The organism is Streptomyces sp. NPDC054866 (genome assembly GCF_053610745.1).
On the sequence record NZ_JBSGZA010000003.1, the window covers coordinates 1,013,283 to 1,068,543 of the forward strand.

The window sequence follows — 55,261 nt, forward strand, 5'->3', positions numbered from 1 at the left end:
TGACGCCCTCAGCGCCGCGGGCCAGCAGGCCCACACCCGCGCGGAGGCGGCACTCGCCGACTTCCGGGACGCGGCCACGGACGGCGCCCGCACCACGTACGACTCGGCGGTCACGGGCCACGAGGTGACGACGGCCGAGAAGTACCTCACCCGCCTCACCGACCAGCCCACGCTCTCCACCGCCGAGCGCGGCTACGACCGCAAGAAGCTCGACACCGCGCTCTCCGCCCGCATCGAGATGATGCGCGGCGCCGAGTCCGCGCTCACGGTGCAGCGCACCAAGGACCTCGCCGCGCTGCGCGACGACGACGTGACGGCCCTTGAGATCCGCGTCGCGCTCATCGGCGTCACGCTGCTCGTCGCGGTCGGCGTCTCCATGGCGATGGCCCGCAGCCTGACCCGCCCGCTGGCCGTCCTGCGCATCGGCTCGGCCCGCCTCGCCACCGAGCCCGCGCCCCAGGAGCCGATCCGCTTCACGGGCCGCGACGACGAGTTCGCCCAGGTCGTACGGTCCGTCAACGCGCTGCACGAACACGCGGCCGGTCTCACCGAGCGCCTCACCACGCTCGAAGCCGACCGCAAGCACCTCATCGGCCAGCGCCAGTCCATGGCCGACGAGCGCGAGACGCTGCGCGCCGAACTGGCGGAGGCCTCCGCCCACTTGGAGCGGGTGCGCCAGTCCATCCACGGCACGTTCGTCAACCTGGCCCTGCGCACCCTCGGCCTGGTCGAGCGGCAGCTCGCCGTCATCGAGAACCTCGAGGACCGTGAGCAGGACCCCGACCGCCTCGCCACACTCTTCAAGCTCGACCACTTCGCCACGGTCATGCGCCGCCACAGCGAGAACCTCCTGGTCCTCGCGGGTGCCGAGCACGGCCACCAGCACCCCGGACCGGTCCCGCTCGTCGACGTCGTACGCGCCGCGGTCAGTGAGATCGAGCGGTACGAGCGGGTGCGCATCGCCACGCTGCCGCCGCACGCGCACGTCGCGGGCTTCGCCGCGGACGACATCAGCCACCTGGTCGCCGAGCTCCTGGAGAACGCGACCTCGTTCTCGCCGCCGGACGCCTCCGTGGAGGTCTCGGGCTGGCTCCTGGAGAGCGGCGAGGTCATGCTCTCCGTGCAGGACGAGGGCATAGGGGTCACCGAGGACCGCATGGAGGAACTCAACTCCCGCCTCGCGGACTTCCGTCCGGACGACGCGTACGACCAGGAGAGCGGGGACGGGCTCGGGCTCGGCCTCTACGTCGTGGCCCGGCTCGCCGCGCGGCACGGGGCACGGGTGCGGCTGCGCGAGCAGAAGCAGGGCGGCGTCGCGGCGGTCGTGGTGCTGCCGAAGTCGATCCTCGCCGCTGCGCCCGCGGTGACGGCTCCGCCGGTCGGCGAGCCTGTGCCCGGCGGGGCCCCCGCCCTGCACCTTCCGGGATCGGAAGCCGAGGCCAACTCCAATGTGCTGCCGGGGCGCTCGGCGCTGACCGCTGCCCCGGAGGGCGATGAGGATCCGCTGATCGCGGCTGCGGAGCATGCGGTGCGGGAAGCGGAGGCCGAGCCCGAGGCCGAGCCTGAGCCTGAGCCCGAAGCATCGCCTGAGGCGACCATGGAGCTGACCCCTCCGGCAGTTCCCGAGGCCCCGGCAGCTGCCCCACAGCAGGACGCCCCCGCCCCCAAGTGGGAGCGCGTCACCGACAAGGGGCTTCCCAAGCGCACGCCCAAGATCACCGCGCCCGAGCCCACCGTGCCCAAGGCACGCAGCGGCTCCGTGGACGCCGAAGCGCTGCGCAAGCGTCTCGGGGGCTTCCACCAGGGAGCCATCAGCGGCCGTCGCGACGTAGAGGCCGAGCTGACCGGACGTAACGAAGACACGGACGAGACCGCAGAGAACAAAGAGACCGAAAACATGGGGGACACAGTCGAGGAGGCAAGTAGTTGACTGCGCCCATGCGCTCGCCCAGTTCTTCCACCGGCAGTAAATCCACCGGCAGCTCCACCGCCGGCAACAGCTCCGCCGGGTTCGGACTGAGCAGCGAAGCACGCAACCTGCACTGGCTGCTGACGAATCTCGTCGAGGAGGTGCCAGGCCTGCTGTCGGTCGCGGTGGTCTCCTCCGACGGCCTGCTCCTGCTCTCCTCCGACCCCGCACGCAACAACGAGCAGAAGGTCGACAACAGTTCGGGCCCCAAGGGGTCCAGCGCCGACCTCGCCACCATCGTGTCCGGCCTCGGTTCCCTCTGCATCGGCGCCGGCAAGCTGATGGACGCGGGATCCGTGAAGCAGACCGTCGTCGCGATGGAGGAGGGCAGCCTCTTCGTCATGTCGATCAGTGACGGCTCGCTGCTCGGCGTGCACGCCACCCCGGACTGCGACATGAGCGTCGTCGCGTACCACATGGCGCTCTTCGTCGGCCGCGCCGGGCATGTCCTCACCCCCGAACTCCGCAGTGAGCTGCGCCAGTCGATGGAGAGCGTCCGATGAGCAGTAAGCCCGGCAAGCTGCCCCAGCGGGGCGGCGACCGCAAACCCTCGCGCGTACGCCCGTACTCGCTCACCGGGGGCCGCACCCGCTTCGGTCACGTCCTGCTCGTCGAGACGTTCGTGGCCGCTCTCGAAGCCCCCGAGGAGCGCCTCGAACTGCCGCAGGGCAACGCCACCGCCCGCGTCATGCCGGAGATGCGGGCCATCGTCGAGATCTGCCGCCGGATGCGTACGGTCGCGGAGATCGCCGCGCTTTTGAAGATGCCGCTCGGCGTGGTCCGCGTACTGCTGAGCGACCTCGCAGACCAGGGAAAGATCCGCGTGTACGGAACGGGCCACGGCCCGGGACAGCCGGACCGCGCACTGCTGGAAAGGGTGCTCAGTGGGCTCCGCCGTCTCTGACCTGCGTATCCCGGGCCCCGACCCGGACGAGAACCTCCAAGCCTGGCAGACGGACCGCACCCGGGCCCCGATCGCGACGAAGATCGTGGTGGCGGGCGGCTTCGGCGTCGGCAAGACGACCCTGGTCACCGCGGTCTCCGAGATCACGCCCCTCCAGACGGAGGCGCTGATGACGCAGGCGAGCGAGGACACGGACGACCTCACGTCGACCCCGGACAAGACCACGACCACGGTCGCCATGGACTTCGGCCGGATCACGCTCGACGACGACCTCGTGCTCTACCTCTTCGGTACGCCGGGGCAGCAGCGCTTCTGGTTCATGTGGGACGACCTGGTGCGCGGCGCGATCGGCGCCGTCGTGCTCGCCGACACCCGCCGCCTGCCCGACTGCTTCCCCGCGCTCGACTACTTCGAGAGCTGCGGTCTGCCGTACATCGTGGCCGTCAACCACTTCGACGGCACCGAGGAGTTCGAGCCCGCGGACGTCCGTGAGGCGCTGACGATCCCGCGGCACATACCGGTCCTGATCATGGACGCGAGGCAGCGGATCTCGGTGATCGAGTCGCTGCTCTCGCTGGTCGGCCACGCCCTTGAAGCAACCCCCGAATAGTTCTTGCTTTAACCCGTAGGAGAAGCAGCCGCATGCGGAAGATACTCGTCGTCGGAGCCGGTCAGGCCGGGCTCCAGATCGCCCTCGGACTCCAGTCGCAGGGGTACGAGGTCACCCTGATGTCCAACCGCACGGCCGACGAGGTCCGGTCCGGCCGTGTGATGTCCACGCAGTGCATGTTCCACACGGCGCTGCAGCACGAGCGCGACCTCCAGCTGAACTTCTGGGAGTCGCAGGCCCCGAAGATCGAGGGCCTCGGCGTCTCGGTCGCCGGGCCCGACTCGTCCCGCGTCATCGACTGGGTCGGCAAGCTGGACGGGATCGCGCAGTCCGTCGATCAGCGCGTGAAGATGGCGGGCTGGATGGAGACGTTCGCGCAGCGCGGCGGCCAGCTGGTCATCCACGGCGCCGCGGTCGGCGACCTCGACTACTTCTCGCGCACCTACGACCTGGTGCTCGTCTCCGCGGGCAAGGGCGAGCTGGTCTCGATGTTCGAGCGTGACGCCTCGCGCTCCCCGTACGACACCCCGCAGCGCGCGCTGGCGGTCGCCTACGTCCACGGGATGGGGCCGCGCCCCGAGCACCCCGAGTTCGACGCGGTGCGGTGCAACCTCGTGCCGGGCGTCGGCGAACTCTTCGTCATGCCGACCCTCACCACGTCCGGGCGTGCGGACATCCTGTTCTGGGAGGGCGTGCCGGGCGGCCCGCTGGACGTCTTCCAGGGGGTCAAGGACCCCTCGGAGCACCTGGCGCTGACCCTCGAACTCCTCGAGAAGTTCACGCCGTGGGAGTACGCGCGGGCCACGAAGGTCGAACTCACGGACGCGGGCGGCACGTTGAGCGGCCGTTACGCGCCGACGGTCCGCAAGCCGATCGGCCGGCTGCCGGGCGGCGGCCTGGTCCTGGGCGTCGCGGACGTGGTGGTCGCCAACGACCCGATCACGGGCCAGGGCTCCAACTCGGCGTCGAAGTGCGCGGCTTCGTACCTCTCCTCGATCGTCGCGCACGGCGACAAGCCGTTCGACGAGGCGTGGATGCAGTCCACGTTCGACCGGTACTGGGAGACGGCTCAGCACGTCACCAAGTGGACGAACGCGATGCTGTCGCCGCCGCCGGAGCACGTCCTGAACCTGATCGGCGCGGCAGGCCAACTCCAGCCGGCCGCGGACCGCTTCGCCAACGGCTTCAACGACCCGTCGGACTTCGAGAACTTCTTCTACGACCCGGAAAAGACGGGCGCGTACCTGGGCTCGCTCACGGGCGCCTGACGGTCGTTCCCAGCTCCTGACCGTCCCTGTCGGCCTCTGTCAGCCGCCCTCGGTCAGGAGCTCATCGAACCGGGCCCAGCCCTCCCAGGTCCAGACGTCGGTGTCGGGGTCCGCGCGCAGGGGGACGAACCGGCCGAGCTCGAAGTCGTCGGAGCCGGTCCAGGGCGTGGGGGTCGGCTGCTCGGGCCACATCAGCCCGGCAGGCTACGTCGCGGGCACCCCGTACATCGACCGGTCGGCGCGGGCCACGCTCGTGGTGGCCTGGCTCGACTCCACCCAGCTGAAGGCTGTCGACGACACCGAGTTCCCCGACTACCGGCGGGCGATACTGCCGGGGGACGAGTTCGACATGACCATGCCTTCCGGGGAGCGGCTCGGCGGCGCGTACATCTACTTCAGCGCGCACGGCGTCCTCGCGGGCCCTGACGGGCTGCCGAGGCCGGGCGGCGGCGACCAGTCCGCGCTGCTCACCGCGCTGCTCGCCGAATCGGCGGAGCTGCGGGAGCTTCTCGGGCCCGATCCCGGCACCTGGGTGGCGAAGGCGGGGGCCGACGAGGCGGTGCGGGAGCGGGGGACGGCGATCTTCGGCGAGGCCGGTTGGGTACTCCCGCAGAGCGAATTCCTGCCCTACCTGGACGACTCCGGCGATCTGCGGCTCTACGACGACCTGCCCCCGCTGGCCGGCTCTCTTCCGTCGATGACGTAGCCCGGGGGCGCCCGAACCGGCCCTACGCCCGCGGCGCCCCCGCCGCCCCGTACCCCGCGTCGCTGCCCTTCAGCGCCCCCCGCGGCAGCTTCGGCGGGTCGTAGTCCTTCATGGGCTTTGCCGAGGGGTCGGGTCGTACCGCGCCCCGCACGGGGTTCGCGGCGATGGGGGAGACCTTGACCTTGGCTCCGGGGCGCGGGGCCTGGATCACCATGCCGTCGCCCAAGTAGAGCGCTACGTGCGTGGCCTTGGGGAAGTAGACGATCAAGTCACCCGGGCGCAGCTTCCGCAGCGAGACCCGCCGCAGCTGCGCCCACTGCTCCTGCGACGTGCGGGGGATGTCCTCTCCCGCCGCTGCCCACGCCCGCGAGGTGAGGCCCGAGCAGTCGAAGGCCTTGGGGCCTTCCGCGCCCCACTTGTACGGCTTCCCGATCTGCCGCACGGCGTAGGAGAGCGCCTTGTCCCCTCGCCGTGACGGTGGCCGGGTCGGCGCGGCGGAGCCCGGGGAACCGCTCAGGGAGCCCGACTTCAGGAACTTCCGCTGGGACTCGGCCATCCCCTCCTCCTCCGCCCGCGCGAGGTCCTCCAGCTGCTCCGTGCTCAGCGAGGCGAGCAGTTCCTCGACCTCCTTCAGCTGCCCGCGAACCGTGTCCCGTGCCTCCTTCTGCTGGGCGGCGAGGGTCAGTTGGGTCTCCAGGGCGGCCTTGGCGCTGGCCGCGAGCTCGGATGCTCTCTTCTCGCCGCCGACGAGCCGTTCCACCGTCGCGGCCCGCTCCGCCGACGCCCGCCCGATCACATGCCCCTGGTCCAGGGCCTGCTGCGGGTTGCGGGCGAGGAGGAGGCGTACGTAGGGGGAGATGTTCGTCCTGCCCTGGTACTGCTGGCGCGCGAAGCGGCCCGCCGCGCCACGGCTGTCGCGCACCGAGGTCCGGGCGCGGGCCAGCTTGCCGTTCAGGCGCCTGACCTCGGCGCGCTGGTCCTTCAGCTTCTCCGCGGTCGCGTTGTACGTCTCCGTCGACTCCTCGGCCTTCCGGTACAGCTCCTGAAGGTCCGTCAGGAGCTCGGAGACCGGGCGCTCCCCGGTGCCGTCGGGCCCCGGGACGGCGTACGCGGGGGAGGCGGGCGCCAGCAACGCGCCGACCACCGCACCCGTACCGACCCATCGCAGCAACGTGCCTGACATGCCATCACCTCCGGCGCGCGGCGGCGGCTCCGCCCCGCACCGCGAGCATCAGCCGCCCCGGCGCGGCCCGCCTCCGGAAGGTGCGCGGGTTGGCGCAATGCGGTCACTCGTCCAGGGCCCCACGGCGCGCCGCCCTTGCGGAGGCGACCCTCAGCCCGCCCCGCCCGGCTTCGACCAGGGCCACTTCAGGCCGGACCCGGCCTTGTCGCCCTCGGGGTCGTACTCGTACGTCCAGCCCTGGTGAAGGCCGAGCCGCTTCCCGCCCGCCTTGGCCACCCGGCGGTACACGAGCACGGTCGGCGGGCCGCCCGCCTCGTCCGGCACCGGAACCCGGTACACCTTCGGGGGGTGGCCGGTCGGGCCGAGCAGGATGGGCAGTACGCGGCCGTCCAGGGGGCCACCCACAAAGGGGGTGTCTTCGCTCTTCACCCGGCCAGTGTCACAGCTGGCGCCCGCCGCACGTCACAGCAGGCGGCTCCCGCACGTCACAGCAGGTGCGCCGCGTCGCTCACCACGGGAAGGACACGCCGGGCGAGCGAGCCCGCGGGGCCGTCGGACGTCTCCATGGCGAGGGCGACCCGTACCGCCTCCGCGGTCTGCGGGTCGCGGCCCGCCGAGGCCACGAGGACCGCCATGAACTGCTCGACCAGCCAGTCCCGCAGCTCGTCCAGCGGCGGCTGCTTCTCCTCGTCCAGCCAGATCAGCGACGCCGCCTCGACGGAGGTGATCCACATCCGCACCGTCATCCGGAGCCGCGGGCCCGTCGCGCCGACGACCTCGAGGTGGGCCAGGATGTGCTCGGCGGCCGTCCTGCGCACCTCGTCCACGATGGCGGTCGTCCGCGAGGTCTCCACGACGCTGCCGCCCTGGAGCAGTGCGCTGAACCCCGCGTCGTGCTGGTCGACGAAGGCGAGGTAGCGGTCGAGCGCGTTCGCCAGGCGCCGGGTGAGCGGGCCCTCCGGTGGTTCGGCGAAGCACTGCTCGAGCTCGTCGGCCGCGGAGCGCAGCGCGGCCTCGTACAACTGCTGCTTGCCGCCCGGGAAGTAGCGGTAGACGAGCGGCCGCGACACTCCGGCCGCCTCGGCGACGTCGTCGAGGGAGACCTCGTCGGGTGCGCGCACCGCGAAGAGGGACAGGGCGGCCTCCTTGAGCTGCCGCTGCCGCTCTTCGACACTGAGGCGCCGGTACGCGCGGGTGGGAGCAGGCGAGGTCATGCCTCGCAGCGTAACCGCCCTTTCGAACAAGCGCCCAGGAACCCTGCGTACCCTCTTCGCTACGCCAGGAGTCCCGAGCTCTTCCACAGCCGCCGCCCGGCGCCCCGCAGCACCCCGATGTCGTCCAGGAAGTCCGTCAGGCGCTTGGCCCCGGTCTGCATGATCTCGCGGCGGTGGGCGCTCGCCTTGACCTGGGCCATGGCCTCGCGCTTGTCCAGGCCTACGTTCGTGTAGACCTCGGGGTTGATGAAGGCGATGGAGAAGACGCGGGCGAACTCACCCGAGGTGAGGCGGGTGAACTCCTGGGACCAGCGCGGCGCCGTCACCATCTGGCGGCGCAGCTCCTCACGGGCGTACCGCACATGGCGCGCCTCCTCCACGACGTGGATCCGCGTGACGCCGCGCACGAGGGTCTGGACGCGCTCGTCCGGGAACGTCAGGCGCTGCATCCAGTCGAGGATCTCCTCGCCGAGCAGCGTCGCCGTGAACGAACCGGGCGTCGTCGAGATGGTCTTGAAGAGGCGGCCGAGGTTCCGGTGCACGGCGCTGACCGGGTAGTACGGGGTGTCCCCGCGCGAGATGAGGCGCGCGAACATCTTCGAGTGCCGGCACTCGTCCTCGATCTCCGTCAGGGCGTACCGCACGTGCGCGCTCGTCGCCGGCTTGTCGTAGATGTGCCGTACGAGCAGCTGCATCAGGATCAGCTCGAACCAGATGCCGAGCGACGCGAGCGCGGCGGCCTCGTGCTGGGAGAGCGCGATGCGCTGCTCCTCGCTCATCCGCCGCCACATCGGCGTACCGTACAGGGAGACCAGCTCCGGGGGCCAGAACCACTTGCCCTCCTCGAAGGGCGCCTCCCAGTCCAGCTCCTTGTCGGGGTCGAAGGAGTGCTTGGCGGAGGAGTCGAGCAGCCTCTCGGCCACCTGCTCCCGGTCCTTGAGCAGTCCGAGCGCGTCCCGCAGCCCTTCGATCGCCGCGTCCTCCGTGATGGTCGTCATGACTCTGCCCCTGCCTCGTCGTCACAGTTACCGGCGGTCACGAATTATGAGACTGCTTGTCAGCAAGGGCGTCAATCCCTTGCGCACGACTTGTTGACCCGACGTCTACGAACGTGTGAGCCTTCCAACTACCAACTAGTACAAGGCAGTCGAAGACAGCCGAAGGCAGTCGAAAGCAGCACGGGGGGACTACGGACAGACCGAGGCCACTTTCCTAAGGAGCCGTCAGTGTCCACGCACGAGCTGTACACACACGCCCCGGACGAGACCACCTGGCAGATACCGGCGAACGGCGCGGCCCGCTTCAGCTGGGAGTACGACGAGGGCCGCGCCCGGCTCCTCGCCCTCTACCAGAAGGGCAAGGACAAGCAGTGGGACGGCGCCAAGCGCATCGCCTGGGATCTGGAGGTCGACCCGTACGACCCCCTGGGCACCCCCGACGAGTCCCTCTCGCTCTACGGCACCCGCCACTGGGACAAGATGACGGAGCGGGACAAGGGCGAGCTGCGCAAGCACTACGCCTCCTGGCAGTTCAGCCAGTTCCTGCACGGCGAGCAGGGCGCGATGGTGTGCGCGGCGCGCATCGTGGAGTCCGTCCCCGACCTGGACGCGAAGTTCTACTCCGCGACCCAGACCATGGACGAGGCGCGGCACGCCGAGGTCTACGGCCGTTTCCTGCACGACAAGATCGGCATGCTCTACCCGATCAACGACAACCTCCAGTCCCTGCTCGGCGACACCCTGCGCGACTCCCGCTGGGACATGCCCTACTTGGGCATGCAGGTCCTCATCGAGGGGTTGGCCCTGGCCGCCTTCGGCATGATCCGCGACACGACGGACAAGCCGCTGCCGAAGCAGATCCTCGCGTACGTCATGCAGGACGAGGCCCGGCACGTGGCCTTCGGCCGCATGGCCCTGCGGGACTACTACAAACAGCTCTCGGACGCGGAACTGCGCGAGCGCGAGGAATTCGTCATCGAAGGCTGCTACTTGATGCGGGACCGGCTGCGCGGCGTCGAGGTCCTGGAGAACTTCGGTATCCCGAAGGCCGAGGCCGACGAGTGCAGCGAGAACTCCGAATTCCTCGCCCTGTTCCGGCAGTTGCTCTTCAGCCGCATCGTGCCGTGCGTCAAGGACATCGGCCTGTGGGGCAAGCGGCTCCAGGAGGCGTACGTCGACATGGGCGTCTTCGAAATGGGCAACGCCAACCTCGACCAGCTGATGGCCCAGGACGAGGAGATCGCGGAGAAGCTGGACGCGGAGAGGTTCGCCGCGGAGGAGGGGCAGCGGGTGGCGGAGGTCGAGGAGATGATCACCTCCGGCGGCGCCCCGAACCCCTGAGAACCCCGCATCCCCGGCCGCGTGGGGGCGGCTGCCCCGCTCTAGGGCCCGTCGAGCACCGCCTCCATCACCGCCTTCGCCACCGGCGCCGCGCTACCGCCGCCGCTGATGTCTCCCCGGTCCGCCGCCGCGTCCTCCACGACCACCGCCACCGCCACCGATGGCTGTGCCTCGCCGGATTTCTGGGCCCAGGAGATGAACCACGCGTACGGCGTCCCGGAGTTGTCGATGCCGTGCTGGGCCGTGCCCGTCTTGCCGCCGACCGTCGCGCCGGGGATCGCCGCGTTGCCGCCCGTGCCCTCCTTGACCACGTCGGTCATCATCTCCCGCAGCTGCATCGCCGTGGCCGGGTTCATGGCCTGGTGGAGGGAGCTGGTGCCGGTGTTCCGCACCACGTCGCCGTCGTCCGTCGTGGTCTCGTCCACCAGGTGCGGTGACTCGACATGGCCGCCGTTGGCCACCGCCGCCGAGACCATCGCCATCTGCAACGGCGTCGCCCGCGTGTCGAACTGACCGATCGCGGAGAGCGCCAGCTGCGCCTTGTCCATCGACGTGTCGAAGTTGCTCGCCGCCACCGACGACGGGATCTTCAGGCCGCTGTCGTTGAAGCCGAAGTTCCGTGCCGTGTCCAGCATGTCGTCCAGACCGGTGTCCGCGCCCAGCTTGGCGAAGACCGTGTTGCAGGACCACTCGAAGGCGTAGCGCAGGGTCGCGTTCTTGCAGCCGTCGACCTCGTTCGTCAGCTGCGTGCTGGTGCCGGGCAGCGTGTACGGGACGGGGGACTTGGTGGCGGCGTCCAGGTCCGTGACCGTTCCCGCGTCCAGGGCAGCCGCCGCCGTCACCACCTTGAACGTCGAACCGGGCGGGTACGTCTGGCGGATCGCCCGGTTCAGCATCGGTTTGTCGGCGCTGCCGTTCAGCGACGCCCACGACCTCGCCACCGACTCACTCGTGCCGGAGAGCCGCTCCGGGTCGTACGAAGGCGTGCTGACCAGGGCGAGGATCTTCCCGGTCGACGGCTCGATCGCGGCGACCGCGCCCTTCTTGCCGCCGAGCCCGGCGTACGCGGCCTGCTGCGCCGCCGCCTTGATGGTGGTCCGCACCATGCCGCCGGGGTTCTGCGCGCGGCTGATGTCGTTCCACAGGGGGAGCGGGGCGAGCATCGGGTCGGTCCCGGAGAGGATGTCGTCCTCGGCGTTCTCCAGGAGGGTCGTGCCGTAGACCTGCGAGGCGTACCCGGTCACCGGGGCGTACAACGGGCCGTTCCTGTACGTCCGTTCATAGCGGAGCTGCTCCCCGGTGTCCTTGGAACCGGTGACCGCGTGGCCCTCGACCATGATGTCGCCGCGCGGCTGGCCGAAGCGGACGATGGCCTGGCGTCGGTTGGCGGAGTTCTTGTCGAAGTGCTCGGCCTGGACGACCTGGACGCGGGTCGCGTTCACGAGCAGGGCGATCAGGAGCAGTGCGCAGAACGCGGCGGCATGCCGGATGTACCTGGTCACGCGTCCTCCCGCACGGGCCCCACCGGCTGGCTCCGGGCCGAGTCGCTGAGCCGGATGAGCAGCGCCACGATGATCCAGTTGGTGACGACCGACGAGCCGCCCTGCGCCAGGAAGGGCATCGCCATGCCCGTCAGCGGGATCAGCCCGGTCACGCCGCCCGCGATCACGAACACCTGGAGCGCGACGATCGAGGCGAGCCCGACCGCGAGGAGCCGCCCGAAGGCGTCCCGCAGGGCGAGCCCGGCCCGGTAGCCGCGCTCCACCAGGAGCGCGTAGAGCAGGAAGATCGCGGCGAGGCCCGCGAGGCCGAGCTCCTCGCCCGCCGTCGCCAGGATGAAGTCGGACTTGGCGGCGAAGCCGATGAGGATGGAGTGCCCGAGTCCGAGACCGGTCCCGAGCATCCCGCCGGCCGCGAACGCGAAGAGGGACTGGGCGAGTTGGTTCGGGCCCTCGCCCGCGTCGATGGAGGCGAAGGGGTGCAGCCAGTCCTCGACCCGGCTGTGCACGTGGGGTTCGAGCGAGCCGACCGTGTACGCCCCGACCCCGGCGAGCACCAGGCCGACCGCGATCCAGCCGGTGCGCCCGGTGGCGACGTACAGCAGGATCACGAAGAGGCCGAAGAAGAGCAGCGAGGTGCCGAGGTCCCGTTCGAGGACGAGGACCCCGACGCTCAGGAGCCAAATCGCCACGATCGGGCCGAGCACACGGCCGGTCGGCAGCTGGAGCTTCGTCAGCTTCCAGACCGTACGGCCGGTGTAGGCGAGGGCGTTGCGGTTGGCGGACAGATAGCTGGCGAAGAAGATCGCGAGCAGGATCTTGGCGAACTCGCCGGGCTGGATGGAGAATCCGCCGATCCTGATCCAGATCCGGGCGCCGTTCACGGCCGGGAAGAAGATCGGCACGATCATCAGGACCAGCGCGGCGACGACGCAGATGTACGCGTACCGCTGGAGCACCCTGTGGTCGCGCAGGAAGAGCACGAAGGCGATGAAGAGCGTCACGCCGACGGTGGACCAGACGAGTTGCGTGGGCGCGGCCTCGTCGCCGGGGGTCTCCAGGTCGAGCCGGTAGATCAGGACGAGGCCGAGGCCGTTGAGGAGCACGGCGATCGGCAGGAGCAGCGGGTCGGCGTAGGGCGCCCGGAAGCGGACCGCGAGATGGGCCAGGAGCGCGAGCACGCCGAGCCCGGCGCCGTAACCGGCGGCGCCGGGCGGGACGGTGCCGTTCTTGGCGAGGCCGACGTCGCAGTAGCCGTAGACCGAGAGCAGGACGGCCACGACGATCAGGGCGACTTCGGTGCCACGGCGCCGGGGCACGCGAACAGCGGGTACGGAGGGGGGCGCCGCTGCTGTTCGGGTCATGCCCGGAACGTAGCAAGCGATAGGCCCCAATGTCCGTTTATGTCACCGTGTGCTGCTGGTGCGTCAGCACCAGCGCGGGGCGGGCCCGATGTTGGCGATGTAGTGCGCGGCGCCCCATGCCCAGGTGCCGTTGGTGAGCAGGTACCAGCGGTTGTTGCCCTGCACGTGGTCGCCGGTCGTCTTGCAGTAGATGCGGACGATCTTGCCGTACGGAACGCTGCGGATCACCTTGGCGCCCCGGTGGGGGGAGGTGCGCAGCAGCAGTCCGGACTTGGCGGTGACACGGCCCTTGTAGACGCGCGGGTTGCTGTTGGCGTCGGTGTCGTCGGCGGCGAAGGCCGGGCCGGTGAGAGTGAGGGCGGCGAGCGCGCCGCCGGCGGCCAGTATGCCGAGCCGGGTGGTGGCGGAGGTGGGCCGAAGGGACATGGGGTCTCCTCTGGGGACGAGGCGGATGTGATGCGGCCTCAGGCCCGTGGGACGGGGGCATAGGCCGCAATTCACACTAAAATCGGCACGCTGGGCGCGCAAAAGGTCACGCGGCGTCAAACCGCCCGTCAGGCCGTCCCGTCGGCGCCCCTGGCACCGTTCCCCGCGCACTCCTCGTACGGCAGCGTCAGCGTCGCGACGGCGCCTCCGTCGGCCGCGTTCGTGAACGTGAGCTGCGCTCCGAGGACCGCCGTCTGGCCCAACGCGATCGTCAGACCGAGCCCGTGGCCCCTGGTCGTCCCCTCGGTGCGGAACCGCTGCGGCCCGTGTTCCACCAGGTAGCCGGGGTATCCGTCGCCGTGATCGCGCACCGAGACCACGGGCCCGTCGACGGTCACCACGACGGGCGCACGCCCGTGCTTGTCCGCGTTGGCGATGAGATTCCCCAGCACCCGCTCCAGGCGCCGCCGGTCGGTCTCCACGCAGACGTCGCGTACGACGACCAGCTCGGCGTCGACTCCCGAACCCCGCACGGCGCGCTCGGCCAGTGGGGCGAGATGGTGGTCGTCCAGATCGACCCGCTCGCTCTTCGCGTCGAGGCGGGAGATCTCCAGGAGGTCCTCGGTGAGGGTCCGCAGCGCGGCGACCCGGTCTCGCACCAGCTCCGTGGGGCGGCCCGGCGGCAGAAGCTCGGCCGCCGCGTGCAGACCGGTCAGCGGAGTGCGCAGCTCGTGCGCCACGTCCGCGGTGAACCGCTGCTCGCTCTGGAGCTTGCCCTGCATCGAGGACGCCATCGTGTCGAGCGCCCCGGAGACCGCCGCCACCTCGTCCTGGAGGCGCGAGGGCTCGCGGGTGCGCGGGTCGTTCACGCGGGCGTCGAGGTCACCCGCGCTGATCCGGCGGGCCACCGTCGCCGTCTGGTGCAGACGCCGCGTCACGCGCGTCACGGAGAACGCCCCGACCAGGAGCGTCGCCCCGATCGCGAGCACCGAGGAGCCGAGGATCGCCCGGTCGAGGCCGTCGATCGTGCGGGCGCCCTGGGCGTAGTCGACCTGGACGGCGATGGCGCGCCGGTCCGTCGCGGGCCCCGCCGCCCACATCGTCGGCCGGGAGTTCTGCGTGCCGACCATCGTCCCGCGCTCCCCGCCCACCGCGAGCTCCCGCAGCCGAGCGGGAAGGCCCGGCGGATCGACCCCCGCGCCGGGGCCGAGCTCGTCGCCCGCCTCGAACGCCGCGGTGGCGTCGTCGAGACGGGTGAGGGCGTGGTCGCGGGCCTGGCCCACGGTCTGGTTGGTCACCGAGACGTGCACGAGCGCGCCGAGCAGCGCGGCGAGCGCGCAGCACATGACGGTGATGAAGACCGCGGCCTTCCAGGTCAGCGTCGCCGTCCAGGCGGGAAGCCGCGGTCCGCGCGGCAGCCGGTGGCTCATCGGCTGTCGCTCGGGGAGTCACTCGGTGAGCCGCTCGGGGAGTCGCTCGGTGAGGGCACGGGCCGGGCGCTCGCCGCGGGCTCGGGCTTGCGGGACGGCTTCCTCGTCGGCGCGTTCGGCGAGCGCACGATCTCGTCGGTCGTCGGCAGCATGGTCTTCTGGTGGGAGTCCCAGGACCAGACGGTGCGGTACTCGTAGCCCTGCATGCCGGAGACGGCGCGGACGATCACCTCGTGACCGGCCAGCTCGACACCGAGCACGGCGTCCCCCATTTCCATGATCTGCGTCAACTTCCGCTTCTCCACGGCGTAGGCGCGTATGTCGAGATTCTCGGCGTGCCCCCGGGCAAGGCGGATGCCGACGATGAGGTCGTCCTTGCCGTCGCCGGTGAGGTCGCGGTAGTAGGCGTTCAGGACGGGGCACGCGCCGTCGCCGTCCTCGCCGCCACCGTCCTCGTCGCGACCGTCGGCGTGGCCGGTCTCGCACGTGTCCAGCTGCTCGGCCGTCTGCTTGTAGACCGCGTCCGAACGGCTGTACATCCCGGGGTTCTCGTCGAAATCGGCCTTGGCGACCGCCACCGGATTCACCTTGCGCAGGTCCCCGCCCGGTACGTCGACGCCCTTGACCGGCAGGCTCTCGATCGTGCCGTAGTCCTCGGCGGGCGCCGACGGAGGCGGCAGCTTCGGCCACAGGCGCGTGGGCGCCTCGGCGGTGGGCGTGGATCCCGCGCCGCGCAGGTCACCGGGGTCGCCACAGCCGCCGGCCAGCAGGACGGCGGGCAGCACGAGTCCTGCGGCGAGCGCGAGACGGCTCCGGTGCACTGCACTCCTGCCTGCCGGAGGAGCGGCCCGGGGGCTGCTCGGCTGCGGCGCGAGGTTCGGTTGCGGCGCCGCGGGGTCCGGGTCCCGTCACCCGGGTCCGGCTACGGCGCGAGGTCGGCGTAGAGAATGATGTTGTCGGTGCGGTGACCTTCCTTGATCGGTCCGCCACAGGTCAGCAGGCGCAGCTCGGGCCGGTCGGTCGCCCCGTACACCTTATTGGTGGGGAAGTTCTTTTTGTCCACCTGTTCAATCTCGCGCACCTTGAACGTCGCGGTACTCCCGTCCGCTCGCGGCACCTCGATCTCGTCCCCCATTCTCACCTTCGCCACGTTCTTCATCAGCGCGGGCCCTTCCGCGGTGTCGTAGTGCGCGACCAGGACGGCCGCCCCCTTCTCGCCGGGGGTGACGCCCCCGGTCCACCAGCCCGGCTCTTCCGCCTTGTCCACGGGCGGCACTTCGAGGGCGTCGTCCGCGCCCACGCCGAGGTCCAGCATCGACTTCGCGTCGACACCGGCCGCCGGGATGCGCAGGCCCGTGGGGCGGGACTTCTCGAGCGGGGCGTGCGGATCGGCCGCCGGTGAGGCGGTGGCGTTGTCGACCTTGACGTCGGGCGCGGGGTCGCCGCCGGAGCCCTGGCCGCAGGCGATGAGGCCGATGCCGAGGGCGGCGGTGAGGGCGGCGGCGGCAGCTATGCGGGTGGTGTGGCGGCGCTTTACGGGGGTGGGGCTGGGCTCGGGCGCGGGGGTGGGGGCTTGTTCGGTGGAGGTGCTCACAGCGGCTCCTGCGGGGTGCGTGGGGGAGGGGGCTCAGGCGTCGGTGCGGCCGCGGCGCAGCATCGCGTACCCGAGACCGGCCGCCCCGGCCGCCGCCATGGCGCCACCGGCGGCGATGAACACCGGGTCCCCGCTGTGGAACCCCTCGGTGCCGGCCTTGACCCCGCCTTCGGGGGCGCCAGGGGCGACCGGCGCCACGGTCCGGGTGCCGTCTGCCTGGGCCGCCTCGGCGTGTGCCGCCGCAGCGTGTGCCGGCGAGTCCGCGACGGCGGCCACAGCGGGCATGAGGAGCGCGCCGCCGACGACGGTGGTCACGGCGGCGGAACGGAGGAGGGTGCGGCGGCGGTGGCTGCTCATGAGCGGACGGTCCTTAGGGCTGACGGCTGGGAGGGGCTGGGGGCGGGCGGCCTGATCGCTGCGAGGGGAAGCGAAAGAGGCACCTATGAAGCTAGATGTCCGTCATTGCGGCAATTCGTCAGCTATGTAACAGCAAGCCATCACCGCGGAGGCGGCGGGGAGGCGGCACGAAGGCGATACGAAGACGGCACGGAAGCGGTGCCGTTACGAGTGGCTCAACGAGTGGCTCAACTTCCTTCCGCCTCGCCCAGGTTCTTGCCCAAGGCATGTCCTTGCTGCTCCCATGGTCCGTGGGGTGATGGTGCATGAGCGGACTGCGCGTCATACCGGCCTGGCGGCACGGACAGGAGCGGCTCTACGTCTGCCTCACGGACGGCAGAAGCGTGGCGTGGTACGAGCGGGAGTCGTCCCGCGTGAACCTGCTCGGCGAGGAGCACAGGGAAGCCGTCCTGCGCGCCCTCGCCCCCTTCCTGACCGGCGGCTTCTCGATAGGCCCGCCGCCCGTCCCCACCCCCGCGGAGCTGGCCCGCCTCGCCCTCCACCCGGACGACGACCTCGCCCCGAACCGCCCCGGCGAGGCACTCCTGATCGCCCTCGACCGCGACCCGGCCCCCGCCCGCAGGCTGCGCGCCGACCCTCGGCAGCGGGCGCTCACCGCCGAGCAGTCCATCGGCGAGGTGCTCGACGGCCTCGAAGGCGGCGGCTGGCACACCCTGCACTCGGTGCCGCTGCCGGGCGGCGCCCGCATCCACCACCTACTGATCGGCCCCGGCGGCCTGTTCAGCATCCACACGCTCCCCGCCCGCAAGCAGCGGGTGCGCGTCGCCGACCCGATGGTCACGGTCGGCCGCGCGGACCCGCGTCCACTCCTGAGGGAGATCCGCGCCGACGCCGACCGGGCGTCCTTCGCGCTGACCGCCGAGATCCGCCCGGTCCTGGCACTCTCCGGGGCGACGGATCTCGACGTCACGGCCCCGCCGCGCGAGGTGCGGATCGTGCGCGACGGGGAGGTGGCGGCCGTGGCGGGCACCGGCGGCGTACTGAAACCGGCCGATGTGGAGGCGCTGCACGCGATGGCCCGCGACCGGCGTACGTGGCTGCGCGTGTAACTGCCCGGCGGACCCCTTCTCAGGGGATTGCCAGGGGATTGCCAGGGGATTCTCAGAGGTTGTCGCCCCAGCCTCCCTGGATCATGGTCTGGAACGCCCAGGCCCCGCCCCGCTTCAGCAGGATGTCGGCGTACCGCAGCTGCTGCGTCTCGCCGTTCGCGGTCATCACCGAGTCGGTGAAGACGACGGCCATGGCGGGGGAGAGGTAGACGGGCGTGCGCGTGGACTCGAAGGTGATGTCCTCGCTCCCGTCCCCCATCACGTGCGTCATGGTCGCGACGAACTGTTCCCGGTCCCACTGCGCGGAGCGACCGTCGCCCGCGGAGTCGTCGCTGACCAGGTTGAGCGGGAAGACGGCCAGGTCGGCCATGCGCTCCACATCGCGCTTGGCGCTGTGTGCGTCGTACTCGGCGAACCATGCGGCCAGGCTCGCGCGGTCCTCGTCGGTCGCGACGTATCCGGTCTCGGGCAGTACGGTCATGTGGGCTCCTAATCAAGTTTGACTACGTGGAGAAAGATATGCTCGATAATCAGGCTAGTCAAACTTGATTAGATGTGACGCTGGTCACGCACCAGCCGCTAGCCGCTAGCCGCTAGCTGCTAGCAGTGGGGAGAGGGCGAGCCCGCCCCGGATCGGTGAGCGGGCCCAGCAGATCCCCGTACCGCTGGAGGCGAGGAGCGATGTCGGCGGCCAGGAAGACGAGCTGTGCCGGGTCGCCGGTCTCCTCGGCTTCCTCGACTTCTTCCCAGGTGACGGGGGTGGAGACCGTCGGCTCCCGGCGGGCGCGCAGGGTGTAGGGGGTGGCGGTGGTCTTCGCGGCGGCGTTCTGGCTGAAGTCGACGAAGACCTTGCCGGGCCGCAGGCTGCGGGTCATCCGGTGGACGACGAGGTCGGGCAGCTCGGCCTCGGCTTCCTGGGCGAGCTTCTTCGCGTACGCGGTGACGTCCTCGGAGGGTGTCGGCTCCAGGGCGCAGAGCAGGTGCAGGCCCTTGGATCCCGAGGTCTTCGCGTACGCGTGCAGGCCGTCCGCCCGGAGCCGCTCGCGCAGCCAGAGGCCTGCCCGGCAGCACTCGACGATGGTGGCGGGCTCGCCGGGATCCAGGTCGAGCACGAGCCGGTCGGCGACGGCGGGGGCGTCCGCCTGCCACTGGGGGGTGTGGAACTCGGTGACGAGGTTGCCCGCCCACATCAGCGAGGCGAGGTCGTTCACGACGATCTGCCGGATGTCCCCGTCCGAGCGCGGCACGTCGGCGGTATGCACCCAGTCGGGGGTGCCCGGGGGCACGTTCTTGGCGAAGAAGCGCTGGCCGTCCGGCCCGTCCGGAAAGCGCAGGAAGGAGAGGGGGCGGTTGCGGAGGTGGGGGAGGAGGGCCTCGGCGGTGCTGGCGTAGTAGTGCAGCATCTCGCCTTTGGTGAAGCCGGTCGCGGAGTAGAGGACCTTGTCGAGATTGCTGAGGGCGAGCCGCCGCCCCTCCACCTCGGTGATCGGCGTCATACGATGAGAATCCCACGAATAGGGATGAACCACCCTGAAACGGTGCTCGGCTGCTGAGAGGTGCCTGACGTGCGATCCATATGGAACGGTGCGATCTCCTTCGGCTTGGTCAGCATCCCGATCAAGCTCGTGAACGCCACCGAGAACCACTCGATCTCCTTCCGGCAGATCCATACGGAGGACGGGGGTCGGGTCCGCTATCGCAAGGTGTGCGAGCTGGAGGAGCGGGAGGTGACGTCCGCCGAGATCGGCAAGGGGTACGAGGACGCGGACGGCTCGATCATCCCGATCACGGACGAGGACCTGGCGGCGCTGCCCATCCCGACGGCCAAGACGATCGAGATCGTCGCGTTCGTGCCGGCGGACGGAGTCGATCCGATGCAGATGGACACGGCGTACTACTTGTCGGCCAATGGAGTGCCCGCGGCGAAGCCGTACACGCTGCTGCGGGAGGCGCTGAAGCGGAGCCAGAAGGTGGCGATCGCCAGGTACGCGCTGCGGGGGCGGGAACGGCTGGGGATGCTGCGGGTGGTGGACGACGTGATCGCGATGCACGCACTGCTGTGGCCGGACGAGATCCGGGACCCGGAGGGCGTGGCTCCGGACGCCCAGGTCAAGGTGCGGGACGCGGAACTGGACCTGGCAGACGCACTGATGGACACGCTGGGCGAGGTCGACGTGTCCACCCTCCACGACGACTACCGCGCGGCGGTGGAGGAACTGGTCACCGCCAAGGCCGAGGGCACGACTCCCACGGAGCCGGCGGCTGAGGGGGATTCGGGCGGGGGCAAGGTGATCGACTTGATGGCCGCACTGGAGAAGAGCGTGCGCGCGGCGAAGAGGGGAGGGGGGAGCGGGAGCGGGGCGGGGGCGAAGGTGACCCCGCTGGAGCGGGCTTCGGCGTCGAAGACGACGCCGAAGGAGGTAGGGGGCAAGAAGTCGACGGCGAAGAAGACGACTACGAAAAAGTCGGCGGCGAAGAAGCCCGCAGCAAAAAAAACGACGAAGAAGCGGACTTCGGCATAGGGCGGGGCGCGTACGGGGGTACGGCAGCGGGTCCGTCTGTGGGTGCGGGGCCGCGCCGGTATGTCCGTCCTCGCTATCGTCCGGTAACCGCCGGGCCACTTCGGCACCGGAGCCTCCGGGAACCGTGCTCCGGGCAGACATACCGACACGCCCCCCTCGCGAGCGTCGCCGACTACCGGTGAGCGGAAGCCGGGCCCTCGTGACGGAGACCGCAATGCACGAATCCACCGCCGGGCGGTAGGCCGCCCACCCACCTCCGGCGGTACGTCGCCGCCACCCCCGGGCTGTACGTCACCGACCCACCCCCGGGCTGCACGCTGCACGTCGCCCACCCCCCTCCTGTTCCGCATGCCCTGCCACCCCGGGGCAATCGGGCGGGTGGGTGGGAAAGGTCTGTTCGGTCAGGGGTGGCTGCGGGGTGAACGGGTGGGTGGGTGGGAGAGCCCGTTCGGTCAGGCGCAGGACGCGGGCCCGCCGACGGACACGGGGGGTGACGGTTCAAGCGACGGCCGCAACCCACGTGGCGCCCCCAGGCTCGCCCCACCGCCCGTACGCGGGGAACCTGGGGACATGACCCACGACAAGGACAGCAACTACCGGCCCGTCGTCTTCCGCGACCGCTCGGCGGGCTACGCCTTCCTCACCCGTTCCACCGCGGAGAGCGACCAGACCATCGAGTGGGACGACGGCGAGACGTACCCCCTGGTGGAGGTGGAGATCTCCTCCGAGAGCCACCCCTTCTACACGGGCCGCGCCCGCGTCGTGGACTCCGAGGGCCAGGTCGCCAAATTCGAGCGCCGCTACGGCGATCAGGCACCCCCGGCCACACCGGAGGGCTGAGGGCGCACGCCACGCCGCGTGCGGCGCAGGAGTGGCAGGAGGGGCACGGCACCCCGACGATGTCCGTAGGAAGTTGATCACCAACGAAGACGAAGACAAGCTTGATCACGAGAAGGCGGCGGGCATGACCGACAGCACGACCGATCTCACGACGGATCTCCAGGCGCTGGCGGCCGAGGCGTACATCTACGGCTACCCGATGGTGCTCAATCTCGACGAAGTCGACCGCTTCTCCCGCAAGGGCATGGGCTCGCTGGCCCCCGCACCGTTCAACGAGTTCAGCCACGCGACCCGTCTCGCGGGCCCGGACGACCCCTTCGTGAGCGTCAACAACGACACCATCTACTCGCTGGCCCAGCTCGATCTGTCCGGCGGCGCCCTGCTCCTGACGGTCCCGGACACGGACGGCCGCTACTACGTCCTGCAGTTCGTGGACGCCTGGACCAACAACTTCGCGTACGTGGGCCGCCGCGCCACCGGCACCGGCGCGGCCAGTTTCCTGCTCACGCCGCCAGGCTGGGACGAGGAGGTCCCGCCGGGCGCCACCCGGATCGCCGTGCCGACGCAGGTGGCGTCGATCGTCGGCCGGTGGGCCTGCTCGGGCCCGGACGACGTGGCGGCGGTACGGGCACTCCAGGAGGACACCCACCTGGAGCCTTACTGGACGGCATCCGGAGAGTCCCACGGGCTGCCGACCCACACGTACATCCCCGACGGCGAACCGGAGCTCCTCTTCTACGAGAAGCTGCGGGCCAGGATGGCCGCCTTCCCGCCCGCGCCCGCCGACCTGACGTACCAACAACAGTTCGCCCCGCTGGGCCTGTTGGACGCGCAGAGCCCCTACGCGACCCCCGAGCCCGACCTCGCCAATGCTCTGCGCGCGGGATTCGCCGAGGGCAAGGAGAAGGTCGAGTACGCCTCGACCCGCGGGGACAGCGCAGAGCAGAACGGCTGGAAGCTGACGTACCACGCCTTTGATTACAACGCAGACCACTTCGAGATCGGCACGCTCAAGGATCCTCAATGGATCTACACGGACCGGGAGTTGGGCCGCATGGTGCGCGCCACCTCGGCCCGCACCGCGCTCTGGGGCAACCACGCCTACGAAGCGGCGTACGCGATGACGTGGCACGACGGCGACGGACAGCCCCTGGAAGGCGGGCAGTCATACACCCTGCGCTTCGAGAAGCCGCCGCCCGTGGACGCGTTCTGGTCGATCACGATGTACGACCTGCCGGACTACTACCTGGTCGACAACCCCATCGCCCGCTACTCCATCGGCGACCGAACCCCGGGCCTGAGCTACGACGACGACGGCTCCCTGACCCTCCGTCTCCAGCTGCAGCGCCCGGCCGACGACAAATCGGCCGCCAACTGGCTGCCCACCCCCAACGGAAACTTCCGCCCAATTCTGCGGATGTACACGCCACACGCCGCGATCTTCGACGGGACGTACGAGGTGCCGCCGATCCGCCGTAGTCAGGTGGAGTGAAGGATGGGCCTGTAGATCATCTCCTGAATGTGGCCGTCGAGCGTCGTGCGGTCGATCAGCTCGAGATCGAAGTCGGCAGCACCTCGGAAGATCGGATCAAGCCCGGTCCGACCGGTGATGACAGGGAAGAGCGTCACCTGCACACGGTCGACCAGACCGGCGGCCATCAGCGCCCGGTTCATCGACAGGCTGCCGTGTGAACGCAACGGCACCCCGGATTCCTCTTTGAGCCGAGCGACAACATCGACGGCATCACCGCTGGCGAGGCTCGCATCAGGCCAGTCGAGAGGCCCTTCCAGCGTGCTCGACACCACGGTGGCAGGCAGGTTCCGCATCCGAGTGACCCACGGGTCACGCACGTCTGTCTCCGCGGTACTCGAAGCAAGCATCTCCGCAAAGGCCCGATAGGTATTACCCCCAAAGACCATCCGCTGCTCCTGGCCGTACAGGGCAAGCCGATGATCAAGCAGCTCAGGCCCTTGCTTACCCCAGTAGCCGGTCCAGTCACCACTGGCGGCACCAAAGCCGTCAAGACTGGAGAAGACATCGAAGGTATAGGTGACGGTCATGGCACTCTCCTCGCCTGCGGCTGATCACGTATCGCCAACGTCGCCAGTACAGACCCCAGCCGCCGACGAGACTCATCGGTGCCGAGGCCGCAAGAGAACACTCTGCGGGCCACTACGATGATCAACTGGGCGCGACACCCCTGACCGCAGTTAGGGGTGGGGGAACGGTGCCCAGATCGCTCGTAGCGGACCGCTGCTCGAAGTGAGGTGAAGGCAATGACGATCGAGCAGGTCGCAGTGATCGCCCTGGTGGTCGAGGTGGTGGTCATGGTGCTGGCGAGGTTCGGTACCGAGCGGCGCCATTGGAACCACTACAAGAACCGAGGGCCCGCTCCGCAGAAGAGGGACGACATCACGCACGTGTCGGGGGCCCTGTACGCGGTCGCCGCTGTAGCCATGGCGGTCGCCGCTCTGACGACACACGCGGAACTGACCCTGCCCGCTGTCGGCACGTTCGCGCTCTTCGGCATCCTTCTCCCGGCGTTCGCCGCCAACTCCGTCATGGTGCTGGCGACATCGGGCCGCCCGGAAGCGGTGACTCGATGCCAACGGGGGATCGCCTACGCGGTCGCCGCCGGGGGCGGCCTGGTCTCCATCGGCCTAGTCAGCTGACACTCTGACGCGACGGCCCGCCGGCTCCGGCGAGCCGTTCGCGCCCGAGAACGGGACAGCGGTCGGTCCGGGATTCGATACTCGCCGACACCAGACTCCCGTCACCGTAGATACGCGAAGACCCCGGCCTCAGCGTTTCCGCTGGTGACGGGGTCTTGGGCACCCAATGAAAGGTGCCCCCGGCAGGATTCGAACCTGCGCACACGGCTCCGGAGGCCGTTGCTCTATCCCCTGAGCTACGGGGGCGTGTCGGGGCGGGTTGCGCCGCGACGTGTAGAACCCTACCAGCTCCGAACGGCTCCCCATGAACAGGTATTTCCGCACTCCGTGGCCATGGGGGCGAGCGCATCCGCACCCTGCGTCCCAGAGGTCACCCTTGCCGCCCCGCACGCTCCCTCGCACGGGGCGGAAGTGGGGAAAACCCGGACGCGGCGGCTGGCGCGGACCTACTCTCGAGTTGTGTCAGGCGTGTCAGGCCGCGTGCTTGTTGTGGACGACAACAAGGTCATCCGGCAGCTGATCAGGGTCAACCTCGAGCTGGAGGGCTTCGAGGTCGTGACCGCGGCTGATGGTGCCGAATGCCTGGATGTGGTGAACCAGGTCAGACCCGATGTCGTCACGCTCGACGTGGTGATGCCCCGCCTCGACGGGCTGCGTACCGCCGCTCGACTGCGTTCCGATCCGCGGACCCGGGATCTGCCCATCGTCATTGTCAGTGCCTGCACCCAGTACGAGGTGGCCAGCGGGCTCGAGGTCGGGGTGGACGCCTTCCTGGCCAAGCCCTTTGAGCCTGCCGAACTACTCGGCATCGTACGGCAGTTGATGGAACACGGCAGTGGTGGTGGCGCCGGTGTCGGTGGTGATGGCGGTGACGGCGGGCACAGTGCGCTCAGCAGTGAGCGCGGGGCCGCCGGAGAAGCCGAGCGCGCCGGCCGCCCCAGCGGCTGACCCCGCCCCCGCCACGGCAGCTGACCTCGTCCCCGCCCGAGCGGATGAACCCGCCCCTGCCGCAGCAGCTGACCTCGCCCCCGCCCCGCCCGAGCGCATGACCCCGCCCCGCCCGAGCGGATGCCCCCGCCCCGCACCGGAGCCCGGCCCAGCCCCCGCCGGAGCCGCCCAACCCGCCCAAGCCGCCAGCACCGCCCCTCCTCGCCCGCACCCCCCACCCCCCTCCCCGCCCGCACCCCCCGTCCACATCCCGGACCATCAGCGAAACCAGGTCGCGTCCCCACCCCCCTCCTCCCATACGCTTGTCCCGTGACCCCCGTCGAGCTCTCCCGCACCGTGCTGCGCGCCATGCGTCGTGCCGTCGATGACGGGGAGCTCAGTGGCCTCGGGGACGTGGGGGCCACGGCGCGCGTCGTCGTCGAGCGGCCCCGGCCCGGCGGGTGCGGGGACTACGCCACCAACGTCGCCCTCCAGGTCGCCCGCGCCGCGGGGCGATCGCCCCGGCAGGTCGCCGAAGTGCTCTCCCCGCGGCTTGCGGACGAGCCCGGCATCGCCGCCATCGACATCACCGGGCCCGGTTTTCTGAACATCACCCTCGAGCGGGGTGGCGACAAGAACAGCGGCAGCGGCAGCGGCTCCGCCGACCTCGTACGTGACGTCCTCACCCGCGGCGCCTCCTACGGGCACATCCATCCCGCCTCCGGCGAAGCGGAAGTCCACCAGCTCCACTTCCCCCGCGAAGTCCGCGCCGCCGTCCTCGCCGATTCCCTCCGCCGCATCCTCCTCTCCCAGGGCGCCCGCGTACGGAACACCTGCGAGGAGGCCCCCGACCCCGGCTGGGCCCCCCTCGGCGTACACGTCGACGCGTACGGGACCCGCCCCGCCCCCCTCAAGGCCCTACGGCCCGTCCCCGCCCCGGCCGACCCCGCCCCCCTCGGCCCCGACGCCGCCCGCTGGGCCCTTCTCCACCCCGCCGCCCACGACCGGCCCCGCATCAGCGACGAGCACCTCGTCCAGCGAGCGGCCAACCCCCTCTTCCGTGTGCGGTACGCCCACTCCCGCACCCGCGCCCTCACCCGCAACGCCGCCGCCCTCGGTTTCCACAGCGCCCCGGGGGACGTCACCGCGGACGAGCTGCTCGATGCCCTCGCCGACCACCCCCGCATCCTGGCCGCCGCCGCCCGGCACCGTGCGCCCGATCGGCTTGCCCGGCATCTTGTCGTCACCGCCGATGCCTTCCTCGCCTTCGAGCCCGCCGTCCTGCCGCTTGGTGACGAGAAACCCTTGGCCGCCCACCGCGCCCGGCTCGCGCTCGCCGAAGCCGCCGGGACGGTGCTCGCAGGCGGCCTGTCCCTGCTCGGCATCAGTGCCCCCGAGTACTTGTGACACGTGAAGACAGACGTGAATGAAGTGAGAGAGACGAACGCGACATGAGCCGTTCCGCACACCCCGCCGGGCCCCGCCACGCCGACGTAGTGCCCGAAGGGCACTACACCGCCCCGGCCGCCGACCTGAACTCCCTCGACCCGAAGGTCTGGGCGCAGACCGTCGGGCGTAACTCCGATGGTGTCGTCACCGTCGGCGGGATCGAGGTGACCCGGCTCGCCGAGGAGTTCGGCACCCCCGCCTACTTCCTCGACGAGGCCGACTTCCGCGCCCGCTGCCACGCCTGGCGCGGTGCCTTCGGGGCGGACGCCGACGTCTTCTACGCGGGGAAGGCCTTCCTCTCGCGGGCGGTCGTGAGGTGGTTGCACGAGGAGGGGCTCAATCTCGATGTGTGCAGTGGTGGTGAGCTCGCTACCGCTCTCGCCGCCGGCATGCCCGCCGACCGCATCGCCTTCCACGGCAACAACAAGACCGAGGACGAGATCGAGCGGGCCATCGAAGCCGGCGTGGGACGCATCGTGCTCGACTCCTTCCAGGAGATCGTGCGCGTCGCTCACATCGCCGACCGGCTCGGCACCCGTCAGCGCGTGCAGATCCGCGTGACCGTCGGCGTCGAGGCCCACACCCACGAGTTCATCGCCACCGCCCACGAGGACCAGAAGTTCGGCATCGCCCTCGCCGGGGGACAGGCCGCCGAAGCCGTGCGCAGGGCCCTTCAGCTCGATGGGCTCGAGCTCATCGGGGTGCACAGCCACATCGGGTCGCAGATCTTCGACATGGCCGGGTTCGAGGTCTCCGCCCGACGTGTCGTACAGCTGCTCGCCGAGATTCGGGATGAGCATGGCGTCGAGCTTCCCGAGATCGACCTCGGCGGCGGGCTCGGCATCGCCTACACCTCCGAGGACGACCCCCGCGAGCCGCACGAGATCGCCAAGGCGCTCGGCGAGATCGTCACGCGTGAGTGCGAGGCCGCCAATCTGCGGACTCCCCGTATCTCCGTCGAGCCCGGGCGCGCCATCGTGGGACCCACCGCCTTCACCCTCTACGAAGTCGGTACGGTCAAGCCGCTCGAAGGACTGCGTACGTACGTCTCCGTCGACGGCGGCATGTCCGACAACATCCGTACGGCCCTCTACGACGCCGAGTACAGCGTCGCGCTCGTCTCGCGTGAGTCCGACGCGGAGCCCATGCTCGTCCGCGTCGTCGGCAAGCACTGCGAGAGCGGGGACATCGTGGTGAAGGACGCGTTCCTGCCCGCCGACGTCGCTCCCGGCGATCTGATCGCCGTGCCCGCGACCGGCGCGTACTGCCGCTCCATGGCGAGCAACTACAACCACGCCCTGCGTCCGCCGGTCGTCGCCGTGCGGGAAGGTGAGGCGCGGGTCATCGTCCGGCGCGAGACGGAGGAAGATCTCCTGCGACTTGATGTCGGCTGAGGAAATATCGGCCCGGAAACAGCGATCGATGAAGTATCGGTCTGTGAAATAGATGTCTCACCATCCGGACAGTGGATAGAAACTGCGATCGGGTGGGTGAGACTGGTCCCACCGTAGATGTATGAGAAGTGAGGTCGGATGATGCGTACGCGTCCGCTGAAGGTGGCGCTGCTGGGCTGTGGGGTTGTCGGCTCAGAGGTGGCGCGCATCATGACGACGCACGCCGACGACCTCACGGCCCGGATCGGCGCCCCGGTGGAGCTCGCCGGGGTGGCCGTCCGCCGACCGTCGAAGGTGCGCGAGGGAATCGATCCTTCCCTCATCACCACCGACGCGACCGCACTGGTCAAACGCGGGGACATCGACGTCATCGTCGAGGTCATCGGCGGCATCGAGCCCGCCAAGACCCTCATCACCACCGCTTTCGAGCACGGCGCGTCCGTCGTCTCCGCGAACAAGGCGCTCATCGCCCAGGACGGCGCCGCGCTGCACGCCGCCGCCGAGGAGCACGGCCGCGACCTGTACTACGAGGCTGCCGTCGCCGGTGCCATTCCGCTGATCCGGCCGCTGCGCGAGTCCCTCGTCGGCGACAAGGTCAACCGCGTTCTCGGAATTGTGAACGGCACGACCAACTTCATCCTCGACGCCATGGACACCACCGGCGCCGGCTACCAGGAAGCCCTCGACGAGGCCACCGCCCTCGGGTACGCCGAAGCCGACCCGACCGCCGACGTCGAGGGGTTCGACGCCGCCGCCAAGGCCGCGATCCTCGCCGGTATCGCCTTCCACACGCGCGTGCGTCTCGACGACGTCTACCGCGAGGGCATGACCGAGGTGACCGCCGCCGACTTCGCGTCCGCGAAGCGCATGGGCTGCACCATCAAGCTGCTCGCCATCTGTGAGCGGGCCGCTCACGGCGGATCCGTCACCGCGCGCGTGCACCCCGCGATGATTCCGCTCAGCCACCCGCTGGCGTCGGTCCGCGAGGCGTACAACGCCGTCTTCGTGGAAGCGGAGGCCGCGGGCCAGCTCATGTTCTACGGTCCCGGAGCGGGCGGCGCTCCCACCGCGTCGGCCGTACTCGGCGACCTCGTCGCCGTCTGCCGGAACAAGCTCGGCGAAACCACCGGGCCCGGCGAATCCGCGTACACCCAGCTGCCCGTGAGCTCCATGGGCGAGGTCGTCACGCGCTACCACATCAGCCTCGACGTAGCCGACAAGCCGGGTGTTCTCGCCCAGGTCGCGACGGTCTTCGCCGAGCACGGCGTATCGATCGATACGGTCCGTCAGACGGGCAAGGACGGCGAGGCCTCCCTCGTCGTCGTCACCCACCGCGCGCCCGACGCCGCCCTCACCGGCACCGTCGAGGCGCTGCGGAATCTCGACACCGTGCGTGGTGTCGCCAGCATCATGCGGGTTGAAGGGGAGTAAGCAGCAATGACCCACCAATGGCGCGGAATCATCGAGGAGTACCGGGACCGTCTTCCCGTCTCCGACACGACGCCGGTCGTGACGCTCCGCGAGGGCGGCACGCCGCTCGTGCCCGCGCAGGTGCTCTCCGAGCGCACGGGCTGCGAGGTGCATCTCAAGGTCGAGGGCGCCAACCCGACCGGGTCCTTCAAGGACCGCGGCATGACGATGGCGATCACGAAGGCCAAGGAGGAGGGCGCCAAGGCCGTCATCTGCGCCTCCACCGGCAACACGTCGGCCTCGGCCGCCGCCTATGCCGTACGCGCGGGAATGGTTTGCGCGGTCCTCGTGCCGCAGGGCAAGATCGCGCTCGGCAAGATGGGCCAGGCGCTCGTCTACGGCTCGAAGATCCTCCAGGTCGACGGCAACTTCGACGACTGCCTGAACCTCGCACGCGCCCTCTCCGAGAACTACCCGGTGGCGCTGGTCAATTCGGTCAACCCGTTCCGCATCGAGGGCCAGAAGACCGCCTCGTTCGAGATCGTCGACGCGCTCGGTGACGCCCCCGACATCCACGTGCTTCCGGTGGGCAACGCGGGCAACATCACGGCCTACTGGAAGGGCTACAAGGAGTACGCCGCCGACTCGATCTCGACGCGCACTCCCCGCATGTGGGGCTTCCAGGCTTCCGGTTCCGCGCCCATCGTGCGCGGCGAGATCGTCAAGGACCCGTCGACGATCGCCACCGCGATTCGCATCGGCAACCCCGCTTCGTGGCAGCACGCCCTCGACGCGCGCGACGAGTCGCACGGCTTCATCGACGAGGTGACGGACCGTGAGATCCTGCGCGCCTACAAGCTGTTGGCGTCCCAGGAGGGTGTCTTCGTCGAGCCGGCGTCGGCCGCTTCCGTCGCCGGTCTGCTGAAGGCGGCCGAGCAGGGCAAGGTCGACAAGGGGCAGCGGATCGTCTGCACCGTCACCGGAAACGGCCTCAAGGACCCGGACTGGGCCGTCGCGGGCGCACCGCAGCCGGTCACGGTTCCGGTCGACTCGGCCGCCGCGGCCGAGCGTCTGGGTCTTGCGTAGCCAAGCGTCTGGGCCCGGCGTAGCCGAATCCGGTCTGGCGCGACCGGCCCGGATCTGGCATAACCGTCCCGGTCGGGGATAACCGCAGCCGGACGGCGGGCATACCCGCCTGGAAAACCCGCAACTCCGCATAGGGGGTGCACAGGGGGCTTACGACACGCATCGTGCGCCTCCTGTGCGCCCTATGTCGCCACAGAACCTTCCTTCGATAGGCTGTACCGAACCCGCCCCGCCGCATATGCCGCGGTGCTGCCGCAGAGCGGCCTTCGGGTAGTGCCTCATCACGTGGCAAGTCCTCAAAAGATCGCAGCTCAAGGAGAGTCATCGAGCGATGGCCGGTCCCGCGTTCCGCGCCGCCGCCGTCCGGGTGCGCGTCCCCGCCACCAGCGCCAACCTCGGCCCGGGCTTCGACGCCCTCGGCCTGTCGCTGGGTCTGTACGACGACGTCGTCGTGCGGGTGGCCGACACCGGACTGAACATCGACATCGCAGGTGAGGGCAGCGAGACGCTCCCGCGCGACGAGTCGCATCTGCTTGTACGTTCCCTGCGTACCGCCTTCGACCTGCTCGGCGGACAGCCGCGCGGGCTCGAAATCGTCTGCGCCAACCGCATTCCGCACGGCCGGGGCCTCGGCTCCTCGTCCGCCGCCATCTGCGCGGGCATCGTCGCGGCGCGCGCCGTGACCATAGGCGGTGACGCCCGGCTCGACGACAACGCCCTGCTGGAACTCGCCACCGAGATCGAGGGCCACCCGGACAACGTCGCCGCCTGTCTGCTCGGCGGCTTCACGCTCTCCTGGATGGACGGGGGAGCCGCGCGGGCGATCAGGATGGAGCCCGCCGCTTCCATCGTTCCGGTGGTTTTCGTACCGGGAAAGCCCGTCCTCACCGAGACGGCGCGCGGACTGCTCCCGCGCACCGTCCCGCACGTCGACGCGGCTACCAACGCGGGCCGTGCCGCACTGCTCGTCGAGGCCCTGACCAGGCGCCCCGAGCTGCTGCTTCCCGCGACCGAGGACCGGCTCCACCAGGAGTACCGCGCACCCGCCATGCCCGAGAGCGCCGCACTGGTCGAGCGCCTGCGTGCGGACGGAGTACCGGCGATGATCTCCGGCGCGGGACCCACGGTCCTCGCGCTGGCCGATGAGAGTGCGGCGGACAAGGTCGCACGCCTTGCGGGAGAGGGCTGGGCGGCCAATCGTCTGGCGCTCGACGCGACCGGTGCGAGCGTGCTGCCGCTCGCTCCTTGACACCTGGTAGCCGGATTAGAGAGGGGGAATGTTTGTTGGATCCGGTAGTGTTAACCTCAAGTCTGCACCCGACCCCACCATGGCGAGGTGCTTCGTGTCCCCGTCCGGGACATCCATCCTTCCGGGAGCCTCCCAAACTGCTCTGTGCCCCGCACTGAGCGGTGCCGAGCACGCTCCGGAACCGGCGTGACCGAGCCGAGTGACACCGCACATCAGTGGCACCTCACCGGGACTCGCCATCACCAGTGAATTCTTCCGCCGCGCGTTGGCGGACCACCGCCCCGGCACGGTCCACACACCAGAGGACCTCCGGACAGCACAACCGGTCGCCGAGCCAGACAGGCCGACGTCCGCTCCAGGGAAGGACCCTTCGTGAGCGACACCACCGATCTGATGGGCGTGACTGCCGACACGCCCGCCACGGACGCCTCTGCGGCGCCTGCCACCGGTGCTTCGGCCGGGTCCCGGCGGCGCCGCGGCACCGGCCTCGATGGCATGGTGCTGGCGGAACTGCAGCAGGTCGCATCCGGCCTCGGTATCAAGGGCACCGCGCGGATGCGCAAGAGCCAGCTGATCGAGGTCATCAAGGAGGCGCAGGCCGGCGGGGGAGCCCCCGCGAAGAGTGCCGCGCCGTCCGCGTCCGCCACGGACGCCGAGACCAAGCCCAAGCGACGCGCAACCTCGAAGGCCCGGACGGGCGAGGACACCGCAGCGAGCACGGACAAGGCAGCCAAGGCGAGCAAGGCCGACAAGGCCGAGCAGCCCGCCGCCAAGGCCGAAGAGGCCGCCCAGCAGCAGATCGACATCCCGGGCCAGCCCGCGGGTGCCGACAAGGGCGAGCGCCGCCGTCGCCGTGCCACCGCCGACGCGGGCAGCCCCGAGACGGTCACCGCCGAGGCCAAGAGCGAGCCGAAGAACGAGCAGAAGACCGAGGCCAAGACGGACGCACAGTCCGAGGCCAAGGGCGACGGCTCCGGTGACAACAACGCCGACGGCCGCCGTGAGCGCCGTGACCGCCAGGGCCGTGGCCGCGACCGCGACCGCCGTGGCAACAAGGGCGACGAGCAGCAGGGCGGCAACCGCCAGCAGGGCGGCGGCCGTCAGGACCGCCAGGACCGCGGCGACCGCCAGGACCGTCAGCAGCGGGACCAGCGGGACAACGGCCCGCAGGACGACTTCGACGACGAGGCGGGTGGCCGTCGCGGCCGCCGTGGCCGCTACCGCGACCGCCGTGGCCGCCGTGGGCGCGACGAGTTCGGCGGTGCCAACGAGCCGCAGGTCGCCGACGACGACGTACTGATCCCTGTCGCGGGCATCCTGGACATCCTCGACAACTACGCGTTCATCCGTACGTCGGGCTACCTCCCGGGTCCGAACGACGTGTACGTCTCGCTCGCCCAGGTCCGCAAGAACGGTCTGCGCAAGGGTGACCACATCACCGGCGCCGTCCGTCAGCCCAAGGACGGCGAGCGCCGCGAGAAGTTCAACGCGCTCGTCCGCCTCGACTCGGCGAACGGCATGGCGGCCGAATCCGGGCGCGGGCGACCGGAGTTCAACAAGCTGACGCCCCTTTACCCGCAGGACCGGCTCCGTCTGGAGACCGACCCGGGCGTGCTCACCACCCGCATCATCGACCTCGTGTCGCCGATCGGTAAGGGCCAGCGCGGTCTGATCGTGGCCCCGCCGAAGACCGGCAAGACCATGATCATGCAGGCGGTCGCGAACGCGATCACCACGAACAGCCCCGAGTGCCACCTGATGGTCGTCCTGGTCGACGAGCGTCCGGAAGAGGTCACCGACATGCAGCGGTCGGTGAAGGGCGAGGTCATCTCCTCGACCTTCGACCGTCCCGCCGAGGACCACACCACGGTCGCCGAGCTGGCCATCGAGCGCGCCAAGCGTCTCGTCGAGCTGGGTCACGACGTGGTCGTCCTGCTCGACTCGATCACCCGTCTGGGCCGTGCGTACAACCTGGCGGCCCCGGCCTCCGGCCGCATCCTGTCCGGTGGTGTCGACTCGACCGCGCTCTACCCGCCGAAGCGCTTCTTCGGTGCGGCGCGCAACATCGAGGACGGCGGCTCGCTGACCATCCTCGCCACCGCGCTCGTCGACACCGGCTCGCGCATGGACGAGGTGATCTTCGAGGAGTTCAAGGGCACCGGCAACATGGAGCTCAAGCTCGACCGGAAGCTCTCCGACAAGCGCATCTTCCCGGCGGTGGACGTCGACGCGTCCTCCACCCGCAAGGAAGAGATCCTGCTCAACAGCGAAGAGCTCGCGATCGTCTGGAAGCTGCGCCGGGTGCTGCACGCGCTCGACTCGCAGCAGGCCATCGAGCTGCTTCTCGACAAGATGAAGCAGACGAAGTCGAACGCCGAGTTCCTCATGCAGATCGCGAAGACGACCCCGACGCCGGGCAACGGCAACGACTAGTCCTCGCGCGACGCGCACACGCGAAGGGCCGCCCCCGTCATCCGACGGGGGCGGCCCTTCGCGCTGAATGACCTTGGCCACACACCTAAGAGATTCTTACGGTCACGGGCAGTAGCCCCGTGACAGAAAAAACCGCAGGTGAGACGTGGGAAGCGGGCGAGAGGAGTGCACGATGCGTCACGAGCGAGCGCCGGGGTGCTCACAAAGCGCTGTGCAACCCTTCTTTCGGTTTCCACGTCTGACAAGCGACGACAAACCGCGCCTGACCCTGAAAGCAGGGGGTAACCGACCCGACGAGGACTGAGGAGCACATGACCGACGAGAGCGCACCCGCGGATGCGAAGCCGAAGCGCCCCAAAGGCGGTGGCGGTCGGCGTCGTAAGCCGCGCGACAAGCGCCGCAAGGTCCTCGTCGTCACCGCGTGGACCGCGGCATCGGTGATCGTCCTCGGTGGTACGGGCCTCGGCTTCGTGTACTTCAAGCTCAACGGCAACATCAAGGGCGTCGACATCAACGCGGCGCTCGGCACGGACCGCCCCGAGAACGTCGACAACGGCTCGCAGGACATCCTCGTCCTCGGCTCCGACTCCCGCTCCGGCGACAACGCCAAGTACGGCAAGGACGAGGGCGCCGCCCGCTCGGACACGGCGATGGTCGTGCACGTGAACAAGGGCCACAAGACGGCCAGCGTCGTCTCCATACCCCGCGACACCCTCATATCCCGCCCCGAGTGCAAGACGGACGACGGCGGGACGGACCCGGGCGGCCAGCGGCAGATGTTCAACACGGCGTACGAGGTCGGCGGCCCCGCCTGTGCCGTCAAGACCGTGGAGAAGATGTCCGGCATCCGGATGGACCACTACGTGGAAGTGGACTTCTCCGGCTTCAAGAAGCTCATCAACACCCTCGGCGGCGTCGAGATCACCACCAAGAAGGCGATCAAGGACAAGGACAGCCACCTCGACCTCGAGGCCGGCAAGCACCAGCTCACAGGCGAGCAGGCCCTCGGCCTCGTCCGCACCCGGCACGGCGTCGGCGACGGCAGCGACCTCGGCCGCATCCAGCTGCAGCAGGCCTTCATCAAGGCCCTGATCAACCAGGTCAAGGACGTCGGCGTCTTCAGCAACCCGAAGAAGCTCTACGACCTCGCGAACGACGCGACGAGCGCCATCACCACCGACTCGGACCTGAACGACGTCAAGAGCCTGGCGGGCTTCGCGGGCGGCCTCAAGGGCATCGGCGCGGGCGACATGAAGATGGTCACGATGCCCATCCAGTACGACCCGGCGGACCCCAATCGCGTCCTGCCCCTGGAGAAGGCCGACCGGCAGGTCTGGGACGCGCTCAAGGCCGACAAGCCCATCCCCAAGTCAGCCACCGAGAAGTCCGCGGGCGACAAGGGCGACGCGAGCGACGTCGTGACCAGTAACTAGCCACGTCGGTGGCCCCCAGGGAATAGAACAGAACCCACCCCGGTTTGGGCAGATGCGACCCGTCCTGGCAGACTGGTACGTCGGCCCCGGTTCACGTACGAGCAATCCGCGCGTACGACCCGGCGCCCTCCCGAAACTAGGAGACACCTTGAAGCGCGACATCCACCCCGAGTACTTCGAGACCCAGGTCAGCTGCACCTGCGGCGCGGAGTTCACCACCCGCAGCACGATCGCCAGCGGCACCGTCCGTGCCGAGGTCTGCTCCGAGTGCCACCCGTTCTACACGGGCAAGCAGAAGATCCTCGACACCGGTGGCCGTGTGGCCCGCTTCGAGGCCCGCTTCGGCAAGGCTGCCGCCAACAAGTAGCGAGCCACTGCGCCGGTCTTCGGCCGCCCTCGGGAGGGGGCGGTTGGGACCGGCGCTTTGCCGTCTGATCGCAGCAGCCACCTTCGCGTAGAACCCTTGCGCAGTACCTTCGCGTAGAAAACTCAGGAGACCCCGATGTTCGAGGCGGTCGAGGAACTGATCGGCGAGCACGCCGATCTGGAGACGAAGCTCGCGGACCCCTCGGTCCACGCCGACCAGGCCAACGCGCGCAAGCTCAACAAGCGCTACGCCGAGCTGACCCCGATCGTCTCGACGTACCGCGCCTGGAAGCAGACCGGCGAGGACATCGCGACGGCCCGTGAACTGGCCGCGGAGGACCCGGAGTTCGCCGCCGAGGTCAAGGACATGGAGAAGCAGCGCGAGGAGATCACCGAGAAGCTGCGGCTCCTCCTGGTGCCCCGCGACCCCAGCGACGACAAGGACGTCATCCTCGAGGTCAAGGCCGGCGCGGGCGGCGACGAGTCGGCGCTCTTCGCCGGCGACCTCCTGCGCATGTACCTGCGGTACGCGGAGCGCGTGGGCTGGAAGACCGAGATCATCGACGCCACCGAGTCCGAGCTCGGTGGCTACAAGGACGTCCAGGTCGCCGTGAAGACCAAGGGCGGAAACGGCGCGACCGAGCCCGGCCAGGGCGTCTGGGCGCGGATGAAGTACGAGGGCGGCGTGCACCGCGTGCAGCGCGTGCCCTCCACCGAGTCGCAGGGCCGCATCCACACCTCCGCGGCCGGTGTCCTGGTGACGCCCGAGGCCGAGGAGGTCGACGTCGAGATCCACGCGAACGACCTGCGCATCGACGTCTACCGCTCGTCGGGCCCCGGCGGCCAGTCGGTCAACACCACCGACTCCGCGGTGCGCATCACGCACCTGCCCACCGGCGTCGTGGCCTCCTGCCAGAACGAGAAGAGCCAGCTGCAGAACAAGGAGCAGGCGATGCGTATTCTGCGCTCCAGGCTCCTTGCCGCGGCGCAGGAGGAAGCGGAGAGCAAGGCCGCGGACGCCCGCCGCAGCCAGGTCCGCACCGTCGACCGCTCCGAGAAGATCCGGACGTACAACTTCCCGGAAAACCGGATCTCGGACCACCGTGTCGGCTTCAAGGCGTACAACTTGGACCAGGTGCTCGACGGAGACCTCGACGCGGTCATCCAGGCCTGCGTCGACGCGGACTCCGCGGCCAAGCTCGCGGCAGCTTAAGCACCCGACAACCGCACTGCCCCCCGGAGGACCAGCGTGAACCTGCTGCTCGCGGAAGTGGCCCAGGCCACCCAGCGGCTGGCCGACGCCGGCGTGCCCTCGCCGCGCAACGACGCGGAGGAGCTTGCCGCCTTCGTGCACGGCGTGAAGCGGGGCGAGCTGCACTCCGTCAAGGACTCCGACTTCGACGCCCGCTACTGGGAGACGATCGCGCGCCGTGAGGCCCGCGAGCCCCTCCAGCACATCACCGGACGCGCCTTCTTCCGCTACCTCGAACTTCAGGTCGGGCCCGGTGTCTTCGTGCCGCGGCCGGAGACCGAGTCGGTCGTCGGCTGGGCCATAGACGCGGTGCGGGCGATGGATGTCGTCGAGCCGCTCATCGTCGATCTCTGCACGGGCTCAGGGGCCATCGCCCTGGCCATGGCGCAGGAGGTCCCGCGCTCGCGCGTGCACGCCGTGGAGCTCTCCGAGGACGCACTGAAGTGGACGCGGAAGAACGTCGAGGGGTCCAGGGTCAAGCTCTCCCAAGGCGACGCGCGTGACGCGCTGCCGGAGCTCGACGGCCAGGTCGACCTCCTCATCTCGAACCCGCCGTACATCCCGCTCACCGAGTGGGAGTACGTCGCTCCGGAAGCCCGCGACTACGACCCCGAGCTGTCGCTCTTCTCCGGCGAGGACGGCCTCGACCTGATCCGCGGCATCGAGCGCACCGCCCACCGGCTGCTTCGGCCCGGCGGCGTCGTCGTCATCGAGCACGCCGACACCCAGGGCGGCCAGGTCCCGTGGATCTTCACCGAGGAGCGGGGCTGGGCGGACGCGGCCGACCACCCCGACCTCAACAACCGGCCGAGGTTCGCGACCGCCCGCAAGGCGATGCCGTGAGCACCAGCACTTCAAGTCAGCAGTACGTGTACGAGGAGGCCCGTTAGATGGCACGGCGATACGACACCAATGACGCGACCGACCGTACGACCGGTCTGCGCGAGGCCGCGTCGGCCGTCCGCCGTGGCGAGCTGGTCGTGCTGCCCACCGACACCGTCTACGGGATCGGTGCCGACGCCTTCACGCCGGAGGCGTGCGCCGACCTGCTCGACGCCAAGGGCCGTGGCCGCAACATGCCCACGCCTGTCCTCATCGGCTCCCCGAACACGCTGCACGGCCTGGTCACCGACTTCTCCGAGTCGGCCTGGGAGCTCGTCGACGCGTTCTGGCCCGGTGCGCTGACCCTGGTCGCCAAGCAGCAGCCTTCGCTCCAGTGGGACCTCGGGGACACCCGTGGCACCGTCGCGATCCGGATGCCGCTGCACCCCGTCGCCATCGAACTGCTCACCGAGGTCGGCCCCATGGCGGTCTCCTCGGCGAACCTCACCGGGCACCCCGCACCGGAGGACTGTGACGCCGCGCAGGAGATGCTCGGCGACTCCGTCTCCGTGTACCTGGACGGCGGTCCGACGCCGGGCATCGTCCCGTCGTCGATCGTGGACGTCACCGGGAAGGTGCCGGTACTGCTGCGCGCGGGTGCCCTGTCTGCGGAGGAGCTCCGCAAGGTGGTACCCGACCTCGAGGTGGCGAATTGACAGCCCCTGAGACGGGGCGTGGCATAGCGGCATATCCCGGTTCGTTCCGCATCCTCCACGTCAGCACCGGCAATGTGTGCCGCTCACCGATCACCGAGCGGCTGACCAGGCATGCCCTGGCCGACCGCCTGGGTGATCCCTTCACCGGCGGCCTGATCGTGGAGAGCGCGGGCACGTGGGGGCACGAAGGCGCCCCCATGGAGACCAACGCCGAGGCGGTGCTCGCGGACTTCGGCGCGGACGCCTCCGGCTTCAAAGGGCGCGAGCTTCTCGACGAGCACGTCATCCGCGCGGACCTCGTCCTGACGGCGACCCGGGACCACCGGGCGCAGGTCATCTCGATGGGCCACTCGGCGGGGCTTCGCACATTCACGCTCAAGGAGTTCACGCGGCTCGTGCGGGCCATAGACCCGGCGACCCTGCCCGACCCCGACGGGGGAGTGGTCGAGCGGGCCAGGGCCCTCGTGCGGGCCGCCGCGGCGCTGCGGGGATGGCTCCTGGCACCCACGGCCGAGGCGGACGAGGTGTACGACCCCTATGGGGCGCCGCTGCCCTTCTTCCGCTCGGTCGGCGACGAGATCAACGAGGCGCTCGATCCGGTGGTGACGGCGCTGACGGGCGTGCGGGCCAAGGCTTAAACCTTTCTCTTCGAAAGGCGGGCTGACACCGCGCGTGCACCGTGTGGCAGGCCTACATTGGAGGGACCCTCAACCCTCGCGAGGCCCGGAGCCCAAGATGCCGGTCAGCACCGCACCCACCGCCGCCCCGACGGCGCCCGCTGACTTCGCCGCGCTCCGCCGCGCGGACCCCCAGATGGCGGAGATCCTCCTCGCGGAGCAGGACCGGCAGGCCTCCTGCCTCCAGCTCATCGCGGCGGAGAACTTCACCTCACCGGCGGTGCTCGCCGCCCTGGGCTCGCCGCTGGCCAACAAGTACGCCGAGGGCTACCCCGGCGCCCGCCACCACGGCGGCTGCGAGCTGGTGGACGTCGCCGAGCGCATCGCCGTCGACCGCGCCAAGGCCCTCTTCGGCGCCGAGCACGCCAATGTGCAGCCGCACTCCGGCTCCTCCGCGGTCCTCGCCGCGTACGCCGCCCTGCTACGCCCCGGCGACACCGTCCTCGCCATGGGTCTTCCGTACGGCGGACACCTCACGCACGGATCGCCGTCGAACTTCTCCGGGCGCTGGTTCGACTTCGTGGGCTACGGCGTCGACGCGGAGAGCGGCCTCATCGACTACGACCAGGTCCACGCCCTGGCCCGCTCGCACAAGCCGAAGGCCATCGTCTGCGGCTCCATCGCCTACCCACGGCACATCGACTACGCGGCCTTCCGCGACATCGCCGACGACGTCGGCGCGTACCTCATCGCCGACGCCGCCCACCCGATCGGCCTGATCGCCGGGGGAGCGGCCCCGAGCCCCGTGCCGTACGCCGACGTCGTCTGCGCCACGACCCACAAGGTCCTCCGCGGCCCGCGCGGCGGCCTGATCCTGTGCGGGACGGAGCTCGCGTCCCGCATCGACCGTGCCGTGTTCCCCTTCACGCAGGGCGGCGCGCAGATGCACACGATCGCCGCCAAGGCCGTCGCGTTCGGCGAGGCGGAGACCCCCGCCTTCACCGCGTACGCCCATCAGGTCGTCACCAACGCCCGCATCCTCGCCCAGGCCCTCGCCGCCGCGGGCTGCGCGATCACCACCGGCGGCACCGACACGCACCTGATCCTGGCCGACCCCGCGCCCCTGGGCATCGACGCGCAGACCGCCCGCGGCAGACTCGCCGCCTGCGGCCTCGTCCTGGACACCTGCGCCCTGCCGTACGCCGACGGCCGCGGCCTGCGCCTCGGCACCGCGGCCGTCACCACGCAGGGCATGGGGGACGCGGAGATGGTGCGGATCGCCGGGCTCTTCGCCGACGCGGTGCGCGCGGGATCCAAGGAGGCGAACGACTCGAAAGTACGAGAGGAAGTGCGTGAACTGGTGGGCAGATTTCCGCCGTATACCGCCTAGGTCGGGGTAGACGCGTCGGGGGAAGGCGCGTACTCGTGCAACCATCGTCGCTACCCGGAAGTCCCTCATCACATGCACGCAGAGCTAGGGTGTGGGGCTGAGATGGCCAGCGATACCTGTGGGGAAGCCCGTGCGTGAATACCTGCTGACGCTCTGCATCACGGCCGCGGTGACTTACCTGCTGACCGGCCCGGTGCGGAAGTTCGCGATCGTGGCCGGCGCCATGCCGGAGATCCGCGCCCGCGACGTGCACCGGGAGCCCACGCCCCGGCTCGGCGGTATCGCGATGTTCTTCGGGTTGTGCGCCGGTCTCCTCGTCGCCGACCACCTGCCGAATCTGAACGACGTCTTCGAGCGGTCCAACGAACCGCGCGCGCTGCTCTCCGGTGCCGCGCTGATCTGGCTGATCGGCGTCCTTGACGACAAGTTCGAGATCGACGCCCTGATCAAGCTGGGCGGCCAGATGATCGCCGCCGGCGTCATGGTCCTCCAGGGCCTGACGATCCTGTGGATCCCGGTGCCCGGCTACGGCATGGTCCTCCTGGACCAGGGCCAGGGCACGCTCCTGACGGTCGCGCTCGTCGTGATCACCATCAACGCGGTGAACTTCGTGGACGGCCTCGACGGCCTCGCGGCGGGCATGGTGTGCATCGCGGCGACGGCGTTCTTCCTCTACGCCTACCGCCTCTGGTACGGGTACGGCATCGAGGCCGCGGCCCCCGCGACGCTCTTCGCCGCGATCCTCATCGGCATGTGCGTGGGCTTCCTGCCGCACAACCTCCATCCCGCCAGGATCTTCATGGGGGACTCGGGGTCGATGCTGATCGGCCTCGTCCTCGCCGCGGGTGCGATCTCCGCCACAGGCCAGATCGACGGCGACGCCCTGAAGCTGAACTTCGGAGGCACCCGCGATGCCACGCACGCGATGCTTCCGGTCTTCATCCCGCTCCTGATGCCGCTGACGATCATCGCGATCCCGTTCGCCGACCTGGTCCTCGCGATCGTCCGGCGTACGTGGAACGGAAAGTCGCCGTTCGCCGCCGACCGCGGCCACCTCCACCACCGCCTCCTGGAGATCGGCCACTCCCACAGCCGCGCGGTGCTGATCATGTACTTCTGGTCGGCGCTGATCGGCTTCGGCACGGTGGCCTACTCGGTCCACTCGGCCAGCATGTGGATCCTGCTGCTGATCGTCGCCCTGAGCGCGGTCGGCCTCGTGCTGCTCCTGCTGCCGCGGTTCACCCCGCACATCCCGGGCTGGGCCGAGTCCTTCGTGCCGCCGCGTTACCGGCGGCGCGGGAGGGCCGCCGCGGACGTGTCCGCGACGGAGGCGTCGGACGAGGGGGATGTGGCGGATGTGGAGGCGGACGACCGCCCTCCGGTCGAGTCGGACGTCAACGGGGCGACGGCCGTTGGCACCCGCTCGCGCTTCGAGGATCGGCACAAGGCGGAGTCGTCGAGCTGAGGGTGCCAGTCAAACTCGCCCAATACCAGACAAGTTGCCGCGCTGCGTGCACATACGCGCGGGTTAACTCTCATGTGTGACGGCGAGCACACCTGGCAGGTAAAGACCTCATCAAATAGTTTGTGATACCGTTCACGAAACCAGGGGATAGAGCCGAAGGACCGTAGTGCGACGGTCCATTGGCCCGAGGGACACTCTCGACCCCGGACTACGCTCGTCCATGACGACACCCTGCCCCCATCAGTAAGCGGAGCGCCGCCATGCCGTCTCAAGACACCCGAACACTCCTTCAGTCCGCCGTACCCACAGCTGCCGCCGGTGCGATCACCGCCGCGGTCAGCGCCGTGGTCGCGGGCGGCAAGGGAGCGCTCGGTGCGGTCGTCGGCACGCTGGTCGTCATCGCCTTCATGGGGCTCGGGATGTTCGTACTCCAACGCACGGCGAAATCGCTTCCGCAGTTGTTCCAGGCGATGGGGCTGATGCTCTACGTCGCCCAACTCCTGCTGCTTCTTGTCTTCGTGGCTCTCTTCAAGGACACCACGTTGTTCAACCCCAAGGCTTTCGCCGTGGGTCTTGTGGTCGCGACCGTCGTGTGGATGGCGTCGCAGGCCCGCGCGTTCATGAAAGCCAAGATCCTTTACGTCGAACCCGACTCCGAGCAGAAGGACAAGCCGGAGAAGTCGGGGTCCTCGACGTGAAGGGTAGGGCCGGGATAAATGCGCGTTCGAGATGCTGCTATCGTCCGGTGCCAACTGCGGCACTGCTGGCGCGGGCATCTGAGCTGACGCCTGCACGTTCGCGAGGCTCGATGCCTGAACGCCGCGCCCACATCCGAAACACCAGTCTGGTGCCGAATCGCGGCTGCGCGCCGCGCCGACACGACAACGAGGTTGCCGTACCTATGCGTCACGCCGAAGGAGCCCGCGGTGAGTGCTGACCAAACTGAGCTCGCCTTTGACTGGAGCTGTCGGATCATGTCCGACAACGGCTGTGGCTTCCCGGCTCCGGGCCTGCACTCGTTCCTCTTCAAGCCGATCTTCGAGGTCGGCGGGTTCGAGTTCAACAAGGTCATGCTGCTCGCCCTGCTGACGACTCTCGTCGTGGTCAGCTTCTTCTTCATGGCGTTCGGCAAGGCCAAGGTCGTCCCGGGCAAGCTGCAGATGATCGGTGAGGCCGGCTACGACTTCGTACGCCGCGGCATCGTCTACGAGACGATGGGCAAGAAGGAGGGCGAGAAGTACGTCCCCCTGATGGTCTCGATCTTCTTCTTTGTCTGGATCATGAACATCTGGTCCGTGATTCCGCTGGCCCAGTTCCCGGTCTCGTCGATCATCGCGTACCCCGTCGTACTGGCGCTCCTGGTCTACGTGATCTGGGTATCGCTGACCTTCAAGCGCCACGGCTTCGTGGGCGGCTGGAAGAACATCACGGGCTATGACGAATCGCTCGGGCCGATCAAGTGGCTCGTGTCGTTCATCGAGTTCTTCTCGAACCTGCTCGTGCGCCCGTTCACGCACGCCGTGCGACTCTTCGCCAACATGTTCGCCGGTCACCTGATGCTGGTGATGTTCACCGTCGCCTCCTGGTACCTGCTGAACAGCTACATGATCCCGGCCGCCGGTGTCTCCTTCGTGATGACCATGGTCATGATCCTCTTCGAGCTCTTCGTGCAGGCCGTCCAGGCGTACGTCTTCGTACTCCTCGCCTGCACGTACATTCAGGGCGCTCTCGCCGAGCACCACTGACCAACGGCCCCCAAGCCCCCAGATCGCCCGGTGGCCAACCCCCACCGGTCCATGAAAGAGAAGGAAGTAACGGCATGTCCGCGACCCTCGAACTCGCCGCAGGCGTCTCCGGCTCCCTCGGCTCCATCGGCTACGGCCTCGCCGCGATCGGCCCCGGCATCGGCGTCGGCATCGTGTTCGGTAACGGCACCCAGGCCCTGGCCCGTCAGCCCGAGGCTGCCGGTCTGATCCGCGCCAACCAGATCCTCGGCTTCGCCTTCTGTGAGGCGCTCGCCCTCATCGGCATCGTTATGCCGTTCGTGTTCGGTAAGTAGTCACTGCTTACTGACACTTTTCGACGAAAGGCATTGATGTGATCGCCAACCTGGTTCAGCTGGCGGCCGAGGAAGAGCAGAACCCGCTCGTCCCGCCGGGTCCTGAGCTGCTCGTCGGCGCCATCGCCTTCGCCATCGTCTTCTTCTTCTTCTGGAAGAAGCTCCTCCCGAACATCAACAAGGTTCTGGAAGAGCGCCGGGAGGCGATCGAAGGCGGTATCGAGAAGGCCGAGGCCGCTCAGACCGAGGCCCAGAGCGTGCTCGAGCAGTACAAGGCTCAGCTCGCCGAGGCTCGGCACGAGGCCGCGCGTCTGCGCCAGGAGGCGCAGGAGCAGGGCGCCCAGCTCATCGCTGAGATGCGTGCCGAAGGCCAGCGGCAGCGCGAGGAGATCGTCGCCGCCGGTCACGCGCAGCTCGCCGCCGACCGCAAGGCCGCCGCACAGTCGCTGCGTCAGGACGTGGGCCAGCTGGCCACCGACCTGGCCGGCAAGCTCGTCGGTGAGTCCCTCGAGGACTCCGCTCGGCAGAGCCGCACCATCGACCGTTTCCTCGACGAGCTCGAGGAGAAGGCCGAGGCGGCTCGATGACAGCGCACGGAGCCAGCCGCGAGGCCCTCGCGGCCGCGCGTGAGCGTCTCGACGCGCTGACCGACAACACCTCGGTGAACGTGCGGCAGCTGGCGGACGAGCTGGCCTCGGTCACCGCGCTGCTGCACCGCGAGGTGTCGCTGCGCCGGGTCCTGACCGACCCGTCGCAGTCCGGTGAGGCCAAGGCCGAGCTCGCCGGGCGGCTGCTCGGCGGGCAGGTGGGCGGCGAGACTGCCGACCTGGTGGCCGGCCTGGTCCGCTCGCGCTGGTCGCAGTCGCGTGACCTGGTGGACGCCCTCGAGGAGCTCACCAACCTCGCCGAGCTGACCGGTGCGCAGAAGTCCGGCGCGCTGGACGACGTCGAGGACGAGCTGTTCCGGTTCGGCCGGATCGTCTCCTCGAACACCGGGCTCCGGTCCGCGCTGACCGACCGCGCCGCCTCGGGTGCGGCCAAGAGCGAGCTGCTGCGCAGCCTGCTCGGTGGCCGGGCCAATGAGGTCACGGAGCGGCTCGTCGAGCGCCTCGTGACCGCGCCCCGTGGACGTAGCCTGGAAGCGGGACTCGAGTCCCTCTCCAAGCTGGCCGCGGACCGCCGCAGCCGGATGGTCGCCGTCGTCACTTCTGCTGTTCCGCTCTCGGACCAGCAGAAGCAGCGCCTCGGTGCCGCCCTCGCGAAGGTCTACGGCCGCCAGATGCACCTGAACCTCGACGTGGACCCCGAGGTCCTCGGCGGGATCACGGTGCAGGTCGGCGACGAGATCATCAACGGCAGCATCGCGGACCGCCTCGAGGACGCACACCGCCGCATGGCGAGCTAGCAGTAACGCAAGACGTTGTAATTACGGCCCTAGTTGGGCCGTGCAGAGGATTCACCTCTTACTTGGGGGGAGTCCCCAGACCCCCAAAGTGAAACTTCGGGCCCAACAAGGAGAGCAGGGAACCCAGATGGCGGAGCTCACGATCCGGCCGGAGGAGATCCGGGACGCACTGGAGAACTTTGTCCAGGCGTACAAGCCGGACGCGGCCTCGCGCGAGGAGGTCGGTTCGGTCACCGTTGCCGGTGACGGCATCGCGAAGGTCGAGGGCCTGCCCTCGGCCATGGCCAACGAGCTGCTGAAGTTCGAGGACGGCACCCTCGGTCTCGCCCTCAACCTTGAGGAGCGCGAGATCGGCGCCGTCGTCCTCGGCGAGTTCAGCGGCATCGAAGAGGGCCAGCCGGTCACCCGTACCGGCGAGGTCCTGTCCGTCGCGGTGGGCGAGGGCTACCTCGGCCGCGTCGTCGACCCGCTCGGCACCCCGATCGACGGCCTCGGCGAGATCGAGACGTCCGGACGCCGCGCCCTCGAGCTGCAGGCCCCCACGGTCATGGACCGCAAGTCGGTGCACGAGCCGATGGAGACCGGCTACAAGGCCGTCGACGCCATGACCCCGATCGGCCGTGGCCAGCGTCAGCTGATCATCGGCGACCGCCAGACGGGCAAGACCGCCCTGGCCGTCGACACGATCATCAACCAGCGTGACAACTGGCGCTCGGGCGACGTGAACAAGCAGGTGCGCTGCATCTACGTCGCCGTCGGTCAGAAGGGCTCCACCATCGCCTCCGTGCGCGGTGCCCTCGAAGAGGCCGGCGCGCTCGAGTACACGACCATCGTCGCCGCCCCGGCGTCCGACCCGGCGGGCTTCAAGTACCTGGCGCCCTACACCGGTTCGGCCATCGGCCAGCAGTGGATGTACGAGGGCAAGCACGTCCTCATCGTCTTCGACGACCTCTCGAAGCAGGCCGACGCCTACCGCGCCGTGTCCCTGCTGCTCCGCCGCCCGCCGGGGCGCGAGGCCTACCCGGGTGACGTCTTCTACCTGCACTCGCGTCTGCTCGAGCGCTGCGCGAAGCTGTCGGACGAGATGGGCAAGGGCTCGATGACGGGTCTCCCGATCGTCGAGACCAAGGCGAACGACGTGTCGGCGTTCATTCCGACCAACGTCATCTCCATCACCGACGGCCAGTGCTTCCTGGAGTCCGACCTGTTCAACGCCGGCCAGCGTCCGGCCCTGAACGTCGGTATCTCGGTCTCCCGTGTCGGTGGCTCCGCCCAGCACAAGGCGATCCGCCAGGTGTCCGGACGCCTCCGCGTGGACCTCGCCCAGTTCCGTGAGCTCGAGGCGTTCGCCGCCTTCGGTTCCGACCTGGACGCCGCGTCGAAGGCCTCCCTCGAGCGCGGTCAGCGGATGGTCGAGCTGCTCAAGCAGCCGCAGTACCAGCCGATGGCCACCGAGGACCAGGTCATCTCCATCTGGGCCGGCACCACGGGCCGCATGGACGAGGTACCGGTCAACGACATCCGGCGCTTCGAGCGCGAGCTGCTCGACTACCTGCACCGCAAGGAGCAGGGCCTGATGACCTCCATCAAGGAGGGCGGCAAGATGAACGACGACACGATCACGGCCATCGCCGACGCCGTCGCCGAGTTCAAGAAGCAGTTCGAGACCTCGGACGGCAAGCTGCTCGGCGAGGACGCTCCGGCCGCCGTCGACGCGTCCAAGTGACGACGGAAGGGACCTGACTCATGGGAGCCCAGCTCCGGGTCTACAAGCGTCGCATCAAATCCGTCACCGCGACCAAGAAGATCACCAAGGCGATGGAGATGATCGCCGCCTCGCGTGTCGTCAAGGCACAGCGCAAGGTGACCGCCTCCACTCCGTACGCGACCGAGCTCACGCGCGCGGTCACCGCGGTGGCCACGGGTGCCAACGACAAGCACCCGCTGACCACCGAGGCCGAGGCTCCGACCCGGGCCGCTGTCCTGCTCCTCTCGAGCGACCGCGGCCTGGCCGGCGCCTTCAACTCCAACGCCATCAAGGGTGCGGAGAAGCTCACGGAGAAGTTGCAGGGCGAGGGCAAGGAGGTCGACACGTACATCGTCGGCCGCCGTGGCATCGCGCACTACAACTTCCGTGAGCGGAAGATCGCCGGGCAGTGGACGGGCTTCACCGATGCCCCTTCCTACGCGGACGCCAAGGAGATCGCCGCACCCCTGATCGAGGCCATCGAGACGGACACGGCTGAGGGCGGCGTGGATGAACTCCACATCGTCTACACCGAGTTCATCTCGATGATGACGCAGGAGGCGACCGGTTCCCGGCTGCTCCCGCTCAGCCTAGACAAGGTCGCGGAGGAGGCGGGCACGACGGACGAGGCCCGCCCGCTGTACGACTTCGAGCCGTCGGCGGAGGACGTCCTCGACGCCCTGCTGCCGCGCTACGTCGAGAGCCGTATCTACAACGCGCTGCTCCAGTCGGCTGCTTCCAAGCACGCCGCCACGCGCCGCGCGATGAAGTCGGCGACCGACAACGCGGGTGACCTGATCAACGCCCTCACCCGTTCTGCCAACGCGGCCCGCCAGGCCGAAATCACCCAGGAAATCAGCGAGATCGTCGGTGGTGCCAGCGCCCTGGCCGACGCGAACGCGGGGAGTGACAAGTAATGACGACCACTGTTGATACGGCCGTTGCCACGGGCCGCGTCGCCCGGGTGATCGGCCCGGTCGTCGACGTGGAGTTCCCCGTCGACGCGATGCCGGAGATCTACAACGCGCTTCACGTCGAGGTGGCCGACCCGGCCAAGGACGGCGAGAAGAAGACGCTGACGCTCGAGGTCGCCCAGCACCTCGGCGACGGCATCGTCCGCGCCATCTCCATGCAGCCCACCGACGGTCTGGTCCGCCAGGCCGCTGTGACCGACACGGGCGCGGGCATCACCGTCCCGGTCGGTGACATCACCAAGGGCAAGGTGTTCAACACCCTCGGTGCGATCCTGAACCACCCCGAGGCCGAGGCCGACGTCACCGAGCGCTGGCCGATCCACCGCAAGGCCCCCGACTTCGACCAGCTCGAGTCGAAGACCGAGATGTTCGAGACCGGCCTGAAGGTCGTCGACCTTCTCACCCCGTACGTCAAGGGTGGAAAGATCGGTCTGTTCGGTGGAGCGGGCGTCGGCAAGACCGTCCTCATCCAGGAAATGATCATGCGTGTGGCCAAGCTGCACGAGGGCGTTTCCGTGTTCGCCGGTGTCGGCGAGCGCACCCGTGAGGGCAACGACCTCATCGACGAGATGGAAGAGTCGGGCGTTCTGGACAAGACCGCCCTGGTCTTCGGCCAGATGGACGAGCCGCCGGGCACGCGTCTGCGCGTCGCCCTCGCCGGTCTGACCATGGCGGAGTACTTCCGCGATGTGCAGAAGCAGGACGTGCTGTTCTTCATCGACAACATCTTCCGCTTCACGCAGGCCGGTTCCGAGGTCTCGACCCTGCTCGGCCGCATGCCCTCCGCGGTGGGCTACCAGCCGAACCTGGCCGACGAGATGGGCCTCCTCCAGGAGCGCATCACCTCGACGCGTGGTCACTCGATCACCTCGATGCAGGCGATCTACGTCCCCGCGGACGACCTCACCGACCCGGCCCCGGCCACGACCTTCGCGCACCTCGACGCGACGACCGTGCTGTCGCGTCCGATCTCGGAGAAGGGCATCTACCCGGCGGTGGACCCGCTGGACTCGACGTCCCGCATCCTGGACCCGCGCTACATCGCGCAGGACCACTACGACGCCGCCATGCGCGTCAAGGGAATCCTGCAGAAGTACAAGGACCTCCAGGACATCATCGCGATCCTCGGCATCGACGAGCTCAGCGAAGAGGACAAGCTGGTCGTTCAGCGCGCCCGTCGCGTCGAGCGCTTCCTGTCGCAGAACACCCACGCCGCCAAGCAGTTCACCGGCCTGGACGGTTCGGACGTGCCGCTCGACGAGTCGATCGCCGCGTTCAACTCGATCATCGACGGTGAGTACGACCACTTCCCCGAGCAGGCGTTCTTCATGTGCGGTGGCATCGAGGACCTCAAGGCGAAGGCCAAGGAGCTCGGCGTCTCCTGAGTCCGTGACTCACGGGAGGGGTGGGCCGGTCCCGCCCCTCCCGGTACGCCCACTAGAATTTGACCCAACACCCGGCGAAGCCGCCGGGTGGTGACCCGAGGAGCCACCCTTGGCTGCTGAGCTGCATGTCGAGCTGGTCGCCGCGGACCGCAGTGTCTGGTCCGGCGAGGCCACCCTGGTCGTCGCGCGCACCACGTCCGGCGACATCGGCGTCATGCCCGGTCACCAGCCGCTTCTGGGTGTGCTGGAGTCGGGCCCGGTGACCATTCGTACGAGCGACGGCAACACCGTCGTCGCCGCCGTCCACGGAGGATTCATCTCCTTCGCGGACAACAAGCTGTCACTGCTTGCTGAGATCGTCGAGCTGTCGGACGAGATCGATGTCCAGCGTGCGGAGCGGGCGCTCGAGCGCGCGAAGTCGGAGGCCGACGCCTCCGCCGAGCGTCGCGCGGACGTCCGACTGCGGGCGGTGTCGTCGCGCTGAAACCGGCGCGACGGCGTTTGACGTGACTCAGCCGCGGCCAGGTCCGGAGCAATCCGGACCGGGTCGCGGCTGAGGCAATGCGGGTGCAATTCTGTTGGTCCGTTACGAAGAGGCGAGGAGGTCGGTGCCGATGATCCTCACTCTGCTCGTGTGCGGACTCGTATTGGTCGCGCTGGTGTTGGTGGGGCTCTTCGTCTTCGGACTGCGGCGCCGGCTCATCCAGCGGTCCGGCGGCACCTTCGACTGCAGCCTGCGCTGGAACGCCCCGGAGAAGGGCGACACCTCCGGCAAAGGCTGGGGCTATGGCGTCGCCCGCTACAACGGCGACCGGATCGAGTGGTATCGAGTCTTCTCGTACGCTCCCCGGCCGCGCCGTGTCCTTGAGCGCTCGGCCATCGAGGTCGTCGACCGGCGCGCCCCGGACGGCGAGGAGGAGCTCGCGCTGCTCTCCGACGCGATCGTCCTCGGCTGCCTGCATCGGGGCGTCCGCCTTGAACTGGCGATGGGCGAGGACGCGCTGACGGGTTTCCTGGCTTGGCTGGAGGCGGCGCCTCCGGGGCAACGGGTCAACGTGGCGTGACCAGCACGACGGCATGAAGAAGCCGGGGAGACAGGGGGCGTTCCTGTCTCCCCGGCTTCGTTCGTGGGCGGCTACTTCAGGCCGTCATTGATGGCGCTCACCAACTCGCCGTTGGTGGTGTCACCACTGAACTCCCAGAAGAACGCGCCGCCGAGGCCCTGCTGCTTCGACCAGGCCATCTTGCTCTTGACCGTGGCCGGGGTGTCGTACGACCACCAGTTGGTGCCGCAGTGGGCGTAGGCCGTACCGGCGATCGTGCCGTTCGCGGGGCAGGAGTTCTTGAGGACCTTGTAGTCCTCGATGCCCGCTTCGTACGTGCCCTGCGCAGCGCCCGTAGCCGTGCCGCCCGGCTCCTTCTGCGTCACGCCCGTCCAGCCGCGGCCGTAGAAGCCGATGCCGAGCAGGAGCTTCGCGGCGGGGACGCCCTTCGCCTTCAGCTTCGTGATCGCGTCGGCGGAGTTGAAGCCGGCCTGCGGGATGCCGGGGTACGAGGTGAGCGGGGAGTGCGGAGCCGTCGGGCCCTTGGCCGCCCACGCGCCGAAGAAGTCGTACGTCATGACGTTGAACCAGTCGGCGTACTGCGACGCGCCGCCGTAGTCGGCCGCGTCGATCTTGCCGCCGCTCGAAGCGTCGGCGGTGATGGCCGCCGTGACCAGGCTGTCCTTGCCGAATTCGGTGCGGAAGGCCTGCATCATGTTCTTCATCGAGGCCGGGCCGCTGGTGTCGCAGGTCAGGCCGCAGGCGTTGGGGTACTCCCAGTCCAGGTCGATGCCGTCGAAGACGTCGGCCCAGCGCGGGTCCTCCACCAGGTCGTGGCAGGACTTGGCGAAGGCGGCCGGGTTCTTCATCGCCTCGGTGAAGCCGCCGGACCAGGTCCAGCCGCCGAAGGACCAGAGGACCTTGATGTTCGGGTGCTTGGCCTTGAGCTTGCGCAGCTGGTTGAAGTTGCCGCGCAGGGGCTGGTCCCAGGTGTCGGCCTTGCCGTCGACGGACTGGTCGGCGGTGTACGCCTTGTCGTAGTCGGCGTAGGCGTCGCCGATGGTGCACTTGCCGCCCTGGACGTTGCCGAAGGCGTAGTTGATGTGGGTGATCTTGGAGGCGGAGGCCGAGGTGTCGATGTTCTTCACGTGGTAGTTGCGTCCGTAGACGCCCCACTGCGCGAAGTAGCCGAGCTTGACCTTGTCACCGGGGCCGGGGCCCGGGTCGGTGCCGCCCGTGGTGTGCACCTTGACGGCGCCGGATGCCGGTCCCGTCTGGTCCGCGGTGTCGCGGGCCTGGACCGTGTACGAGTAGTCGGTGCCCGCGGTGAGGCCGCTGTCGGCGTACGAAGTCCCGGTCACCGTGGCGACCTTGGAGCCGTCGCGCAGGACGTCGTAGTTCTTGACGCCCTTGTCGTCGGTGGCCGCGCTCCAGGCAAGCTTCACCGAGGTGTTGGTTATGTCGGACGCCGTGGGGGTGCCGGGCGCCGAGGGAGGGTTGTCGCCGGGGACGCTGCCGCCGTCACAACTACCGCCGTTGAGCGTGCAGTTGGAGGGGGCACCGGGGCCCGAGCCGTTGAACCCGAAGGAGACCGAGGCGCCGGGGGCGAGCGTCCCGTTCCAGCCGAGGTTCTTGGCGGTCCAGCGGTTGCCGGAGTTGGTGACGGTGGCGTCCCAGGCGGAGGTCACCTTCGTGCCGGTGGGGAAGTCCCACTGGACGTTCCAGGAACTGATGGTGGTGGTGCCGGTGTTCTTGACGGTCCACTTGCCTTCGAAGCCGCTGCCCCAGTCCTGGGTCTTGGCGTACGTGGCGGTGGCCGCGGGGGCGGCTTCCGGCGCGGCTTCGGCGGGGCTGCCGAGCGCGACCAGGGTGGCGAGCGGGAGCAGCAGGGTTGTGAGGCCTGCCACGGCTCTGTGTTTGAAGCGCAAGGTGCGCAAGGTGTGCTCCTCGGGTGAGATCCGGGGGGTCAGAGGGGTGGATCCCTGCGCCGCCCGTGAGCACGTGGAACACGTGGGGGTGTGCTCACCGCAGTGCGGTGAGAATAGAAAGGTCTGGACCAGCGGTCAAGAGGTCTGAACCATTGGCCGGATAGCGCCGGTCGGCCGCACCGGGTCCGGGCCTATACACCCAACTCCTGCGCGAGAACCGCCGCCTGGACCCTGCTGCGCAGCTCCAGCTTGCCGAGCAGTCGGCTGACGTGGGTCTTCACCGTCGCCTCCGCCATGTCCAGACGGCCCGCGATCTCCGCGTTCGAGAGGCCTTCACCGAGGCAGGCGAGCACCTCGCGCTCGCGGCGGGTGAGGGTGTCGAGGATGGCGGGATCGGGTCCGTTCTCGCGGCGTACGGGCCTCGTGGTCCGCGGGGCCGCGAACTCGGCGATCAGCCGCCGGGTGACGGCCGGGGCGATCAGGCCCTCGCCGCGGCCGACCGTACGGACCGCCTCCAGGAGGTCCCTGGCCTCGGTGTTCTTCAGGAGGAAGCCGGAGGCGCCCGCGCGCAGCGCCCCGAAGACGTACTCGTCGAGGTCGAAGGTGGTCAGGACGAGCACGTCCGAGAGTCCTTCGGTGACGACCTGACGGGTCGCGGAGACCCCGTCGAGGCGCGGCATCTGGATGTCCATGAGCACCAGATCGGGCCTCAGTTCACGGGCGAGCGCCACCGCCTCCTCGCCGTCCGACGCCTCGCCGACCACCTCTATGTCCGGCGCGCTGCGCAGGATCAGGACGAGCCCGGCCCGTACGGCGGACTGGTCCTCGGCGACGAGCACTCGGATCATGCGGAAGCTCCTTGGTCTGCGGGGTCGACGGGCAAGGTGGCACGGACGTCCCAGACCTTGCCTTCCGTGGTGCTCTCGGGGCCCGACTCGAAGGTGCCGCCGAGCAGTTCGGTGCGCTCCCGCATGCCGACGAGGCCGGCTCCCGAGCCGGGGGCGCGGGGTCCGGTGGGGGATCCGTACGGGCTGGTCACGTGGACATCGAGGGAGCGGGGGCGCTGGGTGAGCGCCACCGTGACCTGACCGGGCGACGCGTGCTTGAGGGCGTTGGTCAGGGACTCCTGGACGATGCGGTACGCCGCGAGCTCGACGGGCGCGGGGAGCCGCGGGCCCTCCGGGTCGCGACCGTCGTCGAGCGTGACGTCCAGACCATTGGTACGGGCGCCCGCGATCAGGGCGCCGAGGCCGTCGAGGGTGGGTGCCGCCGTCGGTTCCCGGTCGTCACTGGAGTCCCGCAGGATGCCGATGAGGCGGCGCATCTCGGCCAGACCCTCGACGCTGTTCTCGCGGATGACGGCCAGGGCGTCGCGGGTGGTCTTCGGGTCGTCCAGGGAGAGCGCCGCCGTCGAGTGGATGGCGATCGCCGAGAGGTGGTTGGCGACCATGTCGTGCAGCTCGCGGGCCATGCGGGCGCGCTCGGCCGTGATGGCCTGTACGCGGTCCATCTCGGCGAGCAGCGCGGTCTGTTCGGCGCGCAGCCGGGCGGCGACGGCGGCCTCGCGGTGGTTGCGCACGAGAACGCCGGTGGTGGCGGGGCCGAAGGACACGAGGCCGGTGACGACGCCGATCAGGATCGCCTCCGGCTCACGGAACCAGGCGAGGAACCCGATCGTCACGGCCACCGTGATCGCCCCGGTGGTGACGGGGATGCGGCGGGCGGAGGCAGGTGTCCCGTACACCACGGCCGCGTACACGATGTCGGTGAACATCATGACCGACGCGAGATTGCCCGACGTGAACTGGTCGGCGACCAGCGCGAGCGTCCCGAGGGTGAGGGCGGTCTGCGGCATGCTGCTGCGCAGCAGCTGGAGCCCTCCGAGGACGAAGAGCGGGATCAGCGCCCAGGTGTCGCCGAGCGGCCGGTCGGTCTGCATGCGGAGCCCGAGCACCCACCACGCGAGTCCGGCGAGCACACAGACCACAGAGATCTGTACGTCGACGCGTTTCGGGCGGGGGAGGGACATGGCCATGCGACCATCCAACACGGCGCGCCGGGGCAGCGCCTGATCCTGGGGGAGGAACCGCGCGCTACATCGAAGGATGCAGTCCCACTTCGTCACTGGCGACGATGATCCGCGGCCGGTCCGCAGGGAGCCTGGAAAGGTGACCGAGAGGAGCGAACCGTGATCGTCACGCTGATCATCATGTGCGAGGTGGGCTTCTGGGTGCTGCTTGCCGGCGGCCTGGCCCTGCGCTACTGGGCGAAGATGCCGCGCGCGAGCGTCGCCGTACTGCTCTGTGAGCCGATCCTGGAGGTCGTCCTTTTCGTCGTCACCGCGATCGACCTGAAGAACGGCGCGGAGCCGGACTGGAAGCACGGCCTCGCCGCCGTCTACATCGGCTACTCCATCGCGCTCGGCCACTACACGATCAAGTGGGTGGACGTCCGCGTCGCCCACCGCTTCGCGGGCGGCCCGCCCCCGTCGACCCCCAAGTACGGCATGGCCCGCGCCCTCCACGAGTGGAAGCTCGCCGCCCGCTGGATCCTGGCAGGCCTGATCGCCATGGCGCTGCTGCAGGGAGCGGTCTGGTACGTCGGGGGCGACGGGGACGTCGGCTCCCTGCGGATGTGGCAGCAGAAGATGCTGTGGCTGATCGGCATCAACGTGATCATCGCGGGGGGCTACACGGTGTTCCCG

56 protein-coding genes and 1 tRNA gene (2 of these 57 only partly in view) are annotated in these 55,261 nt (G+C 69.5%); 38 read left to right on the top strand and 19 right to left on the bottom strand.

Features of this window, described 5'->3' with window-relative positions; genetic code table 11:
• The 5 genes in view from ACWGI2_RS20010 to ACWGI2_RS20030 are tightly spaced (at most 32 nt apart) and all read left to right on the top strand, a layout consistent with a single transcriptional unit that may run on beyond the window.
• On the top strand, positions 1-1,930 hold the 3' portion of the coding sequence (locus tag ACWGI2_RS20010; RefSeq protein ID WP_453696601.1) for a nitrate- and nitrite sensing domain-containing protein. Its footprint begins 890 nt before the window's first position; the window shows 1,930 of its 2,820 coding nt (coding positions 891-2,820); its start codon lies off the left edge, out of view; its stop codon occupies positions 1,928-1,930.
• A gap of 8 nt (positions 1,931-1,938) precedes the next feature.
• Positions 1,939-2,472: a roadblock/LC7 domain-containing protein gene (locus tag ACWGI2_RS20015; protein WP_453696603.1), complete on the top strand. Its 534-nt coding sequence runs from the start codon at positions 1,939-1,941 to the stop codon at positions 2,470-2,472.
• Positions 2,469-2,873, top strand: coding sequence for a DUF742 domain-containing protein (locus tag ACWGI2_RS20020; RefSeq protein WP_453397900.1), 405 nt, complete (start codon positions 2,469-2,471; stop codon positions 2,871-2,873). Before ACWGI2_RS20015 ends, ACWGI2_RS20020 begins: the two co-directional genes overlap by 4 nt.
• On the top strand, positions 2,854-3,483 hold the full coding sequence (locus ACWGI2_RS20025) for a GTP-binding protein (RefSeq protein WP_453397901.1): 630 nt from the start codon (positions 2,854-2,856) through the stop codon (positions 3,481-3,483). Before ACWGI2_RS20020 ends, ACWGI2_RS20025 begins: the two co-directional genes overlap by 20 nt.
• A gap of 32 nt (positions 3,484-3,515) precedes the next feature.
• Positions 3,516-4,751, top strand: coding sequence for a styrene monooxygenase/indole monooxygenase family protein (locus tag ACWGI2_RS20030; RefSeq protein WP_453397902.1), 1,236 nt, complete (start codon positions 3,516-3,518; stop codon positions 4,749-4,751).
• A 39-nt stretch (positions 4,752-4,790) separates the two neighbouring features.
• Here ACWGI2_RS20030 and ACWGI2_RS20035 read toward each other — a convergent pair whose 3' ends face one another.
• A complete protein-coding gene (locus ACWGI2_RS20035) occupies positions 4,791-4,943 on the bottom strand; it encodes a hypothetical protein (protein WP_453696605.1) in 153 nt (50 codons plus the stop codon).
• On the opposite strand from ACWGI2_RS20035, the gene ACWGI2_RS20040 reads away from it, so the two are divergent.
• Positions 4,918-5,457 carry a hypothetical protein gene (locus ACWGI2_RS20040; protein ID WP_453696606.1) on the top strand — a complete coding sequence of 180 codons (540 nt, stop codon included), beginning with the start codon at positions 4,918-4,920 and terminating at the stop codon, positions 5,455-5,457. The genes ACWGI2_RS20035 and ACWGI2_RS20040 overlap by 26 nt on opposite strands.
• 22 nt (positions 5,458-5,479) lie before the next feature.
• Here the strand turns inward: ACWGI2_RS20040 and ACWGI2_RS20045 are convergent, their stop codons facing one another.
• The 4 genes from ACWGI2_RS20045 to ACWGI2_RS20060 form a co-directional block, all read right to left on the bottom strand.
• Complete coding sequence (locus ACWGI2_RS20045; protein ID WP_453696608.1) at positions 5,480-6,640, bottom strand: NlpC/P60 family protein; 1,161 nt, start codon at positions 6,638-6,640, stop codon at positions 5,480-5,482.
• Between the two features lie 150 nt (positions 6,641-6,790).
• On the bottom strand, positions 6,791-7,069 hold the full coding sequence (locus ACWGI2_RS20050) for a hypothetical protein (RefSeq protein WP_453397906.1): 279 nt from the start codon (positions 7,067-7,069) through the stop codon (positions 6,791-6,793).
• A 56-nt stretch (positions 7,070-7,125) separates the two neighbouring features.
• Positions 7,126-7,854: a TetR/AcrR family transcriptional regulator gene (locus ACWGI2_RS20055; RefSeq protein ID WP_453397907.1), complete on the bottom strand. Its 729-nt coding sequence runs from the start codon at positions 7,852-7,854 to the stop codon at positions 7,126-7,128.
• A gap of 59 nt (positions 7,855-7,913) precedes the next feature.
• Positions 7,914-8,852, bottom strand: a complete 939-nt coding sequence (locus ACWGI2_RS20060; protein WP_453397908.1) for an AurF N-oxygenase family protein — start codon at positions 8,850-8,852, stop codon at positions 7,914-7,916.
• A 228-nt stretch (positions 8,853-9,080) separates the two neighbouring features.
• Here ACWGI2_RS20060 and ACWGI2_RS20065 point away from each other — a divergent pair, with 228 nt between their 5' ends.
• Positions 9,081-10,193, top strand: coding sequence for a ferritin-like domain-containing protein (locus ACWGI2_RS20065; RefSeq protein ID WP_453397909.1), 1,113 nt, complete (start codon positions 9,081-9,083; stop codon positions 10,191-10,193).
• Positions 10,194-10,234: 41 nt separating this feature from the next.
• Here ACWGI2_RS20065 and ACWGI2_RS20070 read toward each other — a convergent pair whose 3' ends face one another.
• The 7 genes from ACWGI2_RS20070 to ACWGI2_RS20100 form a co-directional block, all read right to left on the bottom strand.
• Positions 10,235-11,695: a penicillin-binding transpeptidase domain-containing protein gene (locus ACWGI2_RS20070; protein WP_453696609.1), complete on the bottom strand. Its 1,461-nt coding sequence runs from the start codon at positions 11,693-11,695 to the stop codon at positions 10,235-10,237.
• Positions 11,692-13,056 (bottom strand): FtsW/RodA/SpoVE family cell cycle protein, encoded by a 1,365-nt coding sequence (locus ACWGI2_RS20075; protein WP_453696610.1) that lies wholly within the window; start codon positions 13,054-13,056, stop codon positions 11,692-11,694. The genes ACWGI2_RS20070 and ACWGI2_RS20075 overlap by 4 nt, the downstream gene beginning before the upstream one ends.
• Positions 13,057-13,119: 63 nt before the next feature.
• The gene (locus tag ACWGI2_RS20080; protein WP_453696611.1) at positions 13,120-13,482 is read right to left on the bottom strand and encodes an SH3 domain-containing protein; all 363 of its coding nucleotides are present in this window, start codon (positions 13,480-13,482) and stop codon (positions 13,120-13,122) included.
• 128 nt (positions 13,483-13,610) lie between these two features.
• Entirely contained in the window at positions 13,611-14,912 is a 1,302-nt protein-coding gene (locus ACWGI2_RS20085) for an ATP-binding protein (RefSeq protein ID WP_453397913.1), read from the bottom strand.
• Positions 14,909-15,733 carry a hypothetical protein gene (locus ACWGI2_RS20090; RefSeq protein WP_453696612.1) on the bottom strand — a complete coding sequence of 275 codons (825 nt, stop codon included), beginning with the start codon at positions 15,731-15,733 and terminating at the stop codon, positions 14,909-14,911. Before ACWGI2_RS20090 ends, ACWGI2_RS20085 begins: the two co-directional genes overlap by 4 nt.
• A gap of 101 nt (positions 15,734-15,834) precedes the next feature.
• The gene (locus ACWGI2_RS20095; RefSeq protein ID WP_453398115.1) at positions 15,835-16,425 is read right to left on the bottom strand and encodes a class F sortase; all 591 of its coding nucleotides are present in this window, start codon (positions 16,423-16,425) and stop codon (positions 15,835-15,837) included.
• A 114-nt stretch (positions 16,426-16,539) separates the two neighbouring features.
• Complete coding sequence (locus ACWGI2_RS20100; RefSeq protein WP_453696614.1) at positions 16,540-16,863, bottom strand: hypothetical protein; 324 nt, start codon at positions 16,861-16,863, stop codon at positions 16,540-16,542.
• A gap of 305 nt (positions 16,864-17,168) precedes the next feature.
• Here ACWGI2_RS20100 and ACWGI2_RS20105 point away from each other — a divergent pair, with 305 nt between their 5' ends.
• Positions 17,169-17,972 (top strand): nuclease-related domain-containing protein, encoded by an 804-nt coding sequence (locus tag ACWGI2_RS20105; protein WP_453696615.1) that lies wholly within the window; start codon positions 17,169-17,171, stop codon positions 17,970-17,972.
• A 52-nt stretch (positions 17,973-18,024) separates the two neighbouring features.
• On the opposite strand, the gene ACWGI2_RS20110 is transcribed toward ACWGI2_RS20105, so the two are convergent.
• Complete coding sequence (locus ACWGI2_RS20110; RefSeq protein WP_453696617.1) at positions 18,025-18,453, bottom strand: DUF4440 domain-containing protein; 429 nt, start codon at positions 18,451-18,453, stop codon at positions 18,025-18,027.
• 112 nt (positions 18,454-18,565) lie between these two features.
• Positions 18,566-19,468 (bottom strand): non-homologous end-joining DNA ligase, encoded by a 903-nt coding sequence (gene ligD, locus ACWGI2_RS20115; RefSeq protein WP_453696619.1) that lies wholly within the window; start codon positions 19,466-19,468, stop codon positions 18,566-18,568.
• A gap of 69 nt (positions 19,469-19,537) precedes the next feature.
• Between ligD and ku the strand changes: the two genes are divergently transcribed.
• From ku to ACWGI2_RS20130, 3 genes are all read left to right on the top strand, one after another.
• A complete protein-coding gene (ku, locus tag ACWGI2_RS20120) occupies positions 19,538-20,494 on the top strand; it encodes a non-homologous end joining protein Ku (protein WP_453696620.1) in 957 nt (318 codons plus the stop codon).
• Positions 20,495-21,064: 570 nt separating this feature from the next.
• Positions 21,065-21,334 (top strand): type B 50S ribosomal protein L31, encoded by a 270-nt coding sequence (locus ACWGI2_RS20125; protein ID WP_453397919.1) that lies wholly within the window; start codon positions 21,065-21,067, stop codon positions 21,332-21,334.
• A 124-nt stretch (positions 21,335-21,458) separates the two neighbouring features.
• Complete coding sequence (locus ACWGI2_RS20130) at positions 21,459-22,826, top strand: DUF1254 domain-containing protein (RefSeq protein WP_453696622.1); 1,368 nt, start codon at positions 21,459-21,461, stop codon at positions 22,824-22,826.
• Here ACWGI2_RS20130 and ACWGI2_RS20135 read toward each other — a convergent pair.
• A complete protein-coding gene (locus ACWGI2_RS20135) occupies positions 22,814-23,395 on the bottom strand; it encodes a dihydrofolate reductase family protein (protein WP_453696623.1) in 582 nt (193 codons plus the stop codon). The genes ACWGI2_RS20130 and ACWGI2_RS20135 overlap by 13 nt on opposite strands.
• 216 nt (positions 23,396-23,611) lie before the next feature.
• Between ACWGI2_RS20135 and ACWGI2_RS20140 the strand changes: the two genes are divergently transcribed.
• Positions 23,612-24,007: a hypothetical protein gene (locus ACWGI2_RS20140; RefSeq protein ID WP_453696624.1), complete on the top strand. Its 396-nt coding sequence runs from the start codon at positions 23,612-23,614 to the stop codon at positions 24,005-24,007.
• Positions 24,008-24,181: 174 nt separating this feature from the next.
• Here the strand turns inward: ACWGI2_RS20140 and ACWGI2_RS20145 are convergent.
• Positions 24,182-24,253: transfer RNA gene (locus ACWGI2_RS20145), tRNA-Arg, on the bottom strand.
• Between the two features lie 243 nt (positions 24,254-24,496).
• On the opposite strand from ACWGI2_RS20145, the gene ACWGI2_RS20150 reads away from it, so the two are divergent.
• The 25 genes from ACWGI2_RS20150 (at position 24,497) to ACWGI2_RS20270 (ending at position 50,650) form a co-directional block, all read left to right on the top strand.
• The gene (locus ACWGI2_RS20150; protein ID WP_453696626.1) at positions 24,497-24,955 is read left to right on the top strand and encodes a response regulator; all 459 of its coding nucleotides are present in this window, start codon (positions 24,497-24,499) and stop codon (positions 24,953-24,955) included.
• A gap of 309 nt (positions 24,956-25,264) precedes the next feature.
• Positions 25,265-26,341 (top strand): ArgS-related anticodon-binding protein NrtL, encoded by a 1,077-nt coding sequence (gene nrtL, locus ACWGI2_RS20155; RefSeq protein WP_453696627.1) that lies wholly within the window; start codon positions 25,265-25,267, stop codon positions 26,339-26,341.
• 44 nt (positions 26,342-26,385) lie between these two features.
• Complete coding sequence (gene lysA, locus ACWGI2_RS20160; RefSeq protein WP_453696628.1) at positions 26,386-27,777, top strand: diaminopimelate decarboxylase; 1,392 nt, start codon at positions 26,386-26,388, stop codon at positions 27,775-27,777.
• A gap of 138 nt (positions 27,778-27,915) precedes the next feature.
• Positions 27,916-29,208 carry a homoserine dehydrogenase gene (locus ACWGI2_RS20165; RefSeq protein WP_453397925.1) on the top strand — a complete coding sequence of 431 codons (1,293 nt, stop codon included), beginning with the start codon at positions 27,916-27,918 and terminating at the stop codon, positions 29,206-29,208.
• A 6-nt stretch (positions 29,209-29,214) separates the two neighbouring features.
• Positions 29,215-30,273 carry a threonine synthase gene (gene thrC, locus ACWGI2_RS20170; RefSeq protein WP_160507222.1) on the top strand — a complete coding sequence of 353 codons (1,059 nt, stop codon included), beginning with the start codon at positions 29,215-29,217 and terminating at the stop codon, positions 30,271-30,273.
• A 331-nt stretch (positions 30,274-30,604) separates the two neighbouring features.
• A complete protein-coding gene (gene thrB, locus ACWGI2_RS20175; protein WP_453397926.1) occupies positions 30,605-31,522 on the top strand; it encodes a homoserine kinase in 918 nt (305 codons plus the stop codon).
• Between the two features lie 372 nt (positions 31,523-31,894).
• Positions 31,895-33,955, top strand: coding sequence for a transcription termination factor Rho (gene rho, locus ACWGI2_RS20180; RefSeq protein ID WP_453397927.1), 2,061 nt, complete (start codon positions 31,895-31,897; stop codon positions 33,953-33,955).
• A gap of 311 nt (positions 33,956-34,266) precedes the next feature.
• Entirely contained in the window at positions 34,267-35,388 is a 1,122-nt protein-coding gene (locus ACWGI2_RS20185; RefSeq protein ID WP_453696630.1) for an LCP family protein, read from the top strand.
• A 148-nt stretch (positions 35,389-35,536) separates the two neighbouring features.
• Complete coding sequence (gene rpmE / locus ACWGI2_RS20190) at positions 35,537-35,755, top strand: 50S ribosomal protein L31 (RefSeq protein ID WP_361833600.1); 219 nt, start codon at positions 35,537-35,539, stop codon at positions 35,753-35,755.
• Positions 35,756-35,890: 135 nt separating this feature from the next.
• Positions 35,891-36,967 carry a peptide chain release factor 1 gene (gene prfA, locus ACWGI2_RS20195; RefSeq protein ID WP_453397929.1) on the top strand — a complete coding sequence of 359 codons (1,077 nt, stop codon included), beginning with the start codon at positions 35,891-35,893 and terminating at the stop codon, positions 36,965-36,967.
• 36 nt (positions 36,968-37,003) lie between these two features.
• Positions 37,004-37,849 carry a peptide chain release factor N(5)-glutamine methyltransferase gene (gene prmC, locus ACWGI2_RS20200; protein ID WP_361050016.1) on the top strand — a complete coding sequence of 282 codons (846 nt, stop codon included), beginning with the start codon at positions 37,004-37,006 and terminating at the stop codon, positions 37,847-37,849.
• Positions 37,850-37,896: 47 nt separating this feature from the next.
• Positions 37,897-38,544, top strand: a complete 648-nt coding sequence (locus ACWGI2_RS20205; protein ID WP_055543563.1) for an L-threonylcarbamoyladenylate synthase — start codon at positions 37,897-37,899, stop codon at positions 38,542-38,544.
• The gene (locus ACWGI2_RS20210) at positions 38,541-39,182 is read left to right on the top strand and encodes an arsenate reductase/protein-tyrosine-phosphatase family protein (protein WP_453397930.1); all 642 of its coding nucleotides are present in this window, start codon (positions 38,541-38,543) and stop codon (positions 39,180-39,182) included. The genes ACWGI2_RS20205 and ACWGI2_RS20210 overlap by 4 nt, the downstream gene beginning before the upstream one ends.
• Positions 39,183-39,279: 97 nt before the next feature.
• On the top strand, positions 39,280-40,551 hold the full coding sequence (locus ACWGI2_RS20215; RefSeq protein WP_453696632.1) for a serine hydroxymethyltransferase: 1,272 nt from the start codon (positions 39,280-39,282) through the stop codon (positions 40,549-40,551).
• A 130-nt stretch (positions 40,552-40,681) separates the two neighbouring features.
• Entirely contained in the window at positions 40,682-42,016 is a 1,335-nt protein-coding gene (locus ACWGI2_RS20220; RefSeq protein ID WP_453696633.1) for an MraY family glycosyltransferase, read from the top strand.
• A 260-nt stretch (positions 42,017-42,276) separates the two neighbouring features.
• Entirely contained in the window at positions 42,277-42,714 is a 438-nt protein-coding gene (locus tag ACWGI2_RS20225; RefSeq protein WP_361050005.1) for a hypothetical protein, read from the top strand.
• Between the two features lie 276 nt (positions 42,715-42,990).
• Positions 42,991-43,761, top strand: a complete 771-nt coding sequence (atpB, locus tag ACWGI2_RS20230) for a F0F1 ATP synthase subunit A (RefSeq protein ID WP_453696784.1) — start codon at positions 42,991-42,993, stop codon at positions 43,759-43,761.
• Positions 43,762-43,835: 74 nt separating this feature from the next.
• The gene (gene atpE, locus ACWGI2_RS20235) at positions 43,836-44,075 is read left to right on the top strand and encodes an ATP synthase F0 subunit C (protein ID WP_055564408.1); all 240 of its coding nucleotides are present in this window, start codon (positions 43,836-43,838) and stop codon (positions 44,073-44,075) included.
• 38 nt (positions 44,076-44,113) lie between these two features.
• Complete coding sequence (locus ACWGI2_RS20240) at positions 44,114-44,662, top strand: F0F1 ATP synthase subunit B (RefSeq protein ID WP_371527145.1); 549 nt, start codon at positions 44,114-44,116, stop codon at positions 44,660-44,662.
• On the top strand, positions 44,659-45,480 hold the full coding sequence (locus ACWGI2_RS20245) for a F0F1 ATP synthase subunit delta (protein ID WP_453696635.1): 822 nt from the start codon (positions 44,659-44,661) through the stop codon (positions 45,478-45,480). The genes ACWGI2_RS20240 and ACWGI2_RS20245 overlap by 4 nt, the downstream gene beginning before the upstream one ends.
• A 127-nt stretch (positions 45,481-45,607) precedes the next feature.
• A complete protein-coding gene (gene atpA, locus ACWGI2_RS20250; RefSeq protein ID WP_453397936.1) occupies positions 45,608-47,206 on the top strand; it encodes a F0F1 ATP synthase subunit alpha in 1,599 nt (532 codons plus the stop codon).
• Positions 47,207-47,226: 20 nt separating this feature from the next.
• The gene (locus tag ACWGI2_RS20255; RefSeq protein ID WP_453397937.1) at positions 47,227-48,144 is read left to right on the top strand and encodes a F0F1 ATP synthase subunit gamma; all 918 of its coding nucleotides are present in this window, start codon (positions 47,227-47,229) and stop codon (positions 48,142-48,144) included.
• A complete protein-coding gene (gene atpD, locus ACWGI2_RS20260) occupies positions 48,144-49,586 on the top strand; it encodes a F0F1 ATP synthase subunit beta (RefSeq protein ID WP_453397938.1) in 1,443 nt (480 codons plus the stop codon). The genes ACWGI2_RS20255 and atpD overlap by 1 nt, the downstream gene beginning before the upstream one ends.
• Positions 49,587-49,695: 109 nt before the next feature.
• On the top strand, positions 49,696-50,070 hold the full coding sequence (locus tag ACWGI2_RS20265; RefSeq protein ID WP_160507238.1) for a F0F1 ATP synthase subunit epsilon: 375 nt from the start codon (positions 49,696-49,698) through the stop codon (positions 50,068-50,070).
• Positions 50,071-50,200: 130 nt separating this feature from the next.
• On the top strand, positions 50,201-50,650 hold the full coding sequence (locus tag ACWGI2_RS20270) for a DUF2550 domain-containing protein (RefSeq protein ID WP_135331165.1): 450 nt from the start codon (positions 50,201-50,203) through the stop codon (positions 50,648-50,650).
• A 71-nt stretch (positions 50,651-50,721) separates the two neighbouring features.
• On the opposite strand, the gene ACWGI2_RS20275 is transcribed toward ACWGI2_RS20270, so the two are convergent.
• The 3 genes from ACWGI2_RS20275 to ACWGI2_RS20285 form a co-directional block, all read right to left on the bottom strand.
• The gene (locus ACWGI2_RS20275; protein WP_453696785.1) at positions 50,722-52,557 is read right to left on the bottom strand and encodes a glycosyl hydrolase family 18 protein; all 1,836 of its coding nucleotides are present in this window, start codon (positions 52,555-52,557) and stop codon (positions 50,722-50,724) included.
• A 191-nt stretch (positions 52,558-52,748) separates the two neighbouring features.
• Positions 52,749-53,405 carry a response regulator gene (locus ACWGI2_RS20280; protein WP_453696638.1) on the bottom strand — a complete coding sequence of 219 codons (657 nt, stop codon included), beginning with the start codon at positions 53,403-53,405 and terminating at the stop codon, positions 52,749-52,751.
• The gene (locus tag ACWGI2_RS20285) at positions 53,402-54,592 is read right to left on the bottom strand and encodes a sensor histidine kinase (RefSeq protein ID WP_453696639.1); all 1,191 of its coding nucleotides are present in this window, start codon (positions 54,590-54,592) and stop codon (positions 53,402-53,404) included. The genes ACWGI2_RS20280 and ACWGI2_RS20285 overlap by 4 nt, the downstream gene beginning before the upstream one ends.
• 153 nt (positions 54,593-54,745) lie before the next feature.
• Here ACWGI2_RS20285 and ACWGI2_RS20290 point away from each other — a divergent pair, with 153 nt between their 5' ends.
• On the top strand, positions 54,746-55,261 hold the 5' portion of the coding sequence (locus tag ACWGI2_RS20290) for a hypothetical protein (RefSeq protein WP_453397940.1). The gene runs 57 nt beyond the window's last position; 516 of the gene's 573 nt are visible here — the first part of the coding sequence; its start codon is at positions 54,746-54,748; its stop codon lies beyond the right edge, outside the window.

Coding starts and splice junctions, on each gene's coding strand:
- ACWGI2_RS20225 (WP_361050005.1), top strand. CDS start 42,277: ATGCCGTCTCAAGACACCCGAACACTCCTTCAGTCCGCCGTACCCACA.
- ACWGI2_RS20185 (WP_453696630.1), top strand. CDS start 34,267: ATGACCGACGAGAGCGCACCCGCGGATGCGAAGCCGAAGCGCCCCAAA.
- ACWGI2_RS20110 (WP_453696617.1), bottom strand. CDS start 18,453: ATGACCGTACTGCCCGAGACCGGATACGTCGCGACCGACGAGGACCGC.
- ACWGI2_RS20020 (WP_453397900.1), top strand. CDS start 2,469: ATGAGCAGTAAGCCCGGCAAGCTGCCCCAGCGGGGCGGCGACCGCAAA.
- ACWGI2_RS20100 (WP_453696614.1), bottom strand. CDS start 16,863: ATGAGCAGCCACCGCCGCCGCACCCTCCTCCGTTCCGCCGCCGTGACC.
- ACWGI2_RS20105 (WP_453696615.1), top strand. CDS start 17,169: ATGAGCGGACTGCGCGTCATACCGGCCTGGCGGCACGGACAGGAGCGG.
- ACWGI2_RS20055 (WP_453397907.1), bottom strand. CDS start 7,854: ATGACCTCGCCTGCTCCCACCCGCGCGTACCGGCGCCTCAGTGTCGAA.
- ACWGI2_RS20285 (WP_453696639.1), bottom strand. CDS start 54,592: ATGGCCATGTCCCTCCCCCGCCCGAAACGCGTCGACGTACAGATCTCT.
- ACWGI2_RS20015 (WP_453696603.1), top strand. CDS start 1,939: ATGCGCTCGCCCAGTTCTTCCACCGGCAGTAAATCCACCGGCAGCTCC.
- prfA (WP_453397929.1), top strand. CDS start 35,891: ATGTTCGAGGCGGTCGAGGAACTGATCGGCGAGCACGCCGATCTGGAG.
- ACWGI2_RS20205 (WP_055543563.1), top strand. CDS start 37,897: ATGGCACGGCGATACGACACCAATGACGCGACCGACCGTACGACCGGT.
- ACWGI2_RS20080 (WP_453696611.1), bottom strand. CDS start 13,482: ATGTCCCTTCGGCCCACCTCCGCCACCACCCGGCTCGGCATACTGGCC.
- lysA (WP_453696628.1), top strand. CDS start 26,386: ATGAGCCGTTCCGCACACCCCGCCGGGCCCCGCCACGCCGACGTAGTG.
- ACWGI2_RS20130 (WP_453696622.1), top strand. CDS start 21,459: ATGACCGACAGCACGACCGATCTCACGACGGATCTCCAGGCGCTGGCG.
- ACWGI2_RS20045 (WP_453696608.1), bottom strand. CDS start 6,640: ATGTCAGGCACGTTGCTGCGATGGGTCGGTACGGGTGCGGTGGTCGGC.
- ACWGI2_RS20085 (WP_453397913.1), bottom strand. CDS start 14,912: ATGAGCCACCGGCTGCCGCGCGGACCGCGGCTTCCCGCCTGGACGGCG.
- ACWGI2_RS20245 (WP_453696635.1), top strand. CDS start 44,659: ATGACAGCGCACGGAGCCAGCCGCGAGGCCCTCGCGGCCGCGCGTGAG.
- atpD (WP_453397938.1), top strand. CDS start 48,144: ATGACGACCACTGTTGATACGGCCGTTGCCACGGGCCGCGTCGCCCGG.
- ligD (WP_453696619.1), bottom strand. CDS start 19,468: ATGACGCCGATCACCGAGGTGGAGGGGCGGCGGCTCGCCCTCAGCAAT.
- ACWGI2_RS20125 (WP_453397919.1), top strand. CDS start 21,065: ATGACCCACGACAAGGACAGCAACTACCGGCCCGTCGTCTTCCGCGAC.
- atpB (WP_453696784.1), top strand. CDS start 42,991: ATGTCCGACAACGGCTGTGGCTTCCCGGCTCCGGGCCTGCACTCGTTC.
- ACWGI2_RS20280 (WP_453696638.1), bottom strand. CDS start 53,405: ATGATCCGAGTGCTCGTCGCCGAGGACCAGTCCGCCGTACGGGCCGGG.
- ACWGI2_RS20135 (WP_453696623.1), bottom strand. CDS start 23,395: ATGACCGTCACCTATACCTTCGATGTCTTCTCCAGTCTTGACGGCTTT.
- ACWGI2_RS20255 (WP_453397937.1), top strand. CDS start 47,227: ATGGGAGCCCAGCTCCGGGTCTACAAGCGTCGCATCAAATCCGTCACC.
- ACWGI2_RS20215 (WP_453696632.1), top strand. CDS start 39,280: ATGCCGGTCAGCACCGCACCCACCGCCGCCCCGACGGCGCCCGCTGAC.
- ACWGI2_RS20270 (WP_135331165.1), top strand. CDS start 50,201: ATGATCCTCACTCTGCTCGTGTGCGGACTCGTATTGGTCGCGCTGGTG.
- thrB (WP_453397926.1), top strand. CDS start 30,605: ATGGCCGGTCCCGCGTTCCGCGCCGCCGCCGTCCGGGTGCGCGTCCCC.
- ACWGI2_RS20075 (WP_453696610.1), bottom strand. CDS start 13,056: ATGACCCGAACAGCAGCGGCGCCCCCCTCCGTACCCGCTGTTCGCGTG.
- ACWGI2_RS20035 (WP_453696605.1), bottom strand. CDS start 4,943: ATGTGGCCCGAGCAGCCGACCCCCACGCCCTGGACCGGCTCCGACGAC.
- thrC (WP_160507222.1), top strand. CDS start 29,215: ATGACCCACCAATGGCGCGGAATCATCGAGGAGTACCGGGACCGTCTT.
- ACWGI2_RS20030 (WP_453397902.1), top strand. CDS start 3,516: ATGCGGAAGATACTCGTCGTCGGAGCCGGTCAGGCCGGGCTCCAGATC.
- ACWGI2_RS20140 (WP_453696624.1), top strand. CDS start 23,612: ATGACGATCGAGCAGGTCGCAGTGATCGCCCTGGTGGTCGAGGTGGTG.
- atpA (WP_453397936.1), top strand. CDS start 45,608: ATGGCGGAGCTCACGATCCGGCCGGAGGAGATCCGGGACGCACTGGAG.
- ACWGI2_RS20060 (WP_453397908.1), bottom strand. CDS start 8,852: ATGACGACCATCACGGAGGACGCGGCGATCGAAGGGCTGCGGGACGCG.
- atpE (WP_055564408.1), top strand. CDS start 43,836: ATGTCCGCGACCCTCGAACTCGCCGCAGGCGTCTCCGGCTCCCTCGGC.
- ACWGI2_RS20165 (WP_453397925.1), top strand. CDS start 27,916: ATGATGCGTACGCGTCCGCTGAAGGTGGCGCTGCTGGGCTGTGGGGTT.